Source organism: Kitasatospora sp. NBC_01246 (assembly GCF_036226505.1).
Taxonomy (GTDB): Bacteria; Actinomycetota; Actinomycetes; order Streptomycetales; family Streptomycetaceae; genus Kitasatospora.
The window spans coordinates 7083428-7140732 of sequence record NZ_CP108484.1; the positions used below are offsets into that span (position 1 = coordinate 7083428).

Annotated in this window: 51 protein-coding genes, 1 tRNA gene and 1 riboswitch (1 of these 53 cut by a window edge); of the genes, 34 read left to right on the forward strand and 18 right to left on the reverse strand. The window is 73.2% G+C overall.

Annotated elements, in window-relative coordinates; genetic code table 11:
- From OG618_RS30050 to OG618_RS30065, 4 genes are all read right to left on the reverse strand, one after another.
- On the reverse strand, nucleotides 1-219 hold the 5' portion of the coding sequence (locus OG618_RS30050) for an ABC transporter ATP-binding protein (protein WP_329490710.1). It extends 1443 nt beyond the left edge of the window; the window shows 219 of its 1662 coding nt (coding positions 1-219); the start codon lies at nucleotides 217-219; the stop codon falls past the left edge of the window.
- Nucleotides 220-235: 16 nt separating this feature from the next.
- Nucleotides 236-1228 (reverse strand): ABC transporter permease, encoded by a 993-nt coding sequence (locus tag OG618_RS30055; RefSeq protein WP_329490711.1) that lies wholly within the window; start codon nucleotides 1226-1228, stop codon nucleotides 236-238.
- Nucleotides 1229-1359: 131 nt separating this feature from the next.
- Nucleotides 1360-3114 carry an ABC transporter substrate-binding protein gene (locus OG618_RS30060; protein WP_329490712.1) on the reverse strand — a complete coding sequence of 585 codons (1755 nt, stop codon included), beginning with the start codon at nucleotides 3112-3114 and terminating at the stop codon, nucleotides 1360-1362.
- Between the two features lie 78 nt (nucleotides 3115-3192).
- Complete coding sequence (locus tag OG618_RS30065) at nucleotides 3193-4176, reverse strand: ABC transporter permease (protein WP_329490713.1); 984 nt, start codon at nucleotides 4174-4176, stop codon at nucleotides 3193-3195.
- A gap of 295 nt (nucleotides 4177-4471) precedes the next feature.
- Nucleotides 4472-4568: riboswitch (ZMP/ZTP riboswitch) on the forward strand.
- Between the two features lie 29 nt (nucleotides 4569-4597).
- On the opposite strand from OG618_RS30065, the gene OG618_RS30070 reads away from it, so the two are divergent.
- Complete coding sequence (locus OG618_RS30070) at nucleotides 4598-6100, forward strand: glycine hydroxymethyltransferase (RefSeq protein WP_442906883.1); 1503 nt, start codon at nucleotides 4598-4600, stop codon at nucleotides 6098-6100.
- Nucleotides 6101-6149: 49 nt separating this feature from the next.
- Here the strand turns inward: OG618_RS30070 and OG618_RS30075 are convergent, their stop codons facing one another.
- Nucleotides 6150-7589 (reverse strand): aldehyde dehydrogenase family protein, encoded by a 1440-nt coding sequence (locus tag OG618_RS30075; protein WP_329490714.1) that lies wholly within the window; start codon nucleotides 7587-7589, stop codon nucleotides 6150-6152.
- 514 nt (nucleotides 7590-8103) lie between these two features.
- Between OG618_RS30075 and OG618_RS30080 the strand changes: the two genes are divergently transcribed.
- Entirely contained in the window at nucleotides 8104-9093 is a 990-nt protein-coding gene (locus OG618_RS30080; RefSeq protein ID WP_329490715.1) for a class I SAM-dependent methyltransferase, read from the forward strand.
- An 85-nt stretch (nucleotides 9094-9178) separates the two neighbouring features.
- On the opposite strand, the gene OG618_RS30085 is transcribed toward OG618_RS30080, so the two are convergent.
- Together OG618_RS30085 and OG618_RS30090 are read right to left on the reverse strand one after the other, a co-directional pair.
- Nucleotides 9179-10849: an APC family permease gene (locus OG618_RS30085; RefSeq protein ID WP_329490716.1), complete on the reverse strand. Its 1671-nt coding sequence runs from the start codon at nucleotides 10847-10849 to the stop codon at nucleotides 9179-9181.
- Nucleotides 10850-11151: 302 nt separating this feature from the next.
- Nucleotides 11152-11239, reverse strand: a tRNA-Leu gene (locus OG618_RS30090).
- A gap of 373 nt (nucleotides 11240-11612) precedes the next feature.
- Here OG618_RS30090 and OG618_RS30095 point away from each other — a divergent pair.
- Nucleotides 11613-12086, forward strand: coding sequence for an ATP-binding protein (locus OG618_RS30095; protein ID WP_329492345.1), 474 nt, complete (start codon nucleotides 11613-11615; stop codon nucleotides 12084-12086).
- Between the two features lie 9 nt (nucleotides 12087-12095).
- Here the strand turns inward: OG618_RS30095 and idi are convergent, their stop codons facing one another.
- Nucleotides 12096-12749 carry an isopentenyl-diphosphate Delta-isomerase gene (gene idi / locus OG618_RS30100; RefSeq protein WP_329490717.1) on the reverse strand — a complete coding sequence of 218 codons (654 nt, stop codon included), beginning with the start codon at nucleotides 12747-12749 and terminating at the stop codon, nucleotides 12096-12098.
- 467 nt (nucleotides 12750-13216) lie between these two features.
- Here idi and OG618_RS30105 point away from each other — a divergent pair, with 467 nt between their 5' ends.
- The 15 genes from OG618_RS30105 (at nucleotide 13217) to OG618_RS30175 (ending at nucleotide 30895) form a co-directional block, all read left to right on the forward strand.
- Nucleotides 13217-13972: a phosphocholine cytidylyltransferase family protein gene (locus OG618_RS30105; protein ID WP_329490718.1), complete on the forward strand. Its 756-nt coding sequence runs from the start codon at nucleotides 13217-13219 to the stop codon at nucleotides 13970-13972.
- Complete coding sequence (locus OG618_RS30110) at nucleotides 13960-15021, forward strand: iron-containing alcohol dehydrogenase family protein (RefSeq protein WP_329490719.1); 1062 nt, start codon at nucleotides 13960-13962, stop codon at nucleotides 15019-15021. Before OG618_RS30105 ends, OG618_RS30110 begins: the two co-directional genes overlap by 13 nt.
- Before the next feature lie 91 nt (nucleotides 15022-15112).
- A complete protein-coding gene (locus OG618_RS30115) occupies nucleotides 15113-15850 on the forward strand; it encodes a CDP-alcohol phosphatidyltransferase family protein (protein ID WP_329492346.1) in 738 nt (245 codons plus the stop codon).
- Nucleotides 15851-15915: 65 nt separating this feature from the next.
- Nucleotides 15916-16761, forward strand: coding sequence for a glycosyltransferase family 2 protein (locus OG618_RS30120; RefSeq protein ID WP_329492347.1), 846 nt, complete (start codon nucleotides 15916-15918; stop codon nucleotides 16759-16761).
- A gap of 188 nt (nucleotides 16762-16949) precedes the next feature.
- Nucleotides 16950-17891, forward strand: a complete 942-nt coding sequence (locus OG618_RS30125) for an ABC transporter permease (RefSeq protein ID WP_329490720.1) — start codon at nucleotides 16950-16952, stop codon at nucleotides 17889-17891.
- The gene (locus OG618_RS30130; protein WP_329490721.1) at nucleotides 17884-18693 is read left to right on the forward strand and encodes an ABC transporter ATP-binding protein; all 810 of its coding nucleotides are present in this window, start codon (nucleotides 17884-17886) and stop codon (nucleotides 18691-18693) included. Before OG618_RS30125 ends, OG618_RS30130 begins: the two co-directional genes overlap by 8 nt.
- A 357-nt stretch (nucleotides 18694-19050) precedes the next feature.
- Nucleotides 19051-19983 (forward strand): squalene synthase HpnC, encoded by a 933-nt coding sequence (hpnC, locus tag OG618_RS30135; RefSeq protein WP_329490722.1) that lies wholly within the window; start codon nucleotides 19051-19053, stop codon nucleotides 19981-19983.
- Nucleotides 19984-20024: 41 nt separating this feature from the next.
- On the forward strand, nucleotides 20025-20882 hold the full coding sequence (hpnD, locus tag OG618_RS30140) for a presqualene diphosphate synthase HpnD (protein ID WP_329492348.1): 858 nt from the start codon (nucleotides 20025-20027) through the stop codon (nucleotides 20880-20882).
- A 145-nt stretch (nucleotides 20883-21027) separates the two neighbouring features.
- Nucleotides 21028-22461 (forward strand): hydroxysqualene dehydroxylase HpnE, encoded by a 1434-nt coding sequence (hpnE, locus tag OG618_RS30145; protein ID WP_329490723.1) that lies wholly within the window; start codon nucleotides 21028-21030, stop codon nucleotides 22459-22461.
- Between the two features lie 134 nt (nucleotides 22462-22595).
- Nucleotides 22596-23684 (forward strand): polyprenyl synthetase family protein, encoded by a 1089-nt coding sequence (locus OG618_RS30150; RefSeq protein WP_442906885.1) that lies wholly within the window; start codon nucleotides 22596-22598, stop codon nucleotides 23682-23684.
- Nucleotides 23685-23691: 7 nt separating this feature from the next.
- On the forward strand, nucleotides 23692-25782 hold the full coding sequence (gene shc / locus OG618_RS30155) for a squalene--hopene cyclase (protein ID WP_380384649.1): 2091 nt from the start codon (nucleotides 23692-23694) through the stop codon (nucleotides 25780-25782).
- On the forward strand, nucleotides 25779-26471 hold the full coding sequence (locus tag OG618_RS30160; protein ID WP_329490724.1) for a 5'-methylthioadenosine/S-adenosylhomocysteine nucleosidase family protein: 693 nt from the start codon (nucleotides 25779-25781) through the stop codon (nucleotides 26469-26471). Before shc ends, OG618_RS30160 begins: the two co-directional genes overlap by 4 nt.
- A gap of 2 nt (nucleotides 26472-26473) precedes the next feature.
- A complete protein-coding gene (gene hpnH, locus OG618_RS30165) occupies nucleotides 26474-27499 on the forward strand; it encodes an adenosyl-hopene transferase HpnH (RefSeq protein WP_329490725.1) in 1026 nt (341 codons plus the stop codon).
- Between the two features lie 92 nt (nucleotides 27500-27591).
- The gene (dxs, locus tag OG618_RS30170; RefSeq protein WP_329490726.1) at nucleotides 27592-29502 is read left to right on the forward strand and encodes a 1-deoxy-D-xylulose-5-phosphate synthase; all 1911 of its coding nucleotides are present in this window, start codon (nucleotides 27592-27594) and stop codon (nucleotides 29500-29502) included.
- The gene (locus OG618_RS30175) at nucleotides 29492-30895 is read left to right on the forward strand and encodes an aspartate aminotransferase family protein (protein ID WP_329490727.1); all 1404 of its coding nucleotides are present in this window, start codon (nucleotides 29492-29494) and stop codon (nucleotides 30893-30895) included. Before dxs ends, OG618_RS30175 begins: the two co-directional genes overlap by 11 nt.
- Nucleotides 30896-30962: 67 nt before the next feature.
- Here the strand turns inward: OG618_RS30175 and OG618_RS30180 are convergent, their stop codons facing one another.
- Complete coding sequence (locus OG618_RS30180; RefSeq protein WP_329490728.1) at nucleotides 30963-31235, reverse strand: DUF6343 family protein; 273 nt, start codon at nucleotides 31233-31235, stop codon at nucleotides 30963-30965.
- A 75-nt stretch (nucleotides 31236-31310) separates the two neighbouring features.
- Here OG618_RS30180 and OG618_RS30185 point away from each other — a divergent pair, with 75 nt between their 5' ends.
- Entirely contained in the window at nucleotides 31311-31499 is a 189-nt protein-coding gene (locus OG618_RS30185) for an I78 family peptidase inhibitor (RefSeq protein ID WP_329490729.1), read from the forward strand.
- Here the strand turns inward: OG618_RS30185 and OG618_RS30190 are convergent.
- Entirely contained in the window at nucleotides 31450-32235 is a 786-nt protein-coding gene (locus OG618_RS30190) for a phosphatase PAP2 family protein (protein WP_329490730.1), read from the reverse strand. The genes OG618_RS30185 and OG618_RS30190 overlap by 50 nt on opposite strands.
- Nucleotides 32236-32467: 232 nt before the next feature.
- Complete coding sequence (gene fabG, locus OG618_RS30195) at nucleotides 32468-33235, reverse strand: 3-oxoacyl-ACP reductase FabG (protein WP_329490731.1); 768 nt, start codon at nucleotides 33233-33235, stop codon at nucleotides 32468-32470.
- Nucleotides 33236-33627: 392 nt separating this feature from the next.
- Here fabG and OG618_RS30200 point away from each other — a divergent pair, with 392 nt between their 5' ends.
- The gene (locus tag OG618_RS30200) at nucleotides 33628-34524 is read left to right on the forward strand and encodes a MarR family winged helix-turn-helix transcriptional regulator (RefSeq protein ID WP_329490732.1); all 897 of its coding nucleotides are present in this window, start codon (nucleotides 33628-33630) and stop codon (nucleotides 34522-34524) included.
- 132 nt (nucleotides 34525-34656) lie between these two features.
- Here the strand turns inward: OG618_RS30200 and OG618_RS30205 are convergent, their stop codons facing one another.
- Nucleotides 34657-35523, reverse strand: a complete 867-nt coding sequence (locus OG618_RS30205) for an aldo/keto reductase (RefSeq protein WP_329490733.1) — start codon at nucleotides 35521-35523, stop codon at nucleotides 34657-34659.
- A gap of 320 nt (nucleotides 35524-35843) precedes the next feature.
- Here OG618_RS30205 and OG618_RS30210 point away from each other — a divergent pair, with 320 nt between their 5' ends.
- From OG618_RS30210 to OG618_RS30260, 11 genes are all read left to right on the forward strand, one after another.
- Nucleotides 35844-37616, forward strand: a complete 1773-nt coding sequence (locus tag OG618_RS30210) for an ABC transporter ATP-binding protein (protein WP_329490734.1) — start codon at nucleotides 35844-35846, stop codon at nucleotides 37614-37616.
- A 43-nt stretch (nucleotides 37617-37659) separates the two neighbouring features.
- Nucleotides 37660-39432 (forward strand): ABC transporter ATP-binding protein, encoded by a 1773-nt coding sequence (locus tag OG618_RS30215; protein ID WP_329490735.1) that lies wholly within the window; start codon nucleotides 37660-37662, stop codon nucleotides 39430-39432.
- A gap of 168 nt (nucleotides 39433-39600) precedes the next feature.
- A complete protein-coding gene (locus tag OG618_RS30220) occupies nucleotides 39601-39846 on the forward strand; it encodes a LapA family protein (protein WP_329490736.1) in 246 nt (81 codons plus the stop codon).
- Nucleotides 39843-40607, forward strand: coding sequence for an amino acid ABC transporter ATP-binding protein (locus OG618_RS30225; RefSeq protein ID WP_359806889.1), 765 nt, complete (start codon nucleotides 39843-39845; stop codon nucleotides 40605-40607). The genes OG618_RS30220 and OG618_RS30225 overlap by 4 nt, the downstream gene beginning before the upstream one ends.
- 25 nt (nucleotides 40608-40632) lie before the next feature.
- Nucleotides 40633-41511, forward strand: coding sequence for a glutamate ABC transporter substrate-binding protein (locus OG618_RS30230; RefSeq protein ID WP_329492352.1), 879 nt, complete (start codon nucleotides 40633-40635; stop codon nucleotides 41509-41511).
- Between the two features lie 12 nt (nucleotides 41512-41523).
- A complete protein-coding gene (locus tag OG618_RS30235) occupies nucleotides 41524-42168 on the forward strand; it encodes an amino acid ABC transporter permease (protein WP_329490737.1) in 645 nt (214 codons plus the stop codon).
- Nucleotides 42165-43028, forward strand: coding sequence for an amino acid ABC transporter permease (locus OG618_RS30240; RefSeq protein WP_329490738.1), 864 nt, complete (start codon nucleotides 42165-42167; stop codon nucleotides 43026-43028). The genes OG618_RS30235 and OG618_RS30240 overlap by 4 nt, the downstream gene beginning before the upstream one ends.
- A 111-nt stretch (nucleotides 43029-43139) precedes the next feature.
- The gene (locus tag OG618_RS30245; RefSeq protein WP_329490739.1) at nucleotides 43140-44054 is read left to right on the forward strand and encodes a LysR family transcriptional regulator; all 915 of its coding nucleotides are present in this window, start codon (nucleotides 43140-43142) and stop codon (nucleotides 44052-44054) included.
- Between the two features lie 116 nt (nucleotides 44055-44170).
- Nucleotides 44171-44737 (forward strand): cysteine dioxygenase family protein, encoded by a 567-nt coding sequence (locus OG618_RS30250; protein ID WP_329490740.1) that lies wholly within the window; start codon nucleotides 44171-44173, stop codon nucleotides 44735-44737.
- A gap of 13 nt (nucleotides 44738-44750) precedes the next feature.
- A complete protein-coding gene (locus OG618_RS30255; RefSeq protein WP_329492353.1) occupies nucleotides 44751-45788 on the forward strand; it encodes a YeiH family protein in 1038 nt (345 codons plus the stop codon).
- Nucleotides 45789-45873: 85 nt separating this feature from the next.
- A complete protein-coding gene (locus OG618_RS30260) occupies nucleotides 45874-46584 on the forward strand; it encodes a spermidine synthase (RefSeq protein ID WP_329490741.1) in 711 nt (236 codons plus the stop codon).
- A 55-nt stretch (nucleotides 46585-46639) separates the two neighbouring features.
- Here the strand turns inward: OG618_RS30260 and OG618_RS30265 are convergent, their stop codons facing one another.
- The 4 genes from OG618_RS30265 to OG618_RS30280 form a co-directional block, all read right to left on the reverse strand.
- Nucleotides 46640-48910, reverse strand: coding sequence for a glycosyl hydrolase family 18 protein (locus OG618_RS30265; protein ID WP_329490742.1), 2271 nt, complete (start codon nucleotides 48908-48910; stop codon nucleotides 46640-46642).
- A gap of 316 nt (nucleotides 48911-49226) precedes the next feature.
- A complete protein-coding gene (locus OG618_RS30270; protein ID WP_329490743.1) occupies nucleotides 49227-51281 on the reverse strand; it encodes a hypothetical protein in 2055 nt (684 codons plus the stop codon).
- Between the two features lie 135 nt (nucleotides 51282-51416).
- On the reverse strand, nucleotides 51417-52307 hold the full coding sequence (locus OG618_RS30275) for a TetR/AcrR family transcriptional regulator (RefSeq protein WP_329490744.1): 891 nt from the start codon (nucleotides 52305-52307) through the stop codon (nucleotides 51417-51419).
- A gap of 63 nt (nucleotides 52308-52370) precedes the next feature.
- Nucleotides 52371-52883: an NUDIX hydrolase gene (locus OG618_RS30280; protein ID WP_329490745.1), complete on the reverse strand. Its 513-nt coding sequence runs from the start codon at nucleotides 52881-52883 to the stop codon at nucleotides 52371-52373.
- A 76-nt stretch (nucleotides 52884-52959) separates the two neighbouring features.
- Between OG618_RS30280 and OG618_RS30285 the strand changes: the two genes are divergently transcribed.
- Complete coding sequence (locus OG618_RS30285) at nucleotides 52960-54183, forward strand: serine hydrolase domain-containing protein (protein WP_329490746.1); 1224 nt, start codon at nucleotides 52960-52962, stop codon at nucleotides 54181-54183.
- A gap of 6 nt (nucleotides 54184-54189) precedes the next feature.
- On the opposite strand, the gene OG618_RS30290 is transcribed toward OG618_RS30285, so the two are convergent.
- The gene (locus tag OG618_RS30290) at nucleotides 54190-54513 is read right to left on the reverse strand and encodes a nuclear transport factor 2 family protein (protein WP_329490747.1); all 324 of its coding nucleotides are present in this window, start codon (nucleotides 54511-54513) and stop codon (nucleotides 54190-54192) included.
- A gap of 145 nt (nucleotides 54514-54658) precedes the next feature.
- On the opposite strand from OG618_RS30290, the gene OG618_RS30295 reads away from it, so the two are divergent.
- Entirely contained in the window at nucleotides 54659-55087 is a 429-nt protein-coding gene (locus OG618_RS30295; RefSeq protein WP_329490748.1) for a DUF6325 family protein, read from the forward strand.
- A 7-nt stretch (nucleotides 55088-55094) separates the two neighbouring features.
- A complete protein-coding gene (locus tag OG618_RS30300; protein ID WP_329490749.1) occupies nucleotides 55095-55391 on the forward strand; it encodes an SHOCT domain-containing protein in 297 nt (98 codons plus the stop codon).
- A gap of 156 nt (nucleotides 55392-55547) precedes the next feature.
- Here the strand turns inward: OG618_RS30300 and exaC are convergent, their stop codons facing one another.
- Complete coding sequence (gene exaC, locus OG618_RS30305) at nucleotides 55548-57071, reverse strand: acetaldehyde dehydrogenase ExaC (protein ID WP_329490750.1); 1524 nt, start codon at nucleotides 57069-57071, stop codon at nucleotides 55548-55550.
- Between the last annotated feature and the right edge of the window lie 234 nt (nucleotides 57072-57305).

Below are 57305 nucleotides of genomic sequence, written 5' to 3' on the forward strand. Positions count from 1 at the left end.
GCCGGTGACGGTGGTGGTGCGCGGGTCGTGCAGGCCGAGCACGGCCAGGCCGGTCGCGGACTTGCCGGAGCCGGACTCGCCGACCAGGCCGAGGACTTCACCCCGGGCGAGGTCGAAGGAGAGGCCGCGGACGGCGTGCACGGGAGCGCCGCCGCGCGGGTCGGCGAAGGCGACGGAGAGGTCGCGGACGCTCAGCACCGCTTCGGTGGAGGGGGTCATCGGTACTCCAGAGGGGTCAGCTGAGACGGATGCGGGGATCGAGCCAGGCCACCGCGAGGTCGGCCAGGGCGACGAACAGCACCACGAAGCAGGCGGCGAGCAGGACGGCGCCGACCACGGCCGGCAGGTCCTGCCCGGAGACGGCCTCGGCGGCGAAGGTGCCCACGCCGTTCAGCCCGAACACCGTCTCGGTGATCACCGCGCCGCCGAGCAGCGCGCCGGCCTCCAGCCCGAGCAGCTGCACCAGCGGACCGGCGGCGCCGCGCGAGGTGTACTTGAGGTGGGTGCGCACCCGGCCGAGGCCCTTGCCGCGCGCGGTGCGGACGTACTCCTCGTTCATCGTCTCCAGCAGCTGGGAGCGCGAGAGCCGGGCGAAGACGGCCGAGTTGACGAAGCCGAGGACGAGCCAGGGCAGCAGCATGCCGCCCGCCCAGGCGGCCGGGTCCTCGGCCGGCGGGGTGTAGGAGGGCAGCGGCAGCAGGCCGGTCGAGTAGACCAGCGCCCACTGGGCGACGTACCCGAGGAAGTAGATCTGCACGCTGGCACCGACCAGGGTGAAGCCGGAGAGCAGCCGGTCCGTCCTGGTCCCGTGGCGCAGGGCGGAGACGAAGCCGGTGCCGAGCCCGAACAGCACCAGGACGGCGAGCGCGCCGGCGGTGAGCGAGAAGGTCACCGGCAGGTGGTCGACCAGGGCCTCGGTGACGGGCTGGTGGAGCCGGTAGGAGTAACCGAGGCAGGGTGCGTCGCAGTGGATGACCGAGCCGTCGACGTCCGCGATGTCCCGTCCGGCCACGACTCCGGCGAGGTAGTCGGTGTACTGGGTGAGCAGCGGCTGGTCCAGGCCCATGCTCTGGCGGACGGCCGCGACCTGGCCGGAGTCGCAGCGCGGGCCGCAGGCCGCGCGGGCCGGGTCGGCGGGGGCGGCGTAGAAGAGGGCGAAGGCGGCGGCGGAGACCGCGACCAGGACGGCGAGGGCCTGGAGGGTCCGCCGCAGGGCGAAGGAGAGCATGGCCGGTCCGGGGTCGAGGGGGGACGGGGTCGAGGGGCACGGGGTCGAGGGGCACGGCGGGGCGGTCGGGGCCGGGCAGCCCGGCCCGTGGCGCGGGCCGGGCCCCCGGGGCGGCCCCGGGGCCGGGCGGGTCAGGACTTGAGGTAGAGCCAGGCCAGCCCGACCGAACCGTAGATCGGGTGGACGAACGCCCCGCCGACGTTGCTGCCGCGCAGCTGGTTCACGGCCGGGTAGGCGAAGGGCAGCACCGGTACGTCCTTCATCACCGTCTGCTCCAGCGCGTACAGTTCCTTGGCCTTGGCGCGCGGCTCGCCGATCTGGTTGATCCGGTCGATCTCCCTGTCCACCTCGGCGTTGCGGTAGCGGGCGGAGTTGAGGTCGCCGTTGGCCCGGCCGTCGAAGGAGAACGGGACCAGCGTGGAGGGGGTCGGCCAGTCGACCGAGCTGGTCTCCTCGAACAGGTCGTACGGGGAGTCGGCGCGGTGCGCCTCGTCCAGCAGCGCCTTGGGGTCGACCGGCTTCGGCACGATGGTGATGCCGGCCTTGGCGAAGCCCTCCACGAGCACCTGGGCGACCCGCTGCCCGTTCGGGGTGGAGGCGTAGGCGTAGGTCAGCGCGGCCGGCGGCTGCTTGGCCCGGGCGAGCGCCTGCTTGGCGGCCTCCGGGTCGCCCTCCGGCTTGGCCGGGTACAGGTCGTACTTCTGCCAGTCGACCAGGGCGGGGGAGCTGAGGGTGGTGGCCAGCTCGCCGACCCGGGAGCCGCCCTGGACCTGGCGCGCCTGCTGGCGCGGGTAGGCCAGGTGCAGGGCCTTGCGGACCTCGACGTCCGGCACCCGCTCGTTGTTGATCACGAGCTGGGTGACGAAGGCGCCCTGGCGGCCGGAGACCACCAGCTCCTTGGCCTTCGGGTCGGTGTCCACGTTCTGGTAGAGCTCGGGGGAGAGCTGGGTCGCCACCGTGGTGGCGTCGGCGCCGCCGTCCCGGCCGGAGAGGATCTCCTGGTTGATGTTGAGCGCCTCCTTGCCGAAGGTGAAGACGAACCTCTCCGGGTACTGCGAGCGGATCGGGTCGGTCTCCGCCTTCCAGTGCGGATTGCGCTCCAGCACCAGCCGGGTGTTCTGGACGTGCTCGGCGATCCGGTACGGGCCGCTGGCGAACGGCAGCCGGTCGTAGTCCGTGCCGGTGTCCTTGTCCCTGCGCACCGGCGAGGAGGAGGACTGTGCGGCCATGTACGGCACGTCGGCCTGCGGCTGCGGGAAGTGCAGGACGAGGGTGCGGTCGTCCGGGGTCTCGATCGCGGCGAGGTCGCCGTCCTGCGGGCCGGCGTAATTCTTGCGCGCGTCGTCGTAGCTGGCCTCGCCGGTGAGCCACTGCGGCCAGTACGGCGGGCCGACCTCGTAGCCCTTGCCGAAGGAGCGCTCGATGCCGTACTTGACCTGCTGGGAGGTGATCGGCTGCCCGTCCTCCCAGGCCACGCCCTCCTTCAGCCGGTACGTCCAGGTGCGGCCGCCGTCGGCCGGGGTCCCCGTGTCGGTGGCGAGGTCGCCGACCAGCCTGGCCTTGCCGTCCACCACCTGGTACTGGGTCAGCTGGCGGCCCCAGAGCAGCGAGGTGTTGTACGCGGCGCCGGCGTAGACCTTCTGCGGGTCGAGGTGGCGGAAGTCGGTGGTGTTGTAGACGTTCACGGTGCCGCCCGGGCGGGCGCCGGGGACGGCGGGGGCCGGGCCGGCGCTCTCCTTCTCGGTGCCGAGCGCGGCGGTCAGCGGCGAGGACTCCCGGGCGGTGGCCCCGGCGCCGGTACCCGGGGTGGAGCCCGCGCCGGCCGAGCAGGAGGTCGCCAGCACCGCGGTGGCGACGACGGCGAGGGACGGTTTGATCCAGCGCATGGCGGAACTCTCCTTGCCCCGGAGACGGGGCGGTCGGGTGAAAGGGAGGGGGAGGGAGGGAGGAGGGGAAGGCGGCGCTCAGCGCGCGGCGCGCGGGTCGAGCGCGTCCCGGACGGCGTCGCCGAGCAGGTTGAAGGCGAGCACGAAGAGCAGCAGTGCCACGCCGGGAAAGAACATGTAGGTGGGGTCGGCCTGGAAGACCTCGGAGCCCCGCGCGATCATCCGGCCCCAGTCCGGGACGGGCTCGTTGATGCCCACGCCGAGGAAGGACAGCACCGCCTCGGAGGCGACGAACGTCGGCACCGCCATCGTGGCGTGCACCAGGAGCTGCGCCCGGACATTCGGCAGGAGTTCGCGGAACACGATATGGAATCCGCTCGCCCCGAGCGCCCGGGCGGACTGCACGAAATCCCTTTCCCGAAGTGACCGGACGGCGGCCCGGAGGGAAAGCGCGAGCGGAATCCAGCCGAACGCGGAGAAGACCAGGATCAGCACCAGGAACTGCATCCACTCGGGTTCGGCGGTGTCCGGGTCGACCAGCCGCGACTGGATGACGGGGCTGAGCGCGAGCAGCAGGAGCAGGGTCGGAAAGGCCAGCAGCACGTTGGAGAGGAAACCGAAGAGCCGGTCCGTGATCCCGCCGAGGTAGCCCACCGCGACGCCGGCCAGCACCCCGAGCGTGGTGGTGACGGCGGCCGAGGCGAAGGCGATCAGCAGTGAGGTGCGGATGCCGTAGAGCAGCTGGGTGAGGACGTCGCGGCCGAGCCCGGGCTCCAGGCCGAACCAGAAGTCGGCCGAGATGCCGCCGTTCGGCGCCATCGGCAGTCCGCCGTCGCTGAGCAGGCCGGGAGTGTTCTGGCCGTAGTGCTCGACCGGGTTCCTGCCGTAGAGGGCGGCGATCAGCGGGGCGGCGAGCGCGAGCAGCAGGAAGACCACGACGACCGCGAGCGCGGTGGCCGCGACCCGGTCGCGGCGGATCCGGCGCAGCGGGCCCTGCGGGGCCCGCGCGGCGGCGGGCGCCGTCCCGGCGGACGGCTCTGCGACTGTCTCGACCACTGCCATGAGAGGTGTACTCCCCGAATTCTCCGCCGCCCCGTGGGTGAGGGTGCGCTGGTGTGCATGTGACGGCCGGCCTGCGGGGGTTTCCCGGCGGCCTGCCGAACGCCATCAGATCGGACGCCGCCGGATTTCCGCAAATCATTCCCGGCGGAGTTCGGGTGCAATGTTTCGGGAATTGTGACGGCTTCATTCCGCCGCAATACTGCCGTTGCAGAAGAACGGTCATACCAGGGCAAAGGAGGCGGCCTGTCCCGCATTCTGAGATCTCCGCCACAGCGGCCGGGGCATTGGTACGATCCCGGTGAGCCGCGACTGGCGCGCACGGATGGAACCGACCATCGGGAAGCGGCTCCGTGCACCCGCACGCCAAGTTGCCGAGCGCCTGGGCCGTCCGTACTCGTCCACCCGTCACGAGGAGACCGCCTTGGCCACCCCCGTCAGCCCTGCCGCGCCCGACGCCGCCGCAGCGCCCACCGCCGCACCGCACACCGCCGCGAGTGCCACCGCCAACACCGCCTTCCGCAGTGCCCTCGACGTCGTCCGCGAGGTGGAGCCGAGGATCGCCGCCGCCATCGGCCGGGAGATCGACGACCAGCGCGCCTCGCTCAAGCTGATCGCCAGCGAGAACTACGCCTCCCCGGCCGTCCTGCTCGCCATGGGCAACTGGCTCAGCGACAAGTACGCCGAGGGCACCGCCGGCCGCCGCTTCTACGCCGGCTGCCGCAACGTCGACACGGTCGAGACGATCGCCGCCGAGCACGCCCGCGCGCTCTTCGGCGCGGACCACGCCTACGTCCAGCCGCACTCCGGCATCGACGCCAACCTGACCGCCTTCTGGGCCGTCCTCTCCCAGCGCGTCGAGAGCCCCGCCCTGGAGCGCGCCGGGGTCCGCAACGTCAACGACCTCACCGAGCAGGACTGGGCCGAGCTGCGCCACGAGCTGGGCAACCAGCGGATGCTCGGCATGTCCCTGGACACCGGCGGCCACCTCACGCACGGCTTCCGGCCGAACATCTCCGGCAAGATGTTCGAGCAGCGCAGCTACGGCACCGACCCGGTCACCGGCCTGATCGACTACGACGCGCTGCGGGCCACCGCCCGCGAGTTCCGCCCGCTGATCCTGGTGGCCGGCTACTCCGCCTACCCGCGACTGGTGAACTTCCGCGTCATGCGCGAGATCGCCGACGAGGTCGGCGCGACCCTGATGGTCGACATGGCGCACTTCGCCGGCCTGGTCGCGGGCAAGGTGCTGACCGGCGACCACGATCCCGTCCCGCACGCCCACATCGTCACCACCACCACCCACAAGTCGCTGCGCGGTCCGCGCGGCGGCATGGTGCTCTGCACCGCCGAGCTGGCCGAGCACGTCGACCGCGGCTGCCCGCTGGTCCTCGGCGGCCCGCTCTCGCACGTGATGGCCGCCAAGGCGGTCGCCTTCGCCGAGGCCCTCCGCCCCGAGTTCCGCACGTACGCCCGCGGCGTCGTCGACAACGCGCGGGCCCTCGCCGAGGGCCTGCTGCGCCGGGGCGGCACGCTGGTCACCGGCGGCACGGACAACCACCTGGTGCTCGCCGACGTCTCCGGCTACGGCCTGACCGGCCGGCAGGCCGAGGCGGCGCTGCTGGACTCCGGCATCGTCACCAACCGCAACTCCGTCCCGCAGGACCGCAACGGCGCCTGGTACACCTCCGGCGTCCGGCTCGGCACCCCCGCGCTGACCACCCGGGGCCTGGGCACCGCCGAGATGGACGAGATCGCCGCCCTGATCGACACCGTCCTGCGCGCCACCGCTCCCGTCGCGACCTCCGCCGGCGCGCCGTCCAAGGCCCAGTACACCCTGGACGACGCGGTCCGCGAGGGCGTCGCCAAGCGCGCCGCCGACCTGCTGGCGGGCTTCCCCCTCTACCCGGGCGTCGACCTGGTCTGAGACCCGCGCGGCCCGGCCCCCGCGGGGACCGGGCCGCGTGCCGGCGTGCTCAGTACTGCAGCGACTTGAGCTGCAGGAACTCCTCCAGGCCGGGGCGGCCCAGCTCGCGGCCGAGGCCCGAGTTCTTGTAGCCGCCGAACGGGGCGAGCGGGTTGAAGCGGCCGCCGTTGAGGTCGACCTGGCCGGTGTCGAGGCGGCGGGCGAAGGCGGCGGCGGTGTCGGTGTCCGCCGCCCAGACGCCGCCGGCCAGGCCGTACTGGGTGCCGTTGGCGAGTTCGGCGGCGTGGTCCTCGTCGCGGTAGGCGAGGACGGCCAGCACCGGGCCGAAGACCTCCTCCTGGGCGACCGTCATGTCATTGGTGACGTCGGCGAGGACGGTCGGCCGGACGTAGAAGCCGGTTTCCAGACCGGCCGGGGCGTCCGCCCCGCCGACGACCAGCCGGGCGCCCTCGGCGAGCGCGCCGGTGATGTAGCCGCGCACCCGCTCACGCTGCCGGGCGCTGACCACCGGGCCGATCCGGGTCCGCGGATCGGCCGGATCGCCCGGGAGGTACTTGGCGGCGGCCTTCGCGGCGAGTCCGACCGCCTCCTCGTACTGGTCCTGGTGCACCAGCAGCCTGGTCCAGGCGCTGCACGTCTGACCGGAGTTGGCGAACACGTTGGCGACGTTGACGTTGACCGCCCGGGCCAGGTCGGCGCCGGGCAGCACCACGTTGGCCGACTTCCCGCCCAGCTCCAGCGCGACCCGCTTGATGCCCCGCCCGGCGGTCTCGGCGACGGTCCGGCCCACGGCGGTGGAGCCGGTGAACGAGACCACGTCCACCTCCGGGTGCCCGACCAGGGCCGCGCCCGCCACCGGGCCGGTGCCGGTGACCAGGTTGAACACCCCGGCGGGGAAGCCCGCTTCGTGGACCAGCCGCGCGAACAGCCGGGCGACCAGCGGGGCGTCCTCGGCGGGCTTGAGCACCACCGGGCAGCCGGCCGCCAGGGCCGGCACGACCTTGGCCACGATCTGGTGCAGCGGGTAGTTCCACGGGGTGATCGCCGCGACCACCCCGGCCGGCTCGGCGAGCACCACCGAGTTCCCGATCCGCTCCTCGAAGGGGTACTCGGCGAGCAGCGCGAGGTAGGAACCGGCCACGGCCAGCGGCAGGCCGGCGTGCACGGCGGTCGCGAAGCCGACCGGCGCGCCCAGCTCCGCGACCACCGTGTCGGCTATCTCCTCCTGGCACCCGGCCAGGCCGTCCCGCAGCCGGGTGAGCAGCGCCAGCCGCTCCTCGCGGGAGGTGGCGGCCCAACTCCGGGCCGCCCGGCGGGCGGCGGCCACGGCAGCGGCGACGTCGGCCGTGCCGCCGGCGGGGACGGTGGCGAGCACCTGTTCGGTCGCCGGGTTCAGTACCGTGATCGACCCGGCGTCCAGCGAGGGCCGCCATTCGCCGTCGATGTACTGGTCGCCGTACTGGGTGCCCTGCTCCGCGTCCTGCTGCACCGGGTGGTCCTCTCATCGGATCGTCCGCCCGAGGAGCCGCGCGGGGCCGCCGCTGGGGGCCGCCGGAGGTCGCTCGGGGGTCGCTGGCCAAAGGGCCAGTCAAGGCCGCCCGGGCAGCCCGGCGCAAGAGCCGGACCCCCTACTGCCCGGCCTCCTACCTCTCCGGCCCCTACCGCCCCGGGGATGGTGACAAAACGGGCACGCGAGCGGCAGTATGGACGAACCGGTCCTCCCGGGCCGCCGTCCCGCCGAGTGCTCACAAACGCGCACCGGACGAAAACGTCCGTGCGACATCTCCTCAACTCCGGACAGCGGACGGTAGATTGCGGCGCACTCCGGTGTGCGTCACTACCGTGGGCAGCGGGTTCGAACGGCGTCCGCCCACGCCGGTCCGCAGGCTGCTCCGGAAGGCCGGGCGGTGACGTCCGTCGCCGGCCCGCGCACCCGTGCGGCGGGCGGGTCCGCGCCGGAGGTCGTTCCCAGTGGTCGTCCGCACCGTGTGAGGAGCAACTTCGTGACCGACGCCGCGCTGAGCGCCGAGCAGTACCGGCCCACCGAGCCGGGCCGGCTCGATGACGTCCCCGGCTGGTTCTGGGACCACGACCGCCACCTCTTCGAGTGGTTCCTCGACCGCCAGGAGAAGGCGGGCGTCACCGGGGACCTGCTGGAGATGGGCGCCTACCTCGGGCGCAGCGCGATCGTGATCGGCGACCACCGGCAGCCCACCGAGACCTTCACGGTCTGCGACCTCTTCGACTCGGACGCCCCGGACGACGAGAACGCCGCCGAGATGTCCATGTCCTACCGGAAGTCGCTCACCCGGAAGGCGTTCGAGTCCAACTACCTGTCCTTCCACGACGCACTGCCGGAGATCATCCAGGCGCCCACCTCGGCACTGGCCGACGGCCGCCTCCCGGCCGGCGCGTTCCGGTTCGTCCACATCGACGCCTCGCACCTCTACGAGCACGTGGTGGACGACCTCCGGGTGGCCCGGGCGGCGCTCCAGCCGGAGGGCGTGGTGGTCCTGGACGACTACCGCTCCGCGCACACCCCGGGCGTCGCCGCCGCCACCTGGGAGGCGGTGTTCAACGGGGGCCTCACCCCGATCGTGCTGAGCGAGAGCAAGTTCTACGGCACCTGGGGCGATCCGGAGCCCGCCCGGCGCGCCCTGCTGGACCGGACCGGGCTGGCCGAGGGCGTCCAGCTCGCCGTCGAGCACCTGAACGGCCAGCGGGTGGTCCGGGTCGGCGGCAGCTCCCACGGCATCGCCCCGTTCCGCCCCTCGCGCCACCACGACCGGCTGGCCGCCGAGGCCGCCCGCCGGGAGGCGGAACGGGCGGAGGCGGAGGCCCTGCGCGCCCAGCAGGAGGCCGACGTCGACCTCGCCGTCCGCCGCGCCCGCGCCGCCGAACGCCGCCGCCCCGCCAACGTCGCCAAACGCGTCGCGGGCGACCTCCTCCCCCCGGTCCTCACCGCCGCCATCCGCCGCGCCCGCCGCGGCTGACCACCCCGGCGCACGCGTCCGCACCACGCCGAAGGGGCGTGCCGGCGGGTCGGCACGCCCCTTCGGCGTGGTGCGGCGGGGTCGGTCAGACCCGGGAGGCCTCGCCGGTCTGGCGGGGCAGGGTGGCCGCGGGGCCGGCGGCATCGGCGGCGGCCGTCTCGGCCAGTTCCCGCTTGACGGCGGCCAGCGAGGGGTTGGCCCAGGCGCTGGCCACGCCCCAGCGGTAGAAGGCGAGCCCGATCAGGGCGACGATCAGCAGGTCCCAGCCCTCGGGGAGGTAGCCCCGGCCGCCGAAGTCGGCGCTGCCGGCCCAGGAGACGGCGGCCATCACGAACAGGTAGGCGATCATCCAGGCGCCGGCCTTGAGGTGCGGCTTGAGCTCGGCCCACGGCTTGCGCAGCTCGTACCAGGCCCAGATCGGCAGGCCGGCGGCCATCAGCAGGATGACCTTGCCGGTCAGCGGCCAGCGGGCCCAGTAGAGCACCAGCGAGCCGAAGACCATCGCCACCGGGGCGATCACCGGCATCGCGCGCAGCCGGACCGGTCGCGGCAGCTCGGGGGCGAGGCGGCGCAGCGCCATCACCGCGACCGGGCCGGTGACGTACGAGATCACGGTGGCGACCGAGACGATCTCGGCGAGCGAGCCCCAGCCGCGGAAGACCGCCAGGAAGAGGAAGGCGATCAGCAGGTTGAGCAGCAGGGCCGGGCGCGGGATGCCGGTCCTGGGGTCGACCCGGCCGAAGATCCTGGGCAGGTGGCCGTTCTCCTGCACGCCGTGGATCATGCGCGAGGTGGTGGCGGCGTAGATCATGCCGGTGCCGCTGGGGGAGACGAAGGCGTCCGCGTACAGCAGCAGCGCGAGCCAGTTGAGGCCCCAGGCGATCGACAGGTCGGCCAGCGGCGAGGTGTAGCCGAGCCCGCTCCAGCCGTTGCTCAGGTCCCCCGTCGGGACGGCGCCGAGGAAGGCCACCTGCAGCGCGACGTAGATCACCAGGGCGATCAGGATCGAGCCGATCACGGCCTTGGGCAGCGACTTACCGGGGTCGCGGGCCTCGCCGGCCAGGTTCAGCGGGGACTGGAACCCGTTGAAGGCCCAGACGATGCCGGAGACGGCGACCGCCGTGAACACCGCGCTCCAGCCGTTCGGCGCGAAGCCGCCGTGGTCCGTGAAGTGGGCGGTGTCGAAGTGCGCCAGCAGCAGGGCGCCCGCGGTCAGCGTCGGCACGACCACCTTGAACACGGTGATCGCGGTGTTGGTCTTGGCGAACAGCGTGATCGCGAACCAGTTCAGCGCGAAGTAGCCGACCAGCAGCACGCTCGCCACGGCGACCCCGCTGACCGAGAGCTCCTCGCCGTCGAACAGGCCCTTCGCCCAGCCGAAGTGCCAGGAGCTCATGTACTGCACCGAGGCGGTGGCCTCGCCGGGGATCACCGAGACGATGGCGATCCAGTTGGCCCAGGCCGCCAGGTACCCGGCGAGCGAGCCGTGCGAGTACTGCCCGTACCGCACCATCCCGCCGGCCTTGGGGAACATGGACCCGAGCTCGCTGTAGGTCAGCGCGATGGTGAGTGCGACCGCGGCGCCGATCACCCAGGCGACGATCGAGGCCGGTCCGGCGAGCCGGGCGGCCCGCTCGGCACCGAAGAGCCAGCCGGAGCCGATGATCGAGCCGAGGCCCACGGCGGTGAGGCTGATGGTGCCGAGCGAACGGCGGTAGTGCTGATGGGAAGCCGTCGTCGACTCAGGCGCGCTCAACGTATCGGTCCTCTGTCTCCTGGGGTTCCGGACAAACGCACAGCAGACTATGGTGCGAAATAGGACGAAAACCTCAGATGAAGCTCAGATCATCCGATTGTTGCCATCTCGTGTCCGACGATCGGACACGTACGGACCCCCGGCAGCCTTGACCCGCAGTGCCCCTGAGTGCCCCGGTGCACCCCGCGGCGCCCGTGCCGCCCCATTCCCGCAGAGCCACCGGCGCAGGCTCCCGCCGACCCGTCCGGGCAAAAAAGAAATTCCCCGCAGGAACTCTTTGGAGTTCCTGCGGGGAATTGTTCTGGTGTCCGAGGGGGGACTTGAACCCCCACGCCCGATAAAGGGCACTAGCACCTCAAGCTAGCGCGTCTGCCATTCCGCCACCCGGACAGGGTGTGTGCTTCGGGGACTTTCTGCTCGCCCCCTCGGCGACAGAGAGAACATTACCAGGGTTCTGGAGTGCTTCTCACCTGCGTTTCCCCGGGTGGGGACCACCGGGGTGGCGGGGATGGGTCGCAGGACTGAGCGAAGCGGTGGTTCAGGGGCGGGAAGCGGTCGTACTGTGACCGGCGGGCGGTCGGGAACGGGCGGGAGTGGTCCGACACGGGCAAGTTGTCGACGGTGCGGCCGTGCCGGGGGCGGCTCTCCTAGCCTCTGTGGACCGAGGGCGCCATGAGCGGAACGCCTGATTCCCGGGGTCGCGGACGAAGGGCGGCTGGACGTGGAGCAGATCAGCGGGGCGGCGGAGGCCGAGCCCAGACGTGTGGCGTCCGGATGCCCGGCATCCGGACGCGCCGGGAGCGGGCCGGCCGAAGGGGTGTGGCGGTTCCCGGTACCGGCGGTGGAGGCCTCGGTGCCGCGGACCAGGCACGCGGTGCGGGACCGGCTGCTGGCCCAGGGGATGGCGGGGGTGCGCTACCAGGAGCTGGTGGACGACCTGCTGCTGATCGTCTCGGAGCTGGTGGGCAACGCCGTGACGCACGCCGCCGAGCTGTCGCCGGAGGTGACCACCGAACTCGTGGTCGGAGCGGGCTGGGTCCGGGTGTCGGTCGAGGACGGCGACCCGTACCGGCCGAAGGCCCTGGAGAGCGACGCCGGGCGGACCGGCGGGCGGGGGCTGCTGCTGGTGAAGAGCGTCACCCTGCAGGCGGGCGGGGTCTGCGACGTGGAGCGGACGGGGGAGGGCGGCAAAGTGGTCTGGGCCTCGCTGCCCATCCCCCGGGAGGACGCGCGGTAGCGGGTGGTCCTACCAGTCCCGGCCGGCGATCTCGCGGATGCCGGGCAGCGCGGCCTCGAAGACGGTCCGGAACCACACCGAGAACGGCCGCTCGTCCTGGAGCTCGCGCAGCTCCTGCGCGGACACGAAGGCGAAGTCGTCCACCTCGTCCGGGTCGGGCACGACGTCGGCGGTGACCAGGCCGACGAACAGGTGGTTCCACTCCCGCTCGATCAGGCCGGAGGCCTCGTCCGGCAGGTCGTACCGGACGGTGCCGGCCTCGCAGAGGAGCGCGGGGGCGACGCCCAGCTCCTCGGCGGTGCGCCGGGCCGCGGCGACGAACGGCGGCTCGTCGGGGTACGGGTGGCCGCAGCAGGTGTTCGACCAGACGCCGGGGGAGTGGTACTTGCCGAGGGCCCGGCGCTGGAGCAGGAGCCGTCCCTGGCGGTCGAAGAGGAACACCGAGAACGCCCGGTGAAGCCGGCCCGGCTGCTGGTGGGCCCAGTGCTTCTCGGCGGTGCCGATCGTGACGCCCTCGTCGTCGACGAGCTCCAGCAGGATCTCGGTGCCGGCGGGCGCTCCGGCCGCGGCTCGGGGGTCGGCCGTCACGTCGGTCTCCACGTCGAGACCGGTGTCGATCTCCGAGGTGAAGTGCGTCGGGCTGGTCGGCGGACTCTGGGGCATGAGGCCTCTTTCGGGGGCAATGGGAGCACCGGTGGCGTCGTGCCCCAGTCTGCCGTACGGGTGGCGGTCCGCAGGCGTCCCACACACAACAGGGCGGATCATGACCGTTCCCGCACCATTCCCGGTATCGGAATGGGCGACGGATTAGCAGAGGCGTTCGGAACGCGTTCGGCGCCCGTTCGATTCCGACGGCGTGCGGACGGTGAACGGACACCTCGACGGCACCCCTTCTTCACCGCCGCCGGACCCGGTGTCCGCCCGGGCCACCGGCCGCGTTCGGGCTGGTCGCCACGGTCGCCTACCATCACTGATGACACGGTGCCCGCATCCTCGCCGGCATCGGCGCGCCACCCCGACGGCCTGCGGCGGCGCACGGTCCGGCGGCTTGCGGCAGCGCACAGCCCGCCGGGCGGCTGCGGCGTTCGGCCCGACGGATCAGCACAGCACGACGGATCAGGAGACCCCGCATGATCGGCCTCGTTCTGGCAGCCGGCGCCGGCCGCCGGCTGCGCCCGTACACCGACACCCTTCCGAAGGCGCTGGTGCCGGTCGACGGGGAGCGGACCGTCCTGGACCTCACCCTCGGCAACTTCGCCGAGGTCGGCCTGCGCGAGGCGGCGATCGTCGTCGGCTACCGCAAGGAGGCGGTCCAGGACCGCAAGGCGGCCCTGGAGCAGAAGTACGGCGTGAAGCTCACCCTGGTCGAGAACGACAAGGCCGAGGAGTGGAACAACGCCTACTCCCTCTGGTGCGCCCGCGAGCTCTTCGGCGAGGGCCTGCTGCTGGCCAACGGGGACACCGTGCACCCGGCCTCCGTCCAGCGGACCATGCTGGAGGGCAACCGGCGCCTCACCGAGGAGGGCCGCGCCCCCGGCATCCTGCTCGCCCTCGACACGGTGAAGAAGCTCGCCGACGAGGAGATGAAGGTCGTCGTCGACCCGGCCACCGGCATGCGGCGCATCACCAAGCTGATGGAGCCGGCCGAGGCGACCGGCGAGTACATCGGCCTCACCGTGATCAACCCGTCGGCCGCCGCCGACCTCACCGACGCGCTGCGCGCCACCTACGAGCGCGACCCGCAGCTGTACTACGAGGACGGCTACCAGGAGATGGTCGACCGCGGTCTGCGGATCGACGTGCAGCCGATCGGCGAGGTCTCCTGGGTCGAGGTCGACAACCACGACGACCTGGCCAAGGCGCGGGAGATCGCGTGCCAGTACTGACGCGGCTGGTGCCGTCGCCGGTCTTCGTGGAGATCCGCTCGGGGGCGCTCGACGCCCTCGGGGGGATCCTCGCCGACCAGCGGCTCTCCACCTCGGGCCGGATCGCGGTGGCGATCAGCAACGGCTCCGGGGCGGTGCTGCGCGAGCGGCTGGAGCCCGCCCTGCCGGGCGCCGACTGGTACAACGTCGACGACGGCAGCCTCGACAGCGCGGTGCGCCTGGCGGACGCGATGCGCGGCGGCCACTACGACGCGATCGTCGGCCTGGGCGGCGGCAAGATCATCGATGCCGCCAAGTACGCCGCCGCGCGGGTCGGCCTGCCGGTGGTCGCGGTGGCCACCAACCTCGCGCACGACGGCATCTGCTCTCCCGTCTCCACCCTCGACAACGACGCCGGCCGGGGGTCCTACGGCGTGCCCGGCCCGATCGGCATCGTGGTCGACCTCGACGTGATCCGGCAGGCTCCGCCGCGCTTCGTGGCGGCCGGCATCGGCGACGTCGTCTCCAACATCTCCGCCTGCGCGGACTGGGAGCTGTCCCAGGCCGAGACCGGCGAGCCGGTGGACGGACTGGCCGTGGCGATGGCCCGTTCGGCGGGCGAGAACCTGCTGCGGCACCCAGGAAACCTTCAGGATCAGGACCTCCTGACAGCGCTCGCGGAAGCCCTGGTACTGTCCGGCATCGCGATGAACATCGCCGGCAGCACCCGGCCCTCGTCGGGGGCCTGCCACGAGATCTCGCATGCCCTGGACGTGCTGTATCCCAAGCGATCCGCCCAGCACGGCGAACAGGTCGGCCTCGGGGCCGCCTTCGCCAGCTTCCTGCGGGGCGAGCGCGAGCTGACCGGTCTGATCGTGGAGCGCCTGTCGCGCCACGGCCTGCCGGTGACCGCAGCTCAGATCGGCTTCACCGAGGCGGAGTTCACCGAGGCGGTGCACTACGCTCCGAACACCCGCCCGGGCCGCTTCACCATTCTTGAGCACCTCGACCTCTCCCCCTCAGCGATCAGGGACGCGTACGCCGACTATGTCCAAGCCGTCAACAGCTGACCCCGCCACGAAGGGCTCGCCCCCGGCCCCGGTGGATCTGACCCGCCGCCCCTCCGTCGAGGAGCTGCGCGCGGTGATCCACCCGGAGGGCATGCTCCAGCGCCGCAGCGCGGAGCACTGGGCGGGCCGCCTCTACATGCGGCGGATCTCGCTGCGGATCACCCGCGTGCTCTCCACCGTGACGGCGATCACGCCCAACGGTCTGACCTACCTGATGATGCTCACCGGCATCCTGGCCGGTGCCGCGCTGATCGTCCCGGGCCTCACCGGGGCGGTCCTCGGCGCCCTGCTCATCCAGGTCTACCTGCTGCTGGACTGCGTGGACGGCGAGGTCGCCCGCTGGCGCCGGCAGACCTCGCTCACCGGCGTCTACCTGGACCGGGTCGGCCACTACATGTCCGAGGCGGCCCTCCTGACCGGTCTCGGCCTGCGCGGCTGCGACCTCTTCCACCGGAGCGGCACCGCCTCGCACTGGGAGTGGGCCTTCCTCGGCACGCTCGCCGCGCTCGGCGCCATCCTGATCAAGTCCGAGACGGACCTGGTGGACGTGGCCCGGGCCCGCAGCGGCCTCACGGCGGTCGAGGACAGCGCCTCGGTGCCGCGTTCCTCCGGCGTGGCCAGGGCCCGCCGGGCGGCCTCCTTCCTCAAGTTCCACCGGCTGGTGGGCGCGGTCGAGGCCTCGCTGCTCATCCTCGCCGCGGGCGTCGCGGACGCCGTGCACGGCGGGCTGCTCTTCACCCGGCTCGCGGTGGTCGTGCTGGCCGCGATCGCGATGCTGCAGACCGTGCTGCACCTGCTGAGCATCGTTCTCTCCAGCAGGCTCCGGTGAGCGCCGTGACGGAGCACCTCCCGGCCGCCGCCGACACCTTCCGGCTCGGCGCGGTCATCATCACCATGGGCAACCGCCCGGCCGAGCTGAACGCGCTGATCGAGTCGGTCCGCGCCCAGGAGGGCCCGACCGTCGAACTGGCCGTGGTCGCCAACGGCGCCCCGCTGCCGCCGCTGCCGCCGGGCGTGCGCAGCGTCGAGCTGCCGGAGAACCTCGGCATCCCGGGCGGCCGCAACGTCGGCATCGAGCTGTTCGGCAAGGACGGCCGGGAGGTCGACGCCGTCCTCTTCCTGGACGACGACGGCCGGCTCCCGGGCACCGACTCGGCCCGGCTGCTGCGCGAGGCCTTCAGCGCCGACCCGGAGCTGGGGATCGTCAGCTTCCGGATCGCCGACCCCGACACCGGCGTCACCCAGCGCCGGCACGTCCCCCGGCTGCGCGCCAGCGACCCGCTGCGCTCCTCCCGGGTGACCACCTTCCTGGGCGGCGCGAGCGCCGTGCGCTGCACGGTGTTCGAACAGGCCGGCCAGCTGCCCGCCGAGTTCTTCTACGCGCACGAGGAGACCGACCTCGCCTGGCGCGCGCTGGACGCCGGCTGGGCCATCGACTACCGGGCGGACGTGGTGCTCCACCACCCGACCACCTCGCCCGCCCGGCACGCCACGTACTTCCACAACGTGGCCCGCAACAGGGTGTGGCTCGCGAGACGGAACCTTCCGGCCCTGTTCGTGCCTCTCTATCTGGGAACCTGGTTCCTGCTGACCCTGGCCCGCCGCCCCTCCCCGGAGGCGCTCAAGGCCTGGTGGGGCGGGTTCCGGGCGGGCTGGCGCGAACCCTGCGGTACGCGGCGGCCCATGCGATGGCGTACCGTTTGGCGACTGACCAGGCTGGGCCGACCGCCGGTCATCTGATCGTACGGTCGGGCGGCCCCGCGATGATTTGAACCGGACGGTTCAGTCGTCGTACGGTCGTCCGATCGCAGCGGCCGGTGACCACGCACCGGCCGGACTCCCCCGTGATCCGAGTGGATCCCCCTCGGCGAAAGGCCGGCGGACCCCCGTCGACCGGCCTCCCCGACGATCCCGCGCGAAGGACGAATGTGTCGACAGTGAGTGAACCCGTCAGCCTCTCAGCCCCGAGGGGGGCGGACGCGGGCCTGACCCCCAAGCAGCTTGCGGACAAGTACGGTCTCGCGGTCAGCGGCAGACGACCCGGCCTCGTCGCCTACACCAAGCAGCTGTGGGCCCGCCGGCACTTCATCTGGGCCTTCGCCACCGCCCGCCTGGTGGCCCAGTACACCGACGCCAAGCTCGGCCAGCTCTGGCAGGTCGTGACCCCGCTGCTGAACTGCGCGGTGTTCTACCTGGTCTTCGGTGTGATCCTGCGCAACAAGGACGGGTTCCCGGACGGCACGTACACCGCGTGGCTCTGCATCGGTGTCTTCGTCTTCCAGTTCACCCAGAACGCGGTGCAGTCCGGCACCCGGGCGATCTCCGACAACCTCGGCCTGATCCGCGCCCTGCACTTCCCGCGTGCCTCGCTGCCGATCGCCTTCACGGTGATCCAGCTCCAGCAGCTGATGATCTCGATGGTGGTGCTGGTCGGCGTGGTGCTGGCCAGCGGCATCGAGCCCGGCCGGACCTGGCTCGCGGTGGCCCCGGCGCTCCTCCTGCAGTCGATGTTCAACACCGGGGTGGCCCTGGTGATGGCGCGGATCGGTTCCAAGACCAGTGACATCTCCCAGCTGATCCCGTTCGCGATGCGCGCCTGGATGTTCCTCTCCGGCGTGATGTTCAGCATCCAGGACAAGATCAACGGCTGGCCGGAGTTCTGGCAGAAGGTGATGCAGCTCAACCCGGCCTCGGTCTACATGGACCTGATCCGGCACGCGTTCGCGCCGGTCATCTACAACAAGCACGTCCCCCAGCACCAGGTGTTCCCGCCGCACCAGTGGACGTACGGCATCGCCTGGGCGGTCGGGATGTTCGTGATCGGATACGTCTTCTTCTGGAAGGCCGAGGAGGAGTACGGCCGTGGCTGACACCGACCTGCGAAAGGGCCTGACCGTGCAGGACAGCGACGTCGCACGCGAGCCCACCGTCGTCGTCGACGACGTGCACATCGTCTACCGGGTGCACGGTGCCGGCTCCGGCAAGGGCAGCGCCACCTCCGCGATCAGCCGGATCATCAGCCGCAAGCGCTCCGCGGGCGTGCGCGAGGTGCACGCGGTGCGCGGGATCAGCTTCACCGCGTACAAGGGCGAGGCGATCGGCCTGATCGGCTCCAACGGCTCCGGCAAGTCGACCATGCTGGCCGCCATCGCGGGCCTGCTGCCGACCGAGAAGGGCGGCATCTACACCAACGGCCAGCCCTCGCTGCTGGGCGTCAACGCGGCGCTGATGAACGAGCTCACCGGCGAGCGCAACGTCGTCCTCGGCTGCCTGGCGATGGGGATGACCCCGGCCCAGGTGCGGGAGCGCTACCAGGACATCGTCGAGTTCTCGGGCATCAACGACAAGGGCGACTTCATCTCCCTGCCGATGCGCACCTACTCCTCCGGCATGGGCGCCCGCTTGCGGTTCTCCATCGCCGCGGCGAAGACCCACGACGTGCTGCTGATCGACGAGGCGCTGGCCACCGGCGACCAGGCGTTCCAGCAGCGCAGCAAGAAGCGGATCGACGAGCTGCGCGGCTCGGCCGGTACGGTCTTCCTGGTCAGCCACGACAACAGCTCGATCCGCGAGGTCTGCGAGCGGACCATCTGGATCGAGGCCGGCGAGCTGGTGATGGACGGCCCGACCGAGGAGGTCGTGAGCCGCTACGAGCGCGGCGACCGGCCGTAGGACCGCAGGGCCCCGCACGGAGGGCCGGTGACCGGGGCAGCCCGGCCGCCGGCCCTCCGTCGTTCCCCGGCCCGCCCGACCCCGGGGGGAACCCCGCCGTCCCCCGGGTGGCCCGCCGCTGCCCGGGTGAGCGCCCCGCGCGCCGGGTGGGGCGCCCTTTTCCGGCGCGGGCGGTGGTGTCACGCTGTAAGGCGCGGGGGTGGTGTGTCGCAGGTGACCCCCGATATCGGACGCGTGTCCGACTCGGGCCGGTCGTACCGAGCGGTGTAGAACGGGGGAGTGACAGCAGTGTCGGCTTCGGCCCAGCCCAGTAGTGAGTCCCGGCCCGGCGACGGGACGGCGGACGGTCCAGCGGGAGTGACCCTGGACAAGGCGAGCGCGGAGAACTTCCCGGTCGCCCCGTTCTTCCTGCCCGCCGCCTGGCGCGACGACCTGATGGCCGTCTACGGCTTCGCCCGGCTGGTGGACGACGCCGGCGACGGCGATCTCGCCGACCCGGCCGGCGCCGCCCGGCTGCTCGGGGTGGCCGGGCGGCCCCCCGCCACCACCCCTTCGGCCCAGCCCGCCCCGCCGGGTCCGGACGAGGTCGCCTTCCGGCTCGCACTGCTCGACGGGCTGGAGCGGGACCTCGACCGGGTCTTCGAGACCGCCCTGCGCCCCGCGGCCGCCGAGGCGCCCCGCCACCCGCTGATGCGCGCGCTCGTCCCGCTGGTGGACCGGCACGCGCTGACCCCGGAGCCGTTCCGCCGTCTGATCGAGGCCAACCGGGTGGACCAGACCACCGCCCGCTACGCCACCTACCGGGACCTGGTCGGCTACTGCACGCTCTCCGCCGACCCGGTGGGCCGGCTGGTGCTGGCCATCGCGGGCGTCTCCACGCCCGAGCGGATCGAGCTCTCCGACGCCGTCTGCAGCGGCCTCCAGGTGGTCGAGCACCTCCAGGACGTCGCCGAGGACCTCGCCCGCGGCCGGATCTACCTCCCGGCCGAGGACCTGGCCCGCTTCGGCGTCACCGAGGCCGACCTCGCCGCCCCGTCCGCCGGCGGCGCGGTGCGTGAGCTGGTCGCCTTCGAGGTCGGACGGGCCCGCACCCTGCTGGACCGCGGCGCGCCGTTGGTAGGTACGGTTCGGGGGAGGCTTCGACTGCTCCTGGCGGGATTCACCGCCGGCGGGTACGCGGCCCTGGCCGCCATCGAGGGCGCCGGGTACGACGTGCTCGCCCAGCAGACGAAGCCCGACAAGCGCCGCCTCGCAGCGAAGGCGGCGGCCATCTTCGCGAAGGGAAGGTGAACGCCCGAGTGGCGGCATCACCACTGGCGTCGGCGCAGGTCATGGCGGCGTACCGGTACTGCGAGGCAGTCACCGGACTGCAGGCCCGCAACTTCAGCTACGGCATCCGCCTGCTGCCGGAGCCGAAGCGGCTGGCCATGTCGGCCCTGTACGCCCTGGCGCGGCGGGTCGACGACATCGGCGACGGCGAGCTCCCCGCGGACCGCAAGGCCGAGGCACTGCTGCGCACGCGCGAGCTGCTGGACGAGATCCGCGCGGGGTCGGTGTCGGAGGACGACACCGACCCGATCAAGGTCGCCCTGGCGGACACCGCCCGGCGCTTCCCGATCCCGCTCGGCGGCTTCGACGAGCTGATCGACGGCGTCGAGATGGACCTCAAGGGCGCCGAGTACCAGACGTACGAGGAGCTCAAGGTCTACTGCCGCTGCGTCGCCGGCGCGATCGGCCGGATCTCGCTCGGCGTGTACGGCTGCGACGACCCCGAGCGCGGGGCCCGGTACGCCGACACGCTGGGCCTCGCGCTCCAGCTCACCAACATCCTGCGCGACCTGCGCGAGGACGCCCTCAACGGCCGCACCTACCTGCCCGCCGAGGACCTCGTCCGGTTCGGCTGCGAGCGGGGCTTCGCGCTGCCCAGGCCGCCGGCCGGCGCCGACTTCACCGGTCTGGTCGCCTTCGAGGCCGCCCGGGCCCAGGCCGCCTTCGAGGAGGGCCTGCGGCTGCTGCCGATGCTCGACCGCCGCAGCCGCGCCTGCACCGCGGCGATGGCCGGGATCTACCACCGGCTGCTCGGCCGGATCGCGGCCGACCCGGAGTCGGTGCTGCGCGGCCGGGTCTCGCTGCCGGGCTGGGAGAAGGCGTACGTGGCGCTTTCCGGGCTCGCCGGGGGGCGTTCTTGATTCTCGCCGCACTTCTGTCACGCTGTGTCAGCGGGGAATCACTTATGGGTAGAGCCGTGTTGACCACCGTGTTGGGCACGACCGTGTTGACCACGAGCGCCCCGGACCGGACCGGGTCGGGCGCCGGATGCGAGGGGGAGGGCCGATGACCGGGCGAGCCGATGCCGCGCGCCCGGCCGCCGTCGTGGTCGGCGGCGGCCTGGCGGGCATCACCACCGCGCTCCGGCTGGCCGAGGCCGACCACCGGGTCACCCTCGTCGAGGGCCGTCCCCGACTGGGCGGCCTGGCCTTCTCGTTCCAGCGCGGCGAGCTGACCGTCGACAACGGCCAGCACGTCTACCTGCGCTGCTGCACCGCCTACCGGGGCCTGCTGGACCGGCTCGGCGCGAGCCGGCTGGTCCACCTCCAGGACCGGCTGGACGTCCCGGTGCTCGGCGTGTCCGGGCCCGCGGCCGCGCCGGTGCGCACGCTCGGCCGGCTCCGCCGGGCGGGCCTGCCCGTCCCGCTGCACCTGGCCGCCAGCCTGGCCACCTACCCGCACCTGGCGCCCGCCGACCGGGCCCGGGTGGTCCGCGGCGCGATCGCGCTCCAGGGCCTCGACCTCGCCGATCCGGCGCTGGACGCGGTCTCGTTCGGTGACTGGCTGCGCCGCAACGGGCAGAACGAGCGCACCATCGCCGCGCTCTGGGACCTGGTCGGCGTGGCCACCCTGAACGCCCGGGCCGACCAGGTGTCGCTGGCGCTGGCCGCGATGGTCTTCAAGACTGGCCTGCTCTCCGATCCGGGCGCCTCCGACATCGGCATGGCAGCCGTCCCGCTCGGCGTGATCCACCACGACCGGGCGCTCGCCGAGCTGGAGCGCGCCGGCGTGAAGGTACTGCTGCGAGCCCGGGCTACCGAGCTCAAGCCGTCCGCCCCGCAGCACGCCGTCCGGCTGGAGAGCGGCGAGCTGCTCATGGCCGACACGGTGGTGCTGGCCGGCGCCCAGGACACCGCTGCCGCCCTGCTGCCGCCCGACGCCGTCGACGCCCAGCAGCGGCTGGCCGGCTTCGGCACCGCGCCGATCCTCAACGTGCACGTGGTCTACGACCGCAAGGTGCTGCGGCGCCCGTTCTTCGCCGCGCTCGGCTCGCCGGTGCAGTGGGTCTTCGACCGCACCGCGCACTCCGGGCTGGCCGCCACCGAGCTGGGCCGGGCCCACCCCGGGGCCCAGTACCTGGCGCTCTCCCAGTCCGCCGTCCAGGACGAGATCGACCTGCCGGTGGCCGAGCTGCGCCGCCGCTACCTGCCCGAGCTGGCCCGGCTGCTCCCCGCCGCCGGCGGGGCCGAGGTGCTGGACTTCTTCGTCACCCGCGAACGCACCGCCACCTTCGACCCGGCCCCGGGCACGGCCGCCGTCCGCCCGACGGCCCGCACGCACGTCCCCGGCCTGCTGCTGGCCGGCGCGTGGACGGCCACCGGGTGGCCCGCGACCATGGAGGGCGCCGTCCGCAGCGGCCACGCCGCGGCCGACGCGGCGCTCGCCGGCGCCGGTACCCGGCTCCCGGTGGACCGCGGCGACGGGAGGTGGCCCCGGTGACCCAGGGCCCCGCCGCCGGTCCCGGCGACCCCGCGAGATCCGGCCGCCCCACCGCCGGCCGCACCGGTCTCATCGACATCGCAAGCGCCCGGCCGTCCCGCGCGGCCCGGCACCACCAGGGAGAGGGAACGCACGTGGAGTCACGCACCGGCACTGCCGTCGGAGGCACGGCGCACGCCGAACCGGTCTCGGTGCCGGAGCTGCTCGCCCGCAGCCGCACGCTCTGCACCCCGCCGTTGCGGGCCGCCGTCGCCCGTTTGGCCGCACCGATGGACACCGTCGGGGCCTACCACTTCGGCTGGATCGACCGGGACGGCACGCCGGCCGCGGGGGACGGCGGCAAGGCCGTGCGCCCCGCCCTGGCGCTGCTCTCGGCCCAGGCCGTCGGCGCTCCGGCGGAGGCCGGTGTGCCCGGTGGGGTGGCCGTTGAACTGGTGCACAACTTCTCCCTGCTCCATGATGATCTGATGGACGGTGACGAGACCAGACGGCACCGGGCCACCGCCTGGACGGTCTTCGGACCGGCCCAGGCGATCCTGGTGGGCGACGCCCTGGCGACGCTCGGTACCGAGGTGCTGCTCGACGCGGCCACCGCCGGTGGCACGAGCCCCACCGACGCCGCGCGCGCCGTCCGGCTCCTCACCACCGCCACCCGTCGGCTCATCGACGGCCAGGCCATGGACGTCGCCTTCGAACAGCGGGACAGCGTCACCGTCGCCGAGTGCCTGGAGATGGAGGGTGGCAAGACCGCCGCCCTGCTCGCCGCCGCCTCCGCGATCGGCGCCGTCCTGGCCGGCGCCGACGACCGGGTCTCGGACGCCCTCCAGCGCTACGGCCACCACCTCGGACTGGCCTTCCAGGCGGTGGACGACCTGCTCGGCATCTGGGGCGCCACCGAGGTCACCGGAAAGCCGCACTGGGGGGACCTCCGCCAGCGCAAGAAGTCCTTGCCGGTGGCCGCGGCCCTCGCCGAGGGCGGCTCGGCCTCGCGCCGGCTCGCCGAACAGCTGGCCGACCCCTCGGGGCGCGGCGAGGAGAGCGAGCCCGAGCTCGCCGCCCGCGCCGCGCTGATCGAGGAGGCCGGCGGCCGCGCCTGGACCCAGGAGGAGGCCCGCCGCCAGCACACGACTGCCCTCGCCGCTCTGGACGAGGTGCCCATGCCCGATGTGGTGCGCGAGCACTTCGTCGCACTCGCCGAATTCGTGGTGGTACGAGAGAGGTGACGTTACGTTGACAGCAACCGCGGACGGCCGGCTCGACCCTGAGTACGATTCCGAGCCGGTCGCGGTGGGCGACCGCCCCCCGGCGCTGCTGAGCGCCGGGCGGTCGGCCGACCGGCCCGACCAGGAGCAGGACGGTCCGCTCTCGGCCGAGGAGGCACTGGCGCGCGCCACCACCCACCTGCTCTCGCTGCAGAGCTCCGAGGGCTGGTGGAAGGGCGACCTGGAGACCAACGTCACCATGGACGCCGAGGATTTACTGCTCCGGCAGTTCCTCGGGATCCGGACGGAGGAGCAGACCAAGGCCACCGCCGAGTGGATCCGCTCCCAGCAACGGGAGGACGGCACCTGGTCCACCTTCCACGGCGGACCGGCGGAGCTCTCCACCACGGTCGAGGCCTACGTCGCGCTCAAGCTCGCCGGTGACGATCCCGACGCCCCGCACATGCTCGCCGCCGCCCGCTACGTCCGGTCCGCCGGCGGCATCGCGGCCGCCCGGGTCTTCACCCGGATCTGGCTGGCCCTCTTCGGCTGGTGGCCCTGGGCGCGGCTGCCCGAGATGCCACCTGAGATCATCTTCCTGCCCAAGTGGCTCCCGCTGAACATCTACGCCTTCGGATGCTGGGCCCGGCAGACCATCGTGCCGCTCACCATCGTCTCGGCGCACCGCCCGGTGCGCCCCGCGCCGTTCCCGCTGACCGAGTTGCACACCGACCCGGAGCACCCCTTCCCCGAGCGCCCGCTCGCCCCCGCCACCACCTGGGACGGCGTCTTCGAACGCCTGGACAAGGTGCTGCACGCCTACCACCGCCGGGCGCTGCGCCCACTGCGCCGGCTCGCCCTCTCGCAGGCCTGCCGCTGGATCGTCGAGCGGCAGGAGGCGGACGGCTGCTGGGGCGGGATCCAGCCGCCCGCCGTCTACTCGCTGATCGCCCTGCACCTGGAGGGCTACGAACTCGACCATCCGGTGATGCAGGCCGGGCTCTCCTCCTTCGACCGCTTCACCGTGCACACCGAGGACGGCCGGCGCTGGCTGGAGGCCTGCCAGTCCCCGGTCTGGGACACCTGCCTGGCCACCATCGCGCTGGCCGACGCCGGGCTGCCGGCCGATCACCCCGCGCTGGTCTCGGCCGTCGACTGGATGCTCGCCGAGGAGATCACCCGGCGCGGCGACTGGTCCGTCCAGCGGCCCTCGCTCGCCCCCGGCGGCTGGGCGTTCGAATTCGAGAACGACACCTACCCCGACATCGACGACACCGCCGAGGTGGTGCTCGCCCTGCGCCGGGTGGCCCACCCCGATCCCGCCAAGGTGACCGGCGCGGTCGACCGCGGGGTCGGCTGGAACCTCGGCATGCAGTCCAAGAACGGCGCCTGGGGCGCCTTCGACGTCGACAACACCAGCACCCTGCCCAACAAGCTGCCGTTCTGCGACTTCGGCGAGGTGGTCGACCCGCCGTCCGCCGACGTCACCGCCCACGTGGTGGAGATGCTCGCCGAGGTCGGCAAGGGCAAGGACCCCCGCACCCGCCGGGGCGTGGAGTGGCTGCTGCGCAACCAGGAGGCCGACGGCTCCTGGTTCGGCCGCTGGGGCACCAACTACATCTACGGCACCGGCTCGGTGCTGCCCGCCCTGGTCGCGGCCGGCGTCCCGGACGAGCACCCGGCGATCCGCCGCGCCGTCCGCTGGCTGGAGGACCGGCAGAACACCGACGGCGGCTGGGGCGAGGACATGCGCTCCTACGAGGACCCGGCCCGCTGGGCCGGGCGCGGCGACTCCACCGCCTCGCAGACCGCGTGGGCGCTGATGGCGCTGCTCGCGGCCGGCGAGGGCCCGGACGGCCGGGCCAACCCGGCGGTCGTGCGCGGGGTCGACTGGCTGGCCCGCACCCAGCTGCCCGAGGGCACCTGGGACGAGCCGCAGTTCACCGGGACGGGCTTCCCGTGGGACTTCTCCATCAACTACCACCTCTACCGGCTGGTCTTCCCGGTCACCGCGCTCGGCCGGTACCTGCACGGCACTCCCGCCACCGGCCGGGACAGCGTCCCCGGCGCCAAGGGCGCCCCGGCCGGCGGCAGCCCGGTGATCGGAGCGGCCCGGTGAAGCCCGCTCCGCTGCTGGTGCTCTGCGCACTCGGCCCCGAGGTCTGGGCCCTGCGCGGAGGGGACTGGCGCGGCGCCGCCGGCGGGCCGCCGGTACTGGTCCGCACCGGTGTCGGTCGCCGCCGGGCCGCCCACACGGTCAGACGGCTGCTCACCTCGGCGCCCGGCGGCTACGGCGCCGTCGTGGTGGCCGGATTCGGCGCGGCCGTCGCGCCGGGAATAACACCCGGTGACGTGATCGTTGCGGACGGCGTGCGCGATGCCGAGGGGAACCTCTTCGCGGTCGACTCCGGGCCCGAGCTCAGCCGGGCGCTGAAGACGCGTGGGCTGACGGTCCACACCGGCGTGCACCACACCGCCGACCACGTGGTGCGCGGTCTGGAGCGGCGCGCCCTGCACCTGCAGGGCGCACTCGCCGTCGACATGGAGGCCGCGGCGGTCCTCGCCGCCCTCCAGGAGATCCGCCCGGCCCTGCCCGCCGCCGTCCTGCGGGTGGTGGTCGACACCCCCGAGCGCGAGCTGCTGCGCCCGGGCACCCTGCCGGCCGGCGTCCGCGCCTGGCGGACGCTGCGCGCCACCGTGCCCGCGCTGGTCGACTGGCACGAGCAGAACCGGCCGCGGCAGGCAGGCCCGCGGTCCGCAAGCCTCAACCACCCCACACCCTCGACGCTCCCTCAGGAGGCGAGCTAGCCATGGCCATGCCGTTGCGCCAAACCGTGCGGGTCGGCACCTACCTCATGCAGCAGAAGCTCAAGCGGCGGGACAAGTTCCCACTGATCGTCGAGCTGGAGCCGCTCTTCGCCTGCAACCTCGCCTGTGAGGGGTGCGGCAAGATCCAGCACCCGGCGGGTGTGCTGAAGCAGCGGATGCCGGTCGCCCAGGCGGTCGGCGCGGTGCTGGAGTCGGGCGCCCCGATGGTCTCGATCGCCGGCGGCGAGCCGCTGATGCACCCGCAGATCGACGAGATCGTCCGCCAGCTGGTGGCGCGCCGCAAGTACGTCTTCCTCTGCACCAACGCGCTGCTGCTGCGCAAGAAGCTGGACAAGTTCACCCCCTCGCCGTACTTCACCTTCACCGTGCACATCGACGGGCTGCGCGAGCGGCACGACGCCTCGGTGGCCAAGGAGGGGACCTTCGACGAGGCGGTGGAGGCGATCAAGGAGGCCAAGCGGCGCGGCTTCCGGGTCACCACCAACAGCACCTTCTTCAACACCGACACCCCGCAGACCATCATCGACGTACTGGACTACCTCAACGACGACCTCAAGGTCGACGAGATGATGATCTCCCCGGCGTTCGCCTACGAGAAGGCGCCCGACCAGGAGCACTTCCTCGGCGTGGAGCAGACCAGGGAGCTCTTCCGCAAGACCTTCTCCGGCGGCAACCGGCGCCGCTGGCGGCTCAACCACAGCCCGCTCTTCCTGGACTTCCTGGAGGGCAAGGTCGACTTCGAGTGCACCGCCTGGGGCATCCCCAACTACTCGCTCTTCGGCTGGCAACGCCCCTGCTACCTGATGGCCGACGGGTACGTGCCCACCTACCGCGAACTGATCGAGAAGACCGACTGGTCGAAGTACGGCCGCGGCAAGGACGCGCGCTGCGCCAACTGCATGGCGCACTGCGGCTACGAGCCGACCGCCGTCCTCGCCACCATGGGCTCGCTCAAGGAGTCGCTGCGCGCGCTCACGGAGACCGTCGGCGCCAACCGCGGTCACTGACCGCGCCCCGCCCGGCACGGGGTCGCCCCCGTGCCGGGCGGTCCTGCCACAGGGGGGCACCACAGCACTGCTCCGAGTCGTGAGGTGAACACATGCCACTGCTCTCCGGCGTCACGTCCCCGGCCGACCTCAGAAAGATCCCGGCCGCCGACCTCCCACTCCTCGCCGACGAGATCCGCGCCTTCCTGATCGATGCCGTCACCCGGACCGGAGGCCACCTCGGCCCGAACCTCGGGGTCGTGGAGCTGACCATCGCGCTGCACCGGGTGTTCGACTCGCCCTACGACCGGATCGTCTGGGACACCGGCCATCAGAGCTACGTCCACAAACTGCTCACCGGGCGGCAGGACTTCTCGAAACTGCGTTCCAGGGGCGGCCTGTCCGGCTATCCCTCGCGCGCGGAGTCCGAGCACGACCTGGTCGAGAACTCGCACGCCTCCACCGCCCTCTCCTACGCCGACGGCCTCGCCAAGGCCGCCCAGCTGCTCGGCCAGCACGACCGGCAGACCGTCGCGGTGATCGGTGACGGCGCGCTCACCGGCGGGCTCGCCTGGGAGGCGCTCAACAACATCGCCGAGGCGCGGGACCGCCCGCTGGTGATCGTCGTCAACGACAACGAGCGCTCCTACGCCAGGACCATCGGCGGCCTCGCCCACCACCTCGCCACGCTGCGCACCACCCAGGGGTACGAGCGCTTCCTCGCCCTCGGCAAGGAAGCGCTGCAGCGCACCCCGCTGGTCGGGCAGCCGATCTTCGACGCGCTGCACGGCGCCAAGAAGGGGTTCAAGGACGCCTTCGCCCCGCAGGGCATGTTCGAGGACCTCGGGCTCAAGTACCTCGGCCCGATCGACGGCCACGACCTGGGCGCCGTCGAGCAGGCGCTGCGGCAGGCTCGTGGCTTCGGCGGCCCGGTCATCGTCCACTGCCTGACCGTGAAGGGCCGCGGCTACGGTCCGGCCGAGCAGGACGAGGCGGACCGCTTCCACGCCGTCAACCCGATCGACCCGTACACCTGCCTGCCCATCGCGCCCAGCGCCGGGGTCTCCTGGACGTCGGTGTTCGGCGAGGAGATGCTCGCGCTGGGCGCCGAGCGGCCGGACGTGGTCGCGATCACCGCCGCGATGCTCCAGCCGGTCGGGCTGGCCAAGTTCGCCAAGGCCCACCCGGAGCGGACCTTCGACGTGGGGATCGCCGAGCAGCACGCCGTGACCAGTGCGGCGGGGCTGGCCACCGGCGGGCTGCACCCGGTGGTCGCGGTCTACGCGACCTTCCTCAACCGGGCCTTCGACCAGGTCCTGATGGACGTCGCCCTGCACCGGCTGGGCGTGACCTTCGTCCTCGACCGCTCCGGGGTGACCGGGCCGGACGGCGCCTCGCACAACGGCATGTGGGACATGTCGATCCTCCAGGTCGTCCCCGGCCTGCGGCTGGCGGCCCCGCGCGACGCCGACCAGCTGCGGGCCCAGCTGCGCGAGGCGGTGGAGGTGACGGACGCGCCGACGGTGGTCCGCTTCCCCAAGGGGAACATCGGGCCGGCCGTCCCGGCCGTGGAGCGGATCGGCGGCGTCGACGTGCTGCTGCGGACCGGAGAGCTGCCGGAGATCCTGCTGGTCACGGTGGGCACCATGGCGGGCGCCGGGCTGGACGCGGCGCGCCTGCTGCTGGCCGAGGGGTTCACCGCGACGGTGGTCGACCCGCGCTGGGTCAAGCCGGTCGACCCGGCCCTGCCCGCGCTGGCCGCCGCGCACCGGCTGGTCGTCACGGTCGAGGACAACGGCCGGACCGGCGGCGTCGGCGCGGCGGTCGCCCAGGCGCTGCGGGACGCCGACGTGGACGTCCCGGTGCGGGTGCTCGGCCTGCCGCAGGAGTTCCTCGGCCACGCCGCCCGGGGCGAGATCCTGGAGGAGACCGGGCTGACCGGCACCGGGGTCGCCGCGCAGACCGCGGCCTTCGCCAAGAACCTGCTACCGACCCGAGGAGCGAACCAGCGCCATGCAGGCTGACCCCGGCAACGAACCCCGCTTCGACCTCGCCGCCCTGCTCGCCGAGCGCGGGGGCGAACGGTACGAGCTGCACAGCCGCCACCTGAATCCGCAGCTGCCGCGGATGCTGCACACCATCGGCTTCGACAAGTACTATGAGCGCGCCGAGGGCCCGTACTTCTACGACGCCGAGGGCAACGAGTACCTCGACATGCTCGCCGGGTTCGGCATCTTCGCGCTCGGCCGGCACCACCCGGTGGTGCGCGGCGCCGTCCAGCAGGTGATGGACCTCGACCTGCCGGACCTGGTCCGGTTCGACTGCTCGCCGCTGCCCGGCCTGCTCGCGGAGCGGCTGCTCTCGTACACGCCGGGGCTGGACCGGGTCTTCTTCGGCAACAGCGGCACCGAGGCGGTCGAGACGGCGCTGAAGTTCGCCCGCTACGCCACCGGGCGCCGGCGCGTGCTCTACGCCGACCACGCCTTCCACGGGCTGACCACCGGTTCGCTCTCGGTCAACGGCGAGAGCGGGTTCCGCAAGGGCTTCGATCCGCTGCTGCCGGACACCGCGATCCCGCTCGGCGACCTCGGGGCACTGGCCAAGGAACTGAAGAAGGGCGACGTCGCGGCCCTGATCGTGGAGCCGATCCAGGGCAAGGGCGTGCTGGCCCCGCCACCCGGCTGGCTGCGGGCGGCACAGGAACTCCTGCACGAGCACAAGGCGCTGCTGATCTGCGACGAGGTGCAGACCGGCATCGGCCGGACCGGGGAGTTCTTCGCCTACCAGCACGAGGAGGGCGTGCTGCCCGACCTGGTCTGCGCGGCCAAGGCGCTCTCCGGCGGCTACGTCCCGGTCGGGGCGACGCTCGGCAAGGGCTGGATCTTCGAGAAGGTCTACTCCTCGATGGACCGGGTGCTGGTGCACTCGGCCAGCTTCGGCTCCAACGCGCAGGCGATGGCGGCGGGCCTGGCGACCCTGGAGGTGATGCGGGACGAGAAGGTGGTGGAGAACGCCCGCGCCGTCGGGGACAGGTTCCGGGAGCGGCTGGCGGCGCTGGTCGACCGGTACGAGCTGATGGCCGAGGTCCGCGGCCGGGGCCTGATGATCGGCATCGAGTTCGGCCGGCCGAAGTCGCTGAAGCTGCGGACCGGGTGGACGGCGCTGCAGGCGGCCCGCAAGGGCCTGTTCGCCCAGATGGTGGTCGTCCCGCTGCTGCAGCGGCACCGGATCCTCACCCAGGTCTCCGGCGACCACCTGGAGGTGATCAAGCTGATCCCGCCGCTGATCATCACCGACCGGGACGTGGACCGGTTCATCGACGCCTTCACCGACGTGATGGACGACGCGCACCGCGGGAGCGGCCTGATGTGGGACTTCGGGCGGACGCTGGTGAAGCAGGCGGTCGGCAACCGCTGAGCGGGCCGGGCCGCGGCGGAGTGGGAAGTCGGCCGGGCCGACCTCCCACTCCGTGGGAGACACCGCGTCAGAGCTCGGTCCGGCGGCGCCGGATGACGATGACGAGATCGACCACGGCGAACAGGGTGAGGAGCCCGCAGGCCACCGCGAATCCGGTGAGCGTGCCCCGGCCGGGCGCGCCGTACGCCGGGGCGTTGGCGGCCCATATCGCGAAAGCCACCGTCGCGACGGCGAACAGCGGGGTGAAGGTCAGGGAGAGCAGATAGCGCAGTTTGAGGTCGCTCCGGGCGGTACTGGGTTCGGTGCCGCTGCGCCAGCGCCGCGGCGTCGTGGCTCGCATACCCGCGCACCTCCCGTCGGGCGGGATCCGGTCTACGATTCCAGCGTACGTCCGGGTACGAGTGGGGGAGTGGCGATGCCGGAAGCGGACGCGGAGGGCTACGCGGGCCTGCGGGTCGAGCGGGCGCGGGAGCTGGCCCACCGGGACGGCTGGACCTCGGTGCGGGTCCTCCAGCCGGGGGCGATGATGACCATGGACCACCGCGAGGGGCGGCTCAACCTCGCGGTGCGCGACGGGGTCGTGGAACGCAGCTGGGAGGGGTGAGCGCCGGCCCCCGGCGCCGGGCGGTCCGCTGTTCGAGGGCGGTCACCAGGGGCTCCAGCAGGGGCAGCGAGAGCAGCACCAGCAGGCCCGCGGCCCAGCCGGCCAGGACGTCGGTGACCCAGTGGGTGCCCAGGTAGATCGTGGTGAGCCCGACCGAGGTGGCGGTGGCGCCGGCGAGCACCGCGCCGCCGCGCCGCCACCGGACCGCCAGGTAGGCCAGGACGCCCCAGGTGACCACCGCGTTGGCGGTGTGTCCGGAGGGGAATACGGTGCCGCCGGAGAAGAGTTCGGGCGAGCCGACGTAGTGCGCGTAGTGCGGGCCCAGCCGGCCGGTGACGATCTTCACCGCGCCCACCGTGACGTTGAGCAGCAGCAGGGCCGCCCCCATCACCAGCAGCGGGCGCAGGCGCCGCAGCCGGAGGGCGCGCCAGCCGAGCCAGGCGAAGGCCGCGACGGCGGACGGGCCGCGCTGCCCGGCCACCACCCAGTTGTCGAGCAGCGGCTGCGGCCCGGGCCACCGTTCGTAGGGGCGGGCGAGGCGCACCGCCCAGTCGAGGTCGACCAGCGGGGTGTCGAGGAGGACGCCCGCCACCACCATCAGGTAGCCGAGCGAGGTGAGGGCCAGCAGCCCCGCGCGGCGTCGGCCGAGCGGGGGCCAGCCGGGTTCTCCGGAGGTGCGGCGGGAGCGCTTGCCGCGGGTGGTCGGGTTCTCCTGCAATTCACTCGGCGCTCGCACGCGGGTGACCCTACCCAGTGGACCGGCGTGACTCCCGGTGGAATTCGGAATTCTTCGGAGCGGCGTTTGAATGACCGGATCGCCCTCGCTCCGGTCCGATTTCCCGATATTCCCCTATCGAATGTTCAAGCGAACACCGATCGCCCATTCCCAAGGGCGGGCAAAACACACGGAGTGGGAGACCGGCCACGCCGGTTCCCACTCCGTGGTAACCCTGTGTAGGTTCGATGGCTCAGTCGAGGGGACCGCCGGCCACGTAGATGACCTGGCCGGAGACGAATCCGGCGCCCTCGCTCGCCAGGAACGAGATGGTGTGCGCGACGTCCTCGGGCACACCGACCCGCTGGACCGGGATCTGCGAAGCGGCGGCCTTCTTGAACTCCTCGAACTCCATCCCGACCCGGGCGGCGGTGGCCGCCGTCATGTCGGTGGCGATGAATCCGGGGGCGACCGCGTTGGCGGTGACGCCGAAGCGGCCGAGTTCGATGGCGAGGGTCTTGGTGAAGCCCTGCAGACCGGCCTTCGCGGCGGAGTAGTTGGCCTGGCCGCGGTTGCCCTGGGCCGAGGAGGAGGACAGGTTGATCACGCGGCCGAAGCCCGCGTCCACCATGTGCTTCTGCACCGCGCGGGTCATCAGGAAGGCGCCGCGGAGGTGAACGTTCATGACCGTGTCCCAGTCGGACTCGGACATCTTGAAGATCAGGTTGTCGCGCAGCACGCCCGCGTTGTTCACGAGGACGACCGGCGGGCCGAGTTCGGCGGCGATCCGGTCCACGGCGGCCTGCACCTGTCCGGCGTCCGAGACGTCCGCTCCGACGGCGATCGCCCGGCCGCCGGCGGCGGTGATCCGGTCGACGGCGTCCTGGCCGGCCGCCTCCTCCAGGTCCAGCACGGCGACGGCGTAGCCGTCGGCCGCCAGCCGCTCGGCGGTGGCGGCGCCCAGGCCCCGTGCGGCGCCGGTGACGACGGCGACCCTGGGGGCGGTGCTCTGCTCGGTCATGCTCGCTCTCGTCTCTCTCGGATCTCGCCGGGGGCTCCCGAGGAGTCGCCCGGCGGAGGGTGGACCGCTGAGTGGGCCACACCCTACCGGCGAGTAGGGTGCGCGGCCAGGGCGGAAGGCGCAGGTGACCGAGGGTAAGGACCGGCCGGTCGGCTTTCTCCTGCGAACGGGTTACCCACGGGTCGGCACGGCGCGTAAATATGCCAATGTTGCCGAACCTGCGTCTACTATCCGCCCCCGCCTGCCAGCAAGGGCCAGCCGTTTGTATAGTGTCCGCCAGCAGCCACCGGCTGCACGGCTGGAGCGCCCTCCCTCACAGCGGGACGCCCACTCGCCGTTACTGCCCCACCCGGGTGTCCCACACACACCGGGTGTGACATCGGGACGGATACATGGTGCTGGGGGAGATCCCGACGACCCGCGTGTCCGCGCGACTGCAGCAGTCGCCCGGGCACCTGATCCGCGTTGCACAGCAGGTACACACCCGTCTGTGGTCCGAACACGTCGGAGCCGATCTCACGGCTCCGCAGTTCGCCGTTCTGCTGGTCCTCGCCCTCGAACCGGGTGCTGACCAGCGGACGGTCGGCGAGCGCGCCTCGCTGGACAAGGCCACGATGGCCGAGATGGTCGCCCGGCTCGTCCGGCGCGGCCTGGTGTTGCGACGCCGCGATCCGGCCGACGGCCGGCGCAAACTGCTCGCTCTCTCGCAGAGCGGCGCACAGGCGGTGCGCGAGGCCACCGGCGGAGTGGTCCGTGTGCAGCGCACGCTCTTCGAGCCGCTCGCGGCCGAGGAGCAGCTGGAGATTGTCCGGGTGATGGCCAAGATAGCCAGGCTTGAACCCGCTGCGGTCGCCGTCCTCACCGACGCGCGGCCGATGCTGGACGCCCAGCGGGCGATCGGCTATCTGATCAGGGTGAGCCAGCAGGTGCACACCAAGCTCTGGTCGGAGCACGTCGGTTCGGAGCTGACGGCGCCGCAGTACGCGGTGCTCGACGCCCTCGAACTGGAACCGGGCGCGGACCAGCGCACGGTCGGTGAGCTGGCCTCGCTGGACAAGGCCACGATGGCCGAGATGGTCAGCCGGCTCGTCCGGCGCGGCCTGGTGCAGCGCCGGCGCGACCCTTCGGACGGGCGGCGCAACCTGCTGTCGCTCTCGCCGGCGGGTCAGGACCTGCTGCACCGTTCGGCCGCGGGCGTCGCCGAGGTCCAGCGGCTGCTGCTCGGTCCGCTGGACGAGGACGAGCACGAACCGGCGATGGCGCTGATCGCCAAGGCGGCCAGGCTCTAGCCTTCGCCCTCGAAATCCAGCCAAAACGATTCGCCAACGTACCGAAGGCCGCCGACCCGAATGCGGGAAGGCGGCCTTCGGTGTTGACGGCCCTTCAGGAGCACGGCGACGGCGCCGTGCTCACCGAGGGTGTCAGCTCCAGTCGAACTCCTGCGGGTCCGGACCGATCCGCGAGCCGGTGGCGAGGCCGGCGATCGCGGCGAGGTCGGCCGCGTCCAGCTCGAAGCCGGCCACGTCCAGGTTCTCCTTGATCCGGGAGGGGGTGACCGACTTCGGGATCGCGACGACGCCGCTCTGCAGGTGCCAGCGGAGCACCACCTGGGCGACCGTGCGGCCGTGCTTCTCGGCGATCTGCGCCAGCACCGGCTCGGCGAGCAGCTCCTTGCCCTGGCCCAGCGGGCTCCAGGCCTCGGTGGCGATGCCGTGCCGGGCGTGGAAGGCGCGCAGCTCGTCCTGCGGGAAGTACGGGTGCAGCTCGACCTGGTTCAGGGCCGGCACGACCGAGGCCTCGTCGAGCAGGCGGGTGAGCTGCTCGGCCCCGAAGTTCGAGACGCCGATCGACTTGACCCGGCCGTCGGCCAGGAGCTGCTCGAAGGCCTTCCAGACGTTCGGGAAGGTGCCGTGCATCGGGCGCGGCCAGTGGATCAGGTAGAGGTCGAGGTACTCCAGGCCGAGCTTGGCCAGCGAGGCGTCGAACTCGCGCAGCACCGCGTCCCGGCCCTGCGGGCCGGACCAGTCGCGGGTGCCCGAGTTCCAGAGCTTGGTGGTGACGTAGAGGTCCGCACGGGCGACGCCGCCGCCCGCGATCGCCTCGCCGATCGCCCGGCCGGTGCCGGCCTCGTTCTCGTAGATCGCCGCGGTGTCGATCGAGCGGTAGCCCGACTCGACGGCGGTGCGGACGGCGGCCGTGGCCTCGGCGTCCGGGACCTGCCACACGCCGAAGCCCAGCTGCGGGATCTGCGAGCCGTTGTTGAGGGTGACGCTGGGGATGGTGCTCACGGGAAGGGGTGCCCTCCTGGTTGTCCATAGGTTCGTGTGGACCAACCTGCCCGTTGTCCGGATTGTTCCCGGCCGGGCAAAGAATTTTCTGACGCGTTGTACCGGCGTGCGCAGGAGGTCCGGGAGGGGGCGCGCGACGCGGAAAACCTGTTGCGCAGCTCACAGTCGCCTTGGCAGGCTCGCTGCCATGACCTCCTGAGCAGCCCCCCGGCCGTGACCGCACCGGCCCCATCCTCCCCTTCCCCCACCACGTGCTCCCGGCGCCACCGCGCGACGAGCACGTCGTCGCCATTCGCCCGCACCACCCCCAACGGAGCGTCATGCCGCTCAAGACCCTGCCGCTGGCCGATCCCGGCGACCCGGATCTCTCCTCCCCCCTCGCCTTCCTGCGCTGGCTGCAGCGCAGCCAGCGGCGCGGGCAGGTGCTCGCCACCTGCTGGTCGCTGCTGGAGATGGGCAGCCGGGCGGCCCTGCCGCTCCCGGTGGGCCTCGGTGTCCAGGCCGCCGTGGACGGCGACGCCGCCGGCCTCCGGTGGGCCGGTGCCGCCGTGCTGGCCCTGGCCATCGTCGCCGCCTTCGGCGCCGTCATGCTGCACCGCCAGGCGGTGTGGAACTGGATCCACGCCGCCACCCAGGTCCGCCAACTGGTCTCCCGTCAGGCCTCCCACCTGGGCGCCGGGCTGTCCCGGCGGATCGCCACCGGTGAGATCGTCGCCGTCGGCAGCGGGGACGTCGAGAAGATCGGCTGGTACGTCGAGCTGGTCGCCCGGCTCCGCGGCGCGGTGCTGGTCTGGCTGGCGGTCAGCGCCGCAGTGCTGGTCGCCGAGCCCGTGCTCGGCCTCGCCGTGCTGCTCGGCGTCCCGGTGCTGGCCGCCTCCGTCTGGCCGCTGCTCGGCCCCTTCGAGCGGCGCTACTCAGAACAGCGCGCGCTCGGCGGCAAGGCGACGGAGCTGGCCGCCGACACCGTGGCCGGGCTCCGGGTGCTCCGCGGCATCGGCGGCGAGGAGCTGTTCCTCGACCGCTACCGGGCGGCCTCCCAGAAGGTCCGCGCGGCCGCCGTCCGCTCGGCCCGGGTCTGGTCGCTGATGCAGGCCCAGCAGGTCCTGCTGCCGGGCCTCTTCGTGGTCGGCGTCACCTGGTACGGGGCCCGGCTGGCCGCGGACGGGGAGATCGGCATCGGCACCCTCGTCGCGGTGTACGGCGCCACCGCCTACCTGGCCGCGCCGCTGCGCATCCTCGGCGAGGCCGCGCACGCCTGGAGCGTCGCCCGGGTCTCCGCGGGGCGGGCCGTCCGGGTGCTCTCGCTCAGCCGGACGACCGGCACCGCCGAGGCCGTGCTCACCGGGCCGGGCCGGGCCGACCTGTTCGACCCGGTGACCGGGCTGACGCTGCGGGCCGGTGAGCTGACCGCCGTCGTCTGCGGCGACCCGGACTTCGCCGGGGCGCTGGCCGGCCGGCTCGGCGGGCACGTCCCGCTGGGCGAGGGGGAGCGGGCGCAGCCCTCCGTCCGGCTCGGCGGCACCGAGCTGGACGCCGTGCCGCTGGCCGAGGCCCGGGCGGCGGTGCTGGTCCACGACAAGGAGCCGGTGCTGCTCTCCGGCACCCTGGCCGAGCTCTTCGACATCCCCGCCTCGGGCCGGGTCACCCCCGCCGAGGCGCTGGCCGCCGCCCGCGCCGAGGACGTCCTGGACGCGCTGGTGGACGGCTCGCCCGAGTGCGCGGGGGACGCCATGCGGGCCGGGATCACCGAGCGCGGCCGCTCGCTCTCCGGCGGCCAGCGCCAGCGGCTGGCGCTGGCCCGCGCCCTGCTGGCCGACCCGCCGGTGCTCGTCCTGGACGAGCCCACCAGCGCGGTCGACGCCCACACCGAGTCCCGAATCGCCACCGGGCTGCGTGCGAGCCGGGAGGGGCGCACCACGGTGGTGTTCGCCACCAGCCCGCTGCTGCTGGACCAGGCGGACCGGGTGGTACTGCTCCAGGGCGGCCGGGCCGTCGCGGCCGGCCGCCACCGCGAGCTGATGCGCACCGAGCCCGCCTACCGCGCCGTGGTCACCCGCGACGAGGAACCGGTCGCCGTCGGGGAGGGCGTATGAGCCCCGCACCCGTCCGCCGCCCCGCCCAGCCGAGGAGCACCGCATGAAGCCCCCCGCCCATCAGGAGCAGGGACCGGCCACCACCCTGCCGGTCGGCTCGCCGGCCACCGTCCGCGCCTACCTGCGGCTGCTCGCCCGGCGGCACCGCGCCGGCTTCGGCGCCGTGGTGGGCCTGCACTCGGTGGCCACCGTGGCCGGCCTGGTCGGGCCCTGGGTGCTCGGCACCCTGGTCGAGTCGCTGGCCACCGGCACCGCCGGGTCCACCATCGCGGTGGCCGTCGCCTGGTACCTGCTGGCCCTGGTGGTGCAGTCGGCCTTCACCTGGTGGTCCCGGCTGCGCGGCAGCGTCCTCGGCGAGCGGGTGCTGGCCGACCTCCGGGAGGACTTCCTGGTCCGGTCGGTGACGCTGCCGACCGGTGTGCTGGAGCGGGCCGGCACCGGGGACCTCGTCTCCCGGGGCACCACCGACATCGACCGGCTGGACAAGTCGGTCCGCGAGGCGGTGCCCGAGCTGGCCGTCGCCGTGGTCTCGCTGCTGCTGGTGCTCGGCGCCCTGGTGGTGACCTCACCACTGCTCGCGCTCACCTCGCTGATCGGCCTGCCGCTGCTGCTGGCCAGCTCGCGCTGGTACTTCCGGCGGGCCCCGCAGTCCTACCGCAACGAGTCGGCCGGCTACGCCGCGGTCAACACCGTGCTGGCCGAGACGGTCGACGCCGGGCGGACGGTCGAGACGCTGCGCCTGGGCGACGACCGGGTCCGGCTCACCGACCGCAAGCTCGGCGAGTGGCTCGCCTGGGAGCGGTACACCCTCTGGCTGCGCTCGGTCTGGTTCCCGACCATCGACGCGGTCTACACCCTGGCCGTGCTCGGGACGCTGGTGCTCGGCGGCCTGTTCACGCTGGAGGGCTGGATCACCGTCGGCCAGCTGACCACCGGGGTGCTCTACGCCCAGGCGCTCACCGGCCCGGTCGACCTGATCCTGCGCTGGTACGACGAGCTGCAGATCGGGCAGGCCTCGCTGGCGCGACTGGTCGGGGTCCGCGAGGTGCCCGAGCACGAGTGCGACGAGTCCGCCCACCCGGACGGCCGACACGTGCGGGCCGACGAGGTGCGGTTCGGCTACCGCGAGGGCGCCGACGTGCTGCACGGGATCAGCCTGGACGTCGCCCCGGGCAGCCGGGTCGCCCTGGTCGGTCCCTCCGGTGCGGGCAAGTCCACCCTGGGGCGGCTGCTGGCCGGGATCTACGCGCCCGGCCGGGGCAGCGTGACGCTGGGCGGGGCGCCGCTCTCGCGGATGCCGGCCGAGCGGGTCCGGGCCGAGGTGGCCCTGGTCAACCAGGAGCACCACGTCTTCGTCGGCACCCTGCGGGACAACCTGCGCCTTGCGGCGCCGGACGCCGCCGACACCGAGCTGCGCGCCGCGCTGGACGCGGTGGACGCCGGGGAGTGGGTGGACGCGCTGGCGCAGGGGCTGGACACCGAGGTCGGCTCGGGCGGCACCGCGCTGACCCCTCCGCAGGCGCAGCAACTCGCGCTGGCCCGACTGGTGCTGGCCGACCCGCACACCCTGGTCCTGGACGAGGCCACCTCGCTGCTGGACCCGAGGGCCGCCCGGCACCTGGAGCGCTCGCTCTCGCGGGTGCTGGAGGGCCGGACGGTGATCGCCATCGCGCACCGGCTGCACACCGCCCACGACGCCGACGTGATCGCCGTGGTCGAGGGCGGGCGGATCAGCGAGTACGGCAGCCATCCGGAGCTGGTCGCCGCGGGCGGTCCGTACGCGGCGCTCTGGCGGTCCTGGCGGGACGAGCGGTAACCGGGGGCGGCAGCGGCCCCCCGGGCGCTCTGCTGCCCCGACCGGCCACCGGTGGCCGGCCGCTCCCGGTGACACAGCGCAAACCCGCACGGGGCAGGGTTGCCCCGTGCGGGTTACTCCCGGGCGCGTAACCGGACAAGTCGGTCGATCGGCCCGCAGACTGCGCGTGTGACCAAGATTTCAGACGGTTCCTCCAGCACCCGGCGCAGCGAGATCGGTGGCGTCCCCACCCGGTACATCGGGATCGGCGTCATCGTCGTGCTCGCGGTGTGGTTCCTGTTCGCCAACCTCGACAAGGTGAAGATCCAGTTCTGGGTGTTCACCGTGACCGCGCCGCTCTGGATCGCGCTGCTCGCCACCCTGCTCGCGGGTGGTGCGCTGGGGTGGTTGCTGAAGGGGCGGAGCACCAAGTGACGGCACCGCCGGGGGCGTCCGCCTTCGAGCCGCTGATCGAGCTGCGGGGCGTCAACAAGCACTTCGGCGAGCTGCACGTGCTGCAGGACATCGAGCTGACGGTGGGTCGCGGCGAGGTCGTGGTGGTGATCGGGCCCTCCGGCTCCGGCAAGTCCACGCTCTGCCGGGCGATCAACCGCCTGGAGCCGATCGAGTCGGGCAGCATCTCGATCGACGGCAAGCCGCTGCCCGCGGAGGGCAAGGGGCTCGCCCTGCTGCGCGCGGACGTCGGGATGGTCTTCCAGTCCTTCAACCTGTTCTCCCACAAGACCGTGCTGCAGAACGTCTCGCTGGCGCAGATCAAGGTCCGCGGCCGGCCGCGCGCGGAGGCGGACGCGAAGTCCCGGGCCCTGCTGGAGCGGGTCGGGCTGGTCGCCCAGGCGGACAAGTACCCGGCGCAGCTCTCCGGGGGCCAGCAGCAGCGCGTCGCGATCGCCCGGGCGCTCGCCATGGAGCCCAAGGCACTGCTCTTCGACGAGCCCACCTCCGCCCTCGACCCCGAGATGATCAACGAGGTGCTGGACGTGATGCGCCAGCTCGCGCACGAGGGCATGACCATGGTGGTGGTCACCCACGAGATGGGGTTCGCCCGCGCGTCGGCCAACCGGGTGGTGTTCATGGCCGACGGGCGGATCGTCGAGGACCGTGCCCCCGAGGACTTCTTCGGCGCGCCGGAGAGCGAGCGCGCCCGGGACTTCCTGTCCAAGATCCTGAAGCACTGAGGCGGGCGCCGTGACGAGGAAGTGGATGCTCGCCGCCGCGGCCCTGATCGTGCTGCTGGCCGGCTGCGGCAAGGAGGGCACCCCGCCGCCGAAGGGTCCGCAGCCCAGCGCGCTGCCCAGCTACCAGGTGCGGGACGCCGCCGGCATCACCGGTTCGCCCACCCTGGACGCGGCGCGCGCCCGGGGCCACCTGGTGGTGGGGGCCAAGGAGGACCAGCCCTACCTCGGGCAGAAGAACCCGGCCACCGGGGAGTACTCCGGCTTCGACATCGAGATCGCCAAGATGGTCGGCGCCGACCTGGGCTTCGCGCCCGACCGGATCGAGTTCCGGACGATCGCCTCCGCCAACCGGGAGACCGCCCTGCAGAACGGGCAGGTGGACTACTACGTCGGCACCTACACCATCAACGACAACCGCAAGAAGCTGGTCGGCTTCGCGGGGCCGTACTACCTGGCCGGCCAGTCGCTGCTGGTGCGCGAGAACAACGACACCATCCACGGCCCGGAGGACCTGAACGGCAAGAAGGTCTGCTCGGCGGCGGGCTCCACCCCGTACCAGCGGATCCAGAAGCAGTACCCCGACGTCAAGCTGATCGGCTACGACACCTACTCGGCCTGCGTGGACAACCTGATCACCGGCCAGGTGGACGCCGTCACCACGGACAACACGATCCTGATGGGCTACGCGGCCAAGGTGCCGGACGAGCTCAAGGTGGTCGGGCCGCTGTTCTCCCAGGAGCCGTACGGGATCGGGACGCCGAAGGACGACACCGTGCTGCGCTACGCGCTGGACGACGCCCTGGCGCACCACGAGGAGAACGGTGACTGGAAGCGGGCCTACGACGCCACCCTCGGCCTGTCCGGGGTGTCCGCGCCGACCCCGCCGCCGATCGACCGGTACTGAGAGGGCCGCCCCGTGAAAACCCTGACCGACAACTGGTCGACCTACTGGGAGGGCTTCCTCGGCACCCTCTCGCTGTTCGTGGTGAGCGCCGTGCTCGCCCTGGTGCTGGGCGTGCTGATCGCCGGCTTCCGGGTCTCGCCGGTGCGGCCGCTGCGGGTGTTCGGGACGGTCTGGGTGACGCTGCTGCGCAACACCCCGCTGACCCTGCTCTTCTTCATCGTGGTGCTGGGCCTGCCGCGGTTCGACATCACGCTGCCGTTCTTCACCTTCGCGGTGCTCGCGCTCGGCTGCTACACCTCGGCGTTCGTCTGCGAGGCGATGCGCGCGGGGGTCAACACCGTGCCCAGCGGCCAGGGCGAGGCGGCCCGGAGCCTGGGCATGACCTTCGGGCAGACGATGAGCCTGGTGGTGCTGCCGCAGGCGTACCGGTCGGTGGTCGCCCCGATCGGCAGTGTGATGATCGCGCTGGCCAAGAACACCGCGATCGCCGGCTCGTTCAGCGTGACCGAACTGCTCGGCAGCTACCGGACCATCAACGAGCTGGGATACAGCATCATCTGGACCTTCGTCTGGATCGCCGTCGGCTACCTGATCATCACCCTGGCCGTCAGCGCGCTCTTCAACGTGCTGGAACGACGAGTGGCGGTGTCGCGATGACGGTGGAATCCTCGGCGCTCTACGACATCCCCGGCCCCAAGGCGCTGGCCCGGCACCGGCTGTACGGGCTGATCGCGCTGGTCGCGATCGCCGCGCTGATCGGGTGGATCGTCTACATGCTGTTCCACACCGAGCAGTTCACGTACCAGAAGTGGACGGCCTTCGAGTACGAGGGCGTGCAGGACCTGCTGCTGCGCGGGCTGGGGAACACGCTCAAGGCCTTCGGATGGACGGTGCTGTTCGCGCTGCCGTTCGGCGCGCTGTTCGCGGCCGGGCGGCTCTCCGACCACCGGGCGGTGCGCTGGCTCTCCACCCTGGTGGTGGAGTTCTTCCGAGCCATGCCGGTGCTGGTGATGATCTTCTTCATCTTCGTCGCGCTCAAGGTGGAACCGCTCTGGGCGCTGGTGGCCGGTCTGGTGCTGTACAACGGCTCGGTGCTGGCCGAGGTGTTCCGGGCCGGTGTGCTCGCGGTGCCCGCCGGGCAGCGCGAGGCGGCGTACGCGCTGGGCATGCGCAAGACCCAGGTGATGTCCTACGTGCTGGTGCCGCAGGCCAACCGGGCGATGCTGCCGGCCATCATCAGCCAGCTGGTGGTGGCGCTCAAGGACACCTCGCTGGGCTTCCTGATCACCTACGAGGAGTTCCTGCACGCGGGCAAGCTGATCGCCACCAACCTCGACTACGACCTGCCGTTCATCCCCGTGGTGATGGTGATCTCGCCGATCTACATCGGGATGTGCCTGGCGCTCTCCTGGCTGGCCCGGTGGGTCGAGGCCCGTACCCGGCGCAGTCCGAGCACCCAGGGCGGCGCACCGGTCGCCGAGGCCGGACTGGTGCTGGGGCTGCCCCCGGAGGAGTAGGAGCGGCGGGAACGCATCGGAGAAACCATAGGTGCGGGTGGGAATAGCTCCGGCATCTCCAAAGTCTGCTTATGATTCCTGGGACCAGGGGCGCGGGCAGGTGGAGGGGCAGTGGAGCCGGTATTCGACTCGCGGCACATCAGGACCTTCCACGAGGTCGTCCGGGCCGGCTCCTACTCGGCCGCCGCCCGCGAACTCGGCTACACCCAGCCCGCCATCACCCAGCAGATGAAGGCACTGGAACGGTCCGTCGGAGTGCCGCTGTTCACCCGGGCCGGGCGCGGGCTGCGCCTCACCGAGGCCGGTGAGGCACTGGCCCGGCACGCCGAACTGATCCTCGGCAGTCTCGCCGCGGCCCAGCAGCAACTCGGCGCGCTCGCCCGGTTGCGCGCCGGGAGGGTCCGGGTCTGCGCGTTCCCGAGCGCCAACGCGACCCTGATACCCCAGGCGATGGCCCGGCTGCTCGCCGAGCACCCCGGGGTCCGGGTCGAACTGCTGGAGGCCGAACCGCCCGACTCCGTGCAGCGGCTGCTGCGCGGCGAGTGCGACATCGCGCTCTCCTTCCGCTACCCGGGCGTCGCCGCCGAGCTGCCGCCCGAGCTGGACGAGATCCCGCTGATGGAGGACCTGCTCACGGTGCTGCTGCCGGTCGGCCACCCGCTGGGCCGCCGGCACGCCGTCCGGCTGGCCGACCTCGACGGCGAGCGCTGGATCGCCGGGTGTCCGCGCTGCCGGGCCAACCTGCTGCACGTCTGCGCCGAGGAGGGCTTCGCACCCGACATCGTCTTCTCCACCGACGACAACCTGGCGGTGCAGAGCCTGGTCGCCGCCGGGGTCGGGATCGCGCTGATGCCCGCGCTGGTGCTCTCCTTCATGTGCCACCGCAAGGTCACCGGGCGCGCCGTCGAGCCGCACCTGCGGCGCCAGGTGAGCGCGTACGTGCTCCGCGAGCACCGCCGGATCCCGGCCACCGCGCTGGTGCTGGACCAGTTGCGGTCCGCGGCGGCCTCGCGGGTGGGCTGCTGATCCCCGCCGTTCGACAACCGGCCCGTCGGCCCGGGGTCAATCCATAAGCGGGGTTTGGGGAAGAGCGAAAGAACCCTCCTTGGACGTGATGGGTCGGCCGGGGCCAACCTGCTGGCATGACACCCTCCGCCACGGTCGGCAGCGACCGGCTCACCGAGCGCATGACCGCCCTGGTCGGCGAGATCCGCGCGGTCGTGGACCGCGGCCTGCCGCCGGAACTCACCGCCTACCTGGTCGGTGAGCGACTCGCCCCGCACCTGGGGGACGCCGGCCTGCTCACCGAGGCGCAGCGCGAGGGGGATCCCGACCGCTACCGCCAGCACGTCCTGCACGCCGAGGCCGACGGCGGGTTCTCGGTCGTCGCGCTGGTCTGGCTGCCCGGCCAGGAGACCCCGATCCACGACCACGTCTCCTGGTGCGTGGCCGGCGTCCACCAGGGCAAGGAGAGCGAGACCCGCTATCGGCTGGTGTCCGACGGACGCACCGCCCACCTGGTGGAGACCGAGCACGTGGTCGGCCCGGCCGGCACCGTCGCCGCCTTCGCCCCGCCCGGCGACATCCACCTGGTGCGCAACGCCTGCTCCTCCACGGCCATCTCGATCCACGTCTACGGCGCCGACGTCTCCCGGCTGGGCACCAGCATCCGGCGCGTCTACCGGCTGCCCGCCGACGGGCGGCGGTGAGCCCGCCGTGGCACTGACCCTCCGGGACCGGCCCGTCCGCACCCGCGCACTGCCCCCGCTCGGCGGCGACGTCCCCGGGCTGCTGCTCGCCGCCCTCGGCGTGGCCGCCGCGCTCGCGATCCACCAGGCCGTGCCCGCCGTGCCCAAGCTCACCGCCGCCGTGGTGCTCGGCATGGCCGCTGCCCACCTGCCCGGGCTGCGCCCGGTGGTCCGCGGGGTGGCCCGGCCGGGCCTCTCGACGGCCGGGAAGCGGCTGATGCGGCTCGGCATCGTGCTGCTCGGCCTCAAGCTCGGCCTGGACGACGTGCTCGGCCTCGGCTGGGCCACCGTCGCCATGGTGGTCGCCGTGGTGGCCGCCACCTTCGCCGGGACCGTCTGGCTCGGTCGCCGGCTCGGCCTGCCGGGCGACCAGCCGCTGCTCGTCGCCACCGGGTACTCGATCTGCGGGGCCTCGGCGATCGGCGCGGTCAGCCAGGCCGCCGGCAGCGAGGAGGAGGACGTCGCCGCCTCCGTCGCGCTGGTCACCCTCTGCGGCACCCTGGCCATCGCCGTCCTCCCGCTGCTCCACCAGCCGCTCGGCCTGGACGACGCCGGGTTCGGGCGCTGGGTCGGCGCCAGCGTGCACGACGTCGGGCAGGTGGTCGCCACCGCGCAGACCGGCGGGGCGGGTGCGCTGCGCGAGGCCGTCCTGGTCAAGCTGATGCGGGTGGTGCTGCTGGCGCCACTGGTCGCCGGGGTCGCCGTCGCGATGCGGCGGGCGCGCCGGGGCACCCCCGGGGCCACCGGCAAGCGGCCGCCGATCGTGCCGCTCTTCGTGGCCGGGTTCCTCGCGATGATCGCGCTGCGGACCACCGGCGTGCTGCCCGACCGGGCGCTCACGCTGGCCGGGGACGCGCAGGAGCTGCTGCTGGCGGCCGCGCTGTTCGGCCTCGGCAGCGCCGTGCACCTGCCGACCATGCTGCGCACCGGCGGGCGGATCGCCCTGCTGGGGCTGGCCTCCTGGGTGATGGTCGCCGGCGTCAGCTACGCGGGGGTGCTGATCACGACGTGACCGGCGGGGCGGTGGCCTCGGCTATTGTCGGGCGGGTACTCGTTCGCCGAGCCGTTCTGCACCCGAGCCCGGGAGGAATCGCCGCATGTCCATCGCACTGCCCGCACGGGACGACCAGGAGGCAGTCGTCACCCTCGACCGGCGGGAGGGCCCGTTCGGCGAGGTGGTGCTGCGTCGGCGCGGACGGCACTTCGAGATCATCGCGAACGGCTGCTTCCTGATGGACACCGCCGACGGCCGCTCCGAGCGGTTGCTGATCCAGGCGGCGCTGGACGAGCTGGACCGCACCGGCCCCGCGGTGGAGCGCCCCTCGGTGCTGATCGGCGGGCTCGGCGTCGGATTCTCGCTGGCGTACGCGGTGGCCGAGGCGCGCTGGGGCCGGATCGCGATCGTCGAGCGCGAGAACGCGATCATCGACTGGCACCGGAGTGGCCCGCTGGGTGCCTTCTCCGGCGGCGCGCTGGAGGACGAGCGGGTGGCGGTGCTCCACACCGACCTGCTGGAGTACCTGGCGGCGGCGGACGGCGAGCGCTACGACGCGCTCTGCCTGGACATCGACAACGGCCCGGACTGGACGGTCACCGACTCCAACGCCGGGCTCTACGGCGCCGACGGGCTGGCCGTGCTCTGGCACCGGCTGCGGCCGGGCGGGGTGCTGGCGGTCTGGAGCGCGCAGCCCTCCCCGGACTTCGAGGAGGCGCTGCGCGCGGCGGGCTTCTCGGACGTGGTCACCCACGAGATCGAGGTCGCCCGGGGAGTGCCGGACGTGGTGCACCTGGCCCGGCGCGCCGACTGAGCGCCGCGCCGGGCCGGGTCGTACTGGGCGGGCTGGGCCGGGCTGTACCGGTGGCCTACTTCAGACCGTTGTCCACCGCGGCCATCAGTTCGCCGTTCGGGGTGTCACCGTCGAAGGCCCACACCATCGCGCCGGCCAGCCCCTGGGACTTGATCCAGGCGGTCTTGCGGGCGATCTCGATCGGGTCGTCGTAGGTGTAGAGGACGGTCCCGTTGTAGATGTACGCGTGGCCGGCCACCGGGTCCCGGTAGATGGTGTAACCGCCGCCGGTGGCCATCTGCTTGAGCTTCTTGTAGTCCTCGAAGCCGGCCTCGTACGTCCCCGGGCCGGGGCCCGTCGCGGTCTGGAACAGGCCGTTGGTGGTGCCGCGCGGCACCCCCGTCCAGCCGCGTCCGTAGAACGGGATGCCCAGGGTCAGCTTGCTCTTCGGAGCGCCGCCGTTGAGGTAGGCGTTGATGGCGATCTCGGAGCTGAACTGCCGGTCCGGGGTGCTCGGGTCACCGGCCGCGAGCTTGATCGCGGACTGCTGGTTGGTGCTCATCTCCCAGCCGCCGTGGTAGTCGTAGCCCTGGATGGTGGCGAAGTCGAAGGCGCCGAACAGCCCGGGGACGTCGATGCCGGCGGTGACCTTCGCCGGGTCGGCCGGGAGGAAGGCGCTCAGCGTGTAGTGCTTGGCGGTGGTGGCGCCGAGGGCGTCCAGCTGGCGGCGGAACTCCTGGGCCAGCAGGGTGTAGTTGGCCTTGTCGGTCGGGCGGAAGATGTTCCCGTCGTGCCCGCCGGAGGCCGGCCACTCCCAGTCGAGGTCGATGCCGTCGAAGATGCCGGCCGCGCTGCCCGGGCCGCCGCGGCCGTCGATGACCGGCAGGTTGCCCTTGATGTACATGTCGATGCAGGAGCTCACCAGCGCCTTGCGGGAGGCGTCGGTGGCGGCCGCGTCGGAGAACCACTTGCTGTACGACCAACCGCCCAGCGAGATCTGGATCTTGAGGTTGGGGTACTTGGCCTTGAGCTGCTTCAACTGGTTGAAGTTGCCCGCCAGCTTCTGGTCCCAGGTGTCGGTGGTGCCGGCCACCGAGCTGCCGGCGTCCCAGCCCTTGCCGAAGTCGGCCCAGGCGTCACCGGCGCCGTCGCCCGCGTTGGGGTCGTTGTCCGGTCCGGCGGCCTTGTTGGTGATGAAGCACTGCTTGGTGGTCGGGTGGATGTTGGCGAAGGCGTAGTTGAGCGTGGTGAGCCGGCCGGCCGAGCCGGAGGTGTCGAGCTGCTTCACGCTGTACCCGCGGGCGTAGATGCTCCACTGGGTGAAGTAGCCGATCTTCAGCGCGCCGGGGTTGCTCCCGCCGGGCTGGGTCTTGCCGGTGACGGCGTTCGACGCGGGGGAGACGTTGCCGGCCGCGTCTCGGGCCTTCACGGTGAAGGTGTACGAGGTGTCCGGAGCCAGGTTGCCCACGGTGGCGGAGGTGCCCGTGACGGTGGCGGCGAGCGCGGTGCCGTTGTAGACGTCGTAGGCGGTGACCCCGGTGTTGTCGGTGCTGGCGCCCCAGGTGAGCGAGACGCTGTTGGCGTCCGAGCCGGTGACCAGCGGGGTGCCGGGGGTGGTCGGTGCCTGGCGGTCCGGGTCGGTCGGCGGCTTGGTGGTGGCGGTGACCGGGCCGGCGGCGGCCGAGCGGTTGCCCGCGGCGTCCAAGGCCTGGACGGTGAACTGGTAGGCGGTGCCGGCGGTCAGGCCCTGGACGGTGACCGCCGTGGTGGCGCCGTCCGTGGTGGCGACCTTGGTGGCGCCCTGGAACACGTCGTAGCCGGTGACCCCGACGTTGTCGGTGCTCGCCGTCCAGGCGAGGTCGACGGTGGTCTGGGTGGTGGTGCCGGCCTGGAGGCCGCCGGGCACGGTCGGCGCGCTCTGGTCCCCGCCGGCGCCGTCGCAGGGCTGGCCGTTCAGCTTGCAGTTGAGCAGCGGCTTGTAGGCGCCCGAGTAGGCGATGTTGAAGCCGAAGTTGTACGTGCCGCCCGGCGGCAGGTTGCCGGCCCAGCTGGGGTTCTTGACCGTGACGTGCGAACTCGCCGTGGTGTAGCTCGCGTTCCAGAGCGAGGCGACCGTGTTGGCGGCCGGCAGGTCGAACTCCAGGGTCCAGCTGGGCAGGGTTGCGCTGGAGCCGTTGGTGATGGTGTAGCTGCCCTCGTAGCCGGTGCTCCAGTCGCTGCCCTTGGTGAACGTCGCGGTGGCGGACCCGGCGGCGTGGGCGGCGGTGCTGGGCAGGGAGACGGCGAGCAGCGGGACGATCAGGGCCCCGGCCGCCAGCAGCGGCAGCTTGATCCGACGTCGGCGCATGGTTGTGGCTCCTGTCCTGGGGCCTCCGGGCATGCCGGGTCGCCCCGTTACCTGTGGGGAGGTGTCAGGTGCGTGGAGCAGCGTGCGGGAGCTCCGGGCCGTCGGGCGGCGCGGAACCGGAGACCTCCGGCCGTCGGGGTGCCGTCAGGATCCTGTGCTCCCCGAGGGTAGGGAGCCGGTCGGCAACTGGCAATAGGTCTGTACCAGTTGACGGTGGTGGACATGGCGGGCGGCGCGGTCGGTGGGGCCGGGCGCGGACGCGCACCGGCGGCCGCCCCTGGTGCGGGACGGCCGCCGGTGCGCGGTGGTCCGGGCCTCAGCCGAAGGGGCTGCTCTCCGGCGCGGCGGCCGGTGCGGCCTCGGGGGCGGCGGGGGCGGGGGTGTCGGCCGGCAGCGGGGCGAAGGGGTTGAAGTCCGGCGGCGGGACCATCACCGGGGTGCCCTTGGGGCCGCGCGCCGGGTCGTCCGGCCCGTCCTCGGCCGTCGGCAGGGTGACGGTCGGCGCGGGCACGGTCGGCGGCGCCGAGGGCGGCGGCGGCACGGCGGCGGGCGGCTGCGGGAGGGTGGTGCCGAACGGGTCGCTCGGCCGGTCCTCGGCCGTCACCGTGCCGAACGGGTCGGCAGCCCGGGTGGCGGCCGGTGCGGCCTCGGGGGCGGCGGGGGCGGGGGTGTCGGCCGGCAGCGGGGCGAAGGGGTCGAAGTCCGGCGGCGGGACCATCACCGGCGTGCCCTTGGGGCCCCGCTCCGGGGCGTCGGCGGTCTCGGGCACGGTGGTGTCGGTGAGCGTCGCGGCCTGCGGGGCGAAGGGGTCGAAGTCCGGCGGCGGGACCATGACGGGGGTGCCCTTGGGGCGCCGCTCGGCCGCCTCCGGGCTGTCGTCCGGCACCAGGAGGGGCTCGACGGGCGTCGGGTCGGCCTCGGGGGCGAAGGGGTTGAAGTCGGCCGGGGGGACCCGGACCGGCGTGCCGCGCAGGTGGACCGGCAGCGGCGTGGCGTCGTCCGGAACGGGCGCGGCGGCCTGCTCCGGGACGGCTTCGGCGGCGAACCCGGCCGTCGCGGCGAGCGCTTCGGCCCCCGGAGCGGGCGTCGGGGCCGGCGTCGGGGCCGGAACCGGGTACGGCTCGGCGGGGACGCCGTGGGCGGGGGGCGCGGCGGGCGCCGGCGCGAAGGCGCGGACCGGCGGGGTCAGCTGCCCGGCCACGCCGTCCCAGCCGAACTGGACGCTCTTCAGCAGCTCGGCGAAGGCCTCCGTGTACAGCTCCCAGTCCTGCTGCTGCGCCGTCGTGAGCTGGACGCAGAGCACCGAGACACCGTCCGGCAGCGGCACGAACGCCTCCACCACCGAGGTGACCGCCCAGCGGCGCCGGCCGTCGTCGGCGAGCGGACCGGGGACGGGGACGCTGCGGCCCTCGACCAGGACGGCGGCCGGGCCGGCCGGCAGCAGCACCGTCCAGACCTCGGCGTGCCGGCGGACGGTGGCCAGTTCGGTGGCCAGCCCGGAGATCGGCAGCGGGTGGCGGGCGAGCGAGACCACCAGGGTGGCCTCGGTCGGCCGGCCGGCCACCTCCAGGGCGCAGAGCCCGGCGTAGACCGTGCCCGAGGCGGTGATGGTGTCGGCCAGGGACGCGGCGATCACCGCGAAGTCGCGGCGCGGCGCCGGACCGGTGCCGCTGAACAGCTCCTCGGCGACCTCGGCCAGGTGCGCGGTCAGCTCGGCGGCGGCCGCACCGGTGGCCGGGTCGACGCCCTTGGCGGTGGCCACCGCGTCGGCCCCGGCCGGGCCGGCGGGCACGGTACGGGCGGAGACACCGACCGGGCCGCCCGGGGAGGTCAGCGGGTGGAAGCCGGGCGGGACGACCAGGCGGACCTCGGCGCCGGCGCCGGTGGCGAGCTCCACCGGCTGCCGGGTCTGCTGTCCGGCGGCGAGCGCCGCCAGCGCGGCGGCGAACGGCGGCCGCAGCTCGGGGGCGGCGACCTCGCCGGCCACCGGCAGCCCGAACAGCGCGGCCGTGGCGGTGCCCCGGTCGGCCACCGCGCCGCGTACCGGGCCGCCGCCGTACCGCGCGAGCAGCGCGTCGCCGGCCAGCTCGGCCAGCGGGGCGCCGGTGCCCGGGCGGGCCGTCCCGGCGGTGACCACGGTGCCGAGCCGGTCGACGGCGTCGTGCACCGGACCGTTGGGCGCCAGTGGGAGGTTGAACAGGGCCTCGGCCGCCGGGTGGGCGCCGGCGGTCAGGGCCGTCAGCGAAGCCGCCGGGTGGCGCGAGGTGTGCTTCTCGAAGAGGGCTTCGGTGAGCGCGCCGAGCGTCGCGGACACCTGCTCCGCCGGGGCGAAGGGATTGGCCTCCGTGGTGAACTGGCCGTCCTGGGTCAACTGATGAGCCCCCCGCTCTGCTGCGTGTGCGTTGGTGGTTCGGCGGATCCGGGCGCGCTCGTGACCGGCGCGGCGTCAGATCCGTGCCCATTCCTATCAGAGGCCGCCGCTGTGGCAGAACCGGCGTCCGCCGGTTCAGTTCGCGGGCTCGACCGCCAGCGCGGCGACCGCGTCCGCGATGCCGGGAACGGCGAACAGGCCCGCGAGTTCGCGCACCAGCCGCCCGGCCGGGCCGGCGGGGCGCTCGGCGGCGAAGAAGCCGGCGAGTTCGGCGGCCAGCGCGGGCTCCCGGGCGGCGGTCAGCGTCAGGGCCGCGACGAACTCCTGGACCAGGTGCAGCTGGAGCTCCTCCAGCGGCACCGAGCGCTCGCCCAGCCACTCCAGCGAGGTGATCTCGGCGTTGGCGATCCAGGCGCGGACGGTCAGCCGCAGGCCCGGACTCGGCGAGGGGACCGCCAGGTGGCTCAGGATCTGGTCGTGCGCGGCCCGCCGGACTTCGTCGATCACCGCCGACGTCCCGGCGCTGGCCGCCACCGAGCCGCCGCGCAGCAGCGCGGCGAAGCCGGGACCGTGGCTCTGCACGAAGTCCAGGTAGCGGCCCATCACCCGGTACAGCCGCTCGGAGAGCGGGCCGTCGGCGGGCTCCTCGAAGCGGCCGGCCAGCTCGCGGCCGGCCCGGCGCAGCGACTCCTCGTACAGCGCCTGCTTGCCGGGGAAGTAGTGGTAGACCAGCGGGCGGGAGGCGCCCGCGGCGGCCGCGATGTCGTCGATCGACACCTCCTCGGGCGGGCGCCGGCTGAAGAGGTCCAGGGCGACGGCGATCAGCTGCTCGCGCCGCTCGTCCACGCTGAGCCGCCGGCGCGGGCGCTCGCCGCCCTTTCCGGCCGGTGCGCCGGCGGCGGTGCCGCCGGGTGCCGCGAGGTCCGGGGTCGCGCCGTCCGGGGCGCCGGTGCGGCCGGCGGCCCGGCCGCTGCTCCGGGCGGTGCGCGGGGACGTGGGCGCCGCCGACGGCGTACGGGAAGCCATGGGCGTCACCCTATCCGGCCCGGGCGGCCGCCGTGGATCTTGTCCGGTGGCCGGGAACCGGGCCTACCGCGCCGGGTGCCGCTCCCGGTAGCGGCGGTACGCCTCCAGGCCGTCCGGCACGAACGCGTCGGCCGCCAGCCGGGCGTCCAGCTCCTCCGGGGTCAGCCAGGCGTGCCAGGCGACCTCGGACTCCTGCGGCGCGACCGGGCCGTCCCAGCGCGCCTCGTACAGGTCGCACCACCAGGAGAGCCCCTCCTGCCGGAAGAGGAACTTGAACAGCGGGCGCGGCTCGATCCCGCTGACGCCGAGCTCCTCCTCGGCCTCGCGGACGGCGGCGCTCGCGTACGTCTCGCCGGCGCCGACCACGCCGCCGACGAACATGTCGTGGAAGCCGGGCGCGAACAGCTTGGTGTCGGTCCGCCGGTGCACGAAGATCCGCCCGGTCCGGTCGCGGACCAGGATGAACACGCAGCGGTGGGTCAGCCCCCGCCGGTACACCTCCCCGCGCGGGGCGGTCCCGATCACCCGGTCGTGCTCGTCGACGACGTCCAGCAGTTCATCCGCAGGGTTGGTCATGACGGACAGGTTAGGGTTTCCGGGCCCGGTTCGAACGCGGGCACGACAGGATTCGGACGACTCCGGGGGGCGCGCGGTGACGGAGATCTGGGGCGAGACGGCCGAGGGCTTCGAGCCCGTACGGGAGGCCTTCTCGCGCAACTTCCAGGAGTACGGCGAGCTCGGCGCGGCGTTCGCGCTGTACGTGCGCGGGCGCAAGGTGGTCGACCTGTGGGGCGGCGACGCCCGGCCCGAGGTCGGTGGCCGGCCCGCGCCGGCCGTGCCGTGGACGGCGGACACCGCGCAGGTGCTGCGCTCGGTCACCAAGGGCCTGACCGCGACCACGGCGCTGCTGCTCGCCGAGCGCGGGCAGCTCGACCTGGACGCGCCGGTGGTCTCGTACTGGCCGGAGTTCGGCGCGGCGGGCAAGGGCGGGGTGCCGGTGCGCTGGCTGCTCTCGCACCAGGCCGGGGTGCCGGCGCTGGACGTGCCGCTGCGGCTGGAGGACGTGCTCACCTGGGAGCGGGCGGTCGCGGCCGTGGCCGCGCAGGCGCCGGCCTGGGAGCCCGGCACCGCGCACGGCTACCACCCGTACACCTTCGGCTGGCTGGTCGGCGAGGTGGTCCGCCGGGTCAGCGGGCGCACGGTCGGCCAGTACTTCGCCGAGGAGATCGCCCGGCCGCTCGGCCTCGACCTGTGGATCGGGCTGCCGGCCGGCGCCGCGCCGCGGGTCGGCCGGCTGGTGGACCTCCCCGCCCCGGAGGCCGCCCGGACCGGCCCGAGCGGGCTGCGGCTGCGCCCCAAGCAGGTGGTCCGGGACGCCTACCAGGACCCGGCCTCGCTGACCGCCCGGGCGTTCGCCTCGGTGCGGCCCGGGGTGGACCTCAACGACCCGGCGGTGCAGGCCGCCGAGATCCCCGGGGCGGGCGGGATCGGCACCGCGCGGGCGCTGGCCCGGTTCTACGCGGCGCTCGTCGGCGCGGCCGACCGGGAGGGCGGGGCGCCGGGCACGGTGCCGGCACCGTTGCTGGGGCCGGAGGTACTGGCCCGCGCGGCCGGGCCGGTGGTCAGCGGGCCGGACCGGGTACTGATCGTCAACTCGACGTTCGGCCTCGGCTTCTTCCGGCACGGCCCGACCGCGCTGATGGCCTCGCCGACGAGCTTCGGCCACCCGGGCCGGGGCGGCTCGCTCGGCTTCGCCGACCCGGAGCTCGGCCTCGGGTTCGGCTACGTCACCAACGGCATGCAGCCCGGGGTGACGGGAGACGTCCGCTCCCGCCGGCTGATCCACGCGGTGCGCGGCTGCCTCGGGCTGTCCTGAGCGGCGTCAGGCCTGGCCGGTCTCGAAGCGGCTGATCCGGTTGCCGTCGACGACGAAGCGCCAGGCGGTGCGCATCTCGCCCCAGGTCTCGTTGCTGTAGTTGGCGATCAGCGCGCGGCCGCCGTCCGACTCGGACTGGACGTCCATGTGGCCGCGGCTGGTGAAGATCTCACGGTCGATCCAGTCCGCCAGGTCACGGTCGGCGCCGTCGTCGGACATCGTGGCGTCCTCGGTGAGCAGGGCCGTGAAGGCCGCGCGGTCGTTGGCGTTGATCGCGGCGACGGCGGCCCGGACGGTCGGGTCGGAGAGCTTGGCGATGGCGATGGTCACGGTTTCTCCCAGGGTGAAGGGGGACGGGACTCCTGTCTAAGGCGTCCGCCGGGCGTGTCCGGGCATGTCGGCGGCGCGTCGGTGATTTTCGGTATTCATGTGCTTTGATCCCGGTATGGGTGATTTGCTCGCGGAAGGGAGTCCCATGGGTCCGGCCGAACTGCTCGTCCTGGCGTTCCCCCGGCAGACCATCACCGTCGAGGCGGCCACCGTGCTCGGCAAGCTGCGCACCGGGGGCGACATCCGGGTGGTCGACTCGCTGGTGGTCACCCGGCACGTGGACGGGGAGGCGACGTACGGCGAACTCGCCGACTACGAGGACCTGCGCGGCATCGTCCCGGACGGGCACGCCGACCTGCCGCTGATCGGGCCGGAGGACGCCCAGGAGGCGGCCGAACTGCTGGTGCCGGGCACGGTGGCGCTGCTGGTGCTGATCGAGCACGTCTGGGCGCGGGAGGCCGCCGAGGCCCTGAGCGCCGTCGGCGGGCGGATCGCCTCGGGCGTCCGGATCCCGCCCGAGCACATCGACGAGGCCGTCCGCGCCGCCGAGGCGCACCGCGCGGCCGGGAAGTGAGGACGCCGTGATCCGATCCCTTGGGCCGATCCGGCCGGTGCGGGTGCAGCGGCCGGTGGGCGCGCCGCTGGTGCGCGGACCGGTGCTGGGCGCCGCGGCGGGCCGGCCGCCGGGCGGGCCGGTGGCCGAGGGCGCCGTATCGGTGAACGAGCCGGTGAAGGAGCCGGCGGACGGAGCGGCGGGTGCTCCGGCGGTCGGGCCGCAGATCGCGGACATGCTTTTCGACCTGGGCCGGCTGACCCGGCAGGGCCTGCTCACCCCCGAGGAGTTCGCGACCGCGAAGGCGCGGCTGCTCGGCGGGTGAGCTCGGGAGAACCGCGGTGCGGCGCCTCGCAGGGGCGCCGCGGCGCGGACCACGGGGAGTGGTGGCGGAGTGGGAAGTCGGCCGGTCCGACTTCCCGCTCCGCCTTTCGCGTCCGTCGGGAGCGCCCGGTGCCCGGCCGGGCGTCCGGCGCCCGGCCTAGAAGAAGCCCAGGGCGTCCGGGGAGTAGCTGACCAGCAGGTTCTTGGTCTGCTGGTAGTGCTCCAGCACGGCCTTGTGGTTCTCCCGGCCGATGCCGGAGTTCTTGTAGCCGCCGAACGCCGCGTGCGCGGGGTAGAGGTGGTAGCAGTTGGTCCAGACCCGCCCGGCCTGGATCGCCCGCCCGGCCCGGTAGGCGGTGGCGCCGTCCCGGCTCCAGACGCCCGCGCCGAGGCCGTACGGGGTGTCGTTGGCCTGGGCGATGCCGTCGTCGAAGTCCTCGAAGCGGGTGACCGAGAGGACCGGTCCGAAGATCTCCTCCTGGAAGATCCGCATGCTGTTCACGCCCTCGAAGACGGTGGGCGTCACGTAGTAGCCGCCGGCCAGCGAGCCGCCGAGGTCGGCCCGCTCGCCACCGGTCAGCACCTTGGCCCCCTCGGCCTGGCCGATCTCGATGTAGGAGAGGATCTTCTTCAGCTGGTCGTCGCTGGCCTGGGCGCCGACCTGGGTCGCGGTGTCCAGCGGGTCGCCCTGGCGGATCGCCCGCACCCGCTCCAGGCCGTCGGAGAGCAGGCGGTCGTAGACGGCGGACTGGATCAGCGCCCGGCTCGGGCAGGTGCAGACCTCGCCCTGGTTGAGGGCGAACATCGCGAAGCCCTCCAGGGTCTTGTCGTAGAAGGCGTCCTGCTCGGCCGCGACGTCGGCGAAGAACAGGTTGGGGCTCTTGCCGCCGAGCTCCAGCGAGACCGGGATCAGATTGCCGCTGGCGTACTGGGAGATGAGCCGGCCGGTGGTGGTCTCGCCGGTGAAGGCTATCTTCCGGATCCGGGGGCTGGAGGCCAGCGGGCGGCCGGCCTCCAGGCCGAAGCCGTTGACCACGTTGAGCACGCCGGGCGGCAGCAGGTCCGCGGTGAGCTCGACCAGCAGCAGGATCGAGGCCGGGGTCTGCTCGGCGGGCTTGAGCACCACCGCGTTGCCGGCCGCCAGCGCCGGGGCGAGCTTCCAGACCGCCATCAGGATCGGGAAGTTCCACGGGATGATCTGGCCGACCACGCCCAGCGGCTCGTGGAAGTGGTACGCCACGGTGTCCTCGTCCAGCTGGGAGAGGCCGCCCTCCTGGGCGCGCAGCGCGCCCGCGAAGTAGCGCAGGTGGTCGACGGCCAGCGGCAGGTCGGCGGCCAGCGTCTCGCGCACCGGCTTGCCGTTGTCCCAGGTCTCCGCGACCGCCAGCTCCTCCAGGTGGTCGGCGATCCGGTCGGCCATCCGCAGCAGCACCTGGGCGCGATCGGCGGGCGGGGTGCGGCCCCAGGCCGGGGCGGCGGCGTGGGCGGCGTCGAGCGCGGCCTCGATGTCCTCGGCGGTGCCGCGGGCGACCTCGGTGAAGACCTCACCGGTGACCGGGCTGGGGTTCTCGAAGTACTCGCCGCGGACCGGCGGCGTCCAGCGGCCGCCGATCCAGTGCTCGTAGCGGGGCCGGTAGGCGACGATGCTTCCGGGCTGACCCGGGGGCAGGTAGACCGTCATGTGCTGGGTGCCTCCTCGCGCTGTCGGGGCACCGCCGCGGCACGCGGGCCGGGCGGTGCGCCGGGCCGCACCGGCGGCCCGGCGGAGGGGTGCGGCCGTGCACGCGGGCGGGGCGCCGCCGGGGCGCCCGCCGCTGGGCGTGTCGGACACGCCCTGGCACCCTAGCCGCGGACGGCGCCCCGCGGCTACCGTCCGTACGGGAGCGGTCCACGGAGGGTTCGCGTTCCGGCCGAT

What these genes read in the sequence shown, in the direction of transcription:
- OG618_RS30185 (WP_329490729.1), top strand. Translation starts at nt 31,311, where the DNA reads ATGCCGGAAGCGGACGCGGAGGGCTACGCGGGCCTGCGGGTCGAGCGG.
- OG618_RS30175 (WP_329490727.1), top strand. Translation starts at nt 29,492, where the DNA reads ATGCAGGCTGACCCCGGCAACGAACCCCGCTTCGACCTCGCCGCCCTG.
- OG618_RS30295 (WP_329490748.1), top strand. Translation starts at nt 54,659, where the DNA reads ATGGGTCCGGCCGAACTGCTCGTCCTGGCGTTCCCCCGGCAGACCATC.
- hpnD (WP_329492348.1), top strand. Translation starts at nt 20,025, where the DNA reads ATGGCGGCGTACCGGTACTGCGAGGCAGTCACCGGACTGCAGGCCCGC.
- OG618_RS30105 (WP_329490718.1), top strand. Translation starts at nt 13,217, where the DNA reads ATGATCGGCCTCGTTCTGGCAGCCGGCGCCGGCCGCCGGCTGCGCCCG.
- OG618_RS30230 (WP_329492352.1), top strand. Translation starts at nt 40,633, where the DNA reads ATGCTCGCCGCCGCGGCCCTGATCGTGCTGCTGGCCGGCTGCGGCAAG.
- hpnE (WP_329490723.1), top strand. Translation starts at nt 21,028, where the DNA reads ATGACCGGGCGAGCCGATGCCGCGCGCCCGGCCGCCGTCGTGGTCGGC.
- idi (WP_329490717.1), bottom strand. Translation starts at nt 12,749, where the DNA reads ATGCCCCAGAGTCCGCCGACCAGCCCGACGCACTTCACCTCGGAGATC.
- OG618_RS30115 (WP_329492346.1), top strand. Translation starts at nt 15,113, where the DNA reads ATGCTCCAGCGCCGCAGCGCGGAGCACTGGGCGGGCCGCCTCTACATG.
- OG618_RS30055 (WP_329490711.1), bottom strand. Translation starts at nt 1,228, where the DNA reads ATGCTCTCCTTCGCCCTGCGGCGGACCCTCCAGGCCCTCGCCGTCCTG.
- OG618_RS30200 (WP_329490732.1), top strand. Translation starts at nt 33,628, where the DNA reads ATGGTGCTGGGGGAGATCCCGACGACCCGCGTGTCCGCGCGACTGCAG.
- OG618_RS30280 (WP_329490745.1), bottom strand. Translation starts at nt 52,883, where the DNA reads ATGACCAACCCTGCGGATGAACTGCTGGACGTCGTCGACGAGCACGAC.
- OG618_RS30060 (WP_329490712.1), bottom strand. Translation starts at nt 3,114, where the DNA reads ATGCGCTGGATCAAACCGTCCCTCGCCGTCGTCGCCACCGCGGTGCTG.
- exaC (WP_329490750.1), bottom strand. Translation starts at nt 57,071, where the DNA reads ATGACGGTCTACCTGCCCCCGGGTCAGCCCGGAAGCATCGTCGCCTAC.
- OG618_RS30065 (WP_329490713.1), bottom strand. Translation starts at nt 4,176, where the DNA reads ATGGCAGTGGTCGAGACAGTCGCAGAGCCGTCCGCCGGGACGGCGCCC.
- OG618_RS30275 (WP_329490744.1), bottom strand. Translation starts at nt 52,307, where the DNA reads ATGGCTTCCCGTACGCCGTCGGCGGCGCCCACGTCCCCGCGCACCGCC.
- OG618_RS30260 (WP_329490741.1), top strand. Translation starts at nt 45,874, where the DNA reads ATGTCCATCGCACTGCCCGCACGGGACGACCAGGAGGCAGTCGTCACC.
- dxs (WP_329490726.1), top strand. Translation starts at nt 27,592, where the DNA reads ATGCCACTGCTCTCCGGCGTCACGTCCCCGGCCGACCTCAGAAAGATC.
- fabG (WP_329490731.1), bottom strand. Translation starts at nt 33,235, where the DNA reads ATGACCGAGCAGAGCACCGCCCCCAGGGTCGCCGTCGTCACCGGCGCC.
- OG618_RS30240 (WP_329490738.1), top strand. Translation starts at nt 42,165, where the DNA reads ATGACGGTGGAATCCTCGGCGCTCTACGACATCCCCGGCCCCAAGGCG.
- OG618_RS30215 (WP_329490735.1), top strand. Translation starts at nt 37,660, where the DNA reads ATGAAGCCCCCCGCCCATCAGGAGCAGGGACCGGCCACCACCCTGCCG.
- OG618_RS30265 (WP_329490742.1), bottom strand. Translation starts at nt 48,910, where the DNA reads ATGCGCCGACGTCGGATCAAGCTGCCGCTGCTGGCGGCCGGGGCCCTG.
- OG618_RS30120 (WP_329492347.1), top strand. Translation starts at nt 15,916, where the DNA reads ATGGGCAACCGCCCGGCCGAGCTGAACGCGCTGATCGAGTCGGTCCGC.
- hpnH (WP_329490725.1), top strand. Translation starts at nt 26,474, where the DNA reads ATGGCCATGCCGTTGCGCCAAACCGTGCGGGTCGGCACCTACCTCATG.
- OG618_RS30180 (WP_329490728.1), bottom strand. Translation starts at nt 31,235, where the DNA reads ATGCGAGCCACGACGCCGCGGCGCTGGCGCAGCGGCACCGAACCCAGT.
- OG618_RS30250 (WP_329490740.1), top strand. Translation starts at nt 44,171, where the DNA reads ATGACACCCTCCGCCACGGTCGGCAGCGACCGGCTCACCGAGCGCATG.
- OG618_RS30210 (WP_329490734.1), top strand. Translation starts at nt 35,844, where the DNA reads ATGCCGCTCAAGACCCTGCCGCTGGCCGATCCCGGCGACCCGGATCTC.